Raw genomic sequence first — 57,671 nt, 5'->3', positions numbered from 1 at the left:
GTGCTCACGTTACTTTCTATCTTAATTTTTAGTTTTGGTGCTCTGCTCTATCGACTCTCAAAACGACTGATTGAACCATTCAACTCTCTGTCTGAGCAACTTGAGTCGAATAAACTCAATCTCAACGAAGAGTTCGGTGTGAGCGATGATGCGGCAGTTGAATTTCGTCAGCTAACCGATCAACTGAATCAGTATCGTCGAGAAATCAATTCCTTGGTCAAGCGTGAACAAGCCTTTGCTCGATACTCAAGCCATGAGTTAAGAACACCACTAACCGTTGCTCGTGGTGCGAATAAATTGCTATTAAGAAGCGAAACCACCGAGTTTCAATCTCGGCAGGTTGAACGCATTGATGAAGCCATTGTTCAGATGTCTGAGATGGTCGATGCTTTGCTTGGCCTAGTTCGTTACGAAAGAAATAGTGACGATGCACCGCTGCGCTTGTTTAGCCAGCAAGAATTAGAGACCATCGTTTCCAAAAATACGTTACAAGCAAATGAGAAAGCAGTCGAAATATCCCTACTCATTCAATCTGAGCCTATAATTCAAGCCACCAGTGCGATCATGAACATGTTGGTTGGCAACTTGTTGAGAAATGCGATTGCAGCGACCAATAGTGGCACAGTGAGCATCACTCTCTCACAAGACAATCTGGTAATTGAAGACCAAGGAGAAGGCCTTCAGGAACAGTACAATCCGAATGGTCATGGATTAGGTTTATTGATTGTCGACGACTTGTGCCAGCGCTTCCATTGGGACTTTGAGTTGGTCAATCGCAACTCTGGAGGGTGTACTGCAAGAATCGCCTTTCAGACAGATTCCTCCTTATCCACATTAAAGCAAGCAAACTCGTAATACGAAGCTCAATACTCTATGAAAACTTGATTTAGTTGGTTTACAGCACTCGCTAGCTACTAGATACTCAGTAGTCCTTTTTGATTTAAAAATGCTGGCTCTTGAGTCAGCATTTTGTCTAAGTGCGATGAAACTAAATAATAGCCCTGTAACTCAGCATCAATACAACGATCACACCTTTTTCTTAAAGCGAGACGATAAGCTTCACTCCCACTTTTGCGGCAACAAAGCCAGAAAGTTCATGAAGCTACTGGAAGACGATCACCCAAACACCACCACTCTAATAAGCTATGGGTCCGCTCAAGCTAACTCCTTGTTCTCGCTAGCCGCACTTGCAAAAATCAAAGGCTGGACGCTTGAGTTTTACGTCGACCACCTTCCTCAATGGCTACAAGAACGCCCACTCGGCAACTACCGTGGCGCTATCGATCTTGGGGCTAAGGTTATTTCAGTCAAAGAAACAGGCTCTGAGCTTCATCCACAAGCGTATATTGGACAAATAAGGCAACCAGGTTCCGATTGTATTGTGTTACCTGAAGGTGGACGTTCTCAGCTTTCTGAATATGGCGTGAAGCAACTGGCGATGGAAATACTCAGCTGGACGCGCTTCGAAAACAAACACGATTTTGTGGTGGCACTACCCGCTGGTACAGGCAGTACGGCTCTGTATCTACATAAGCATTTAAAAGTACACAATATCCCGGTGTTAACCTGTGCGTGTGTAGGTGGTAATGACTATTTAACTCAGCAATTCGATGAACTTGGCGAATCCGATCACCCACAGATTTTACCGCTCAAAACCAAACACCATTTTGGTAAGTTGTATCAGCAGGATTATCAAACTTGGTTAGACCTGCAAGAGCAAACTGACATTGAGTTTGACCTGCTCTATGACCCGTTGATGTGGCAATGCTTAGTACAGTGGCAACAAGACAACCCAACTAAGACCATCATCTATATTCATCAAGGCGGCATCTTAGGCAATGAATCGATGTTGCCGCGCTATCAGCGGAAGTATCCGGAGATGAGCATTAGCAAAACCAACACATCTTGGTAATTTTTTCCTTTATTCTCCAGTTTAGCTATTCAAGTTATAAACTGAAATCTGGCGAGAATCATCGCGTTATCTATACTTTCGATTGGAACATCAATTGTCATCGAAAGGAATCACGCATGCGAACAATCACTACGCTCGGCCTGTTTTCAGTTTTACTGCCCTTCTCTGCGATTTCAGGAGAAAACATCACTTACCAAGTCGATGGTATGGATTACGAAGGTTATTGGAGTGAAGCCAGTGACCAAGCGCCTTTGGTGCTGCTAATTCACGATTGGGATGGCTTAACTGATTACGAAAAGAAACGTTCTGAGATGCTCAACGAACTCGGTTACAACGTGTTCGCCATCGACCTATTTGGTAAAGGCATTCGCCCTACCGAAGTGAAAGACAAAAAACAACACACAGGCGAGTTGTATAAAGACAGAGAAAAAATGCGTGCACTACTTAATGCGGGAGCGATGGAAGCGAAAAGGCTTGGTGGTAACTTAGATAACAACGTGATGATGGGTTACTGTTTTGGTGGCGCAGCCGTTTTAGAAGCCGCTCGTGCTGGCATCCCATCGAAAGCTTATGTCACCTTCCATGGCGGTTTATCGACACCTAAAGGACAAGACTACTCTGAGACAAAAGCTCCAGTTGTCGTGTTCCATGGTACAGCAGACGCCATGATATCAATGCACGACTTTGGAAGCCTCGCAGCTCAACTTGAATCAAGCAAGGTTCCGCATGAAATGATCACCTACAGTGGTGCGCCACATGCCTTTACCGTATTCGGCTCAAACAACTATCAACAAGAAGCTGACCAGAAATCGTGGGATAGATTTACCCATGTACTAGAAACCACCACCAGATAACTTTCGATACCCACCCAGAAAAAACAACCCCATTCTAAAACTTAGAATGGGGTTACTTTCACCATCACTACATCATGTTGTTACAAATAACGATGGATACTTAAGTCATCAGATTTAATATCACAGGCAGAGCCACTGACTATGCTTGCTAAGATCTTTCCTGAGCCACATGCCATTGTCCAACCTAATGTTCCATGACCTGTATTGGTAAATAAATTTTTGATAGGCGTCTTGCCGATGATAGGCGTGCCATCTGGCGTCATTGGTCTTAGCCCAGTCCAGTATTCAGCCTTAGAAAAGTCCCCCGCTTGTGGGAAAAGATCTTTTATCACCATATCAATCGTGGCTTTACGTTTTTCTGGGATTAGGTAGTCAAAACCAGCGAGTTCTGCCGTACCCGCGATACGAATACGATCATCAAATCGCGTCATCGCGACCTTGTAGGTTTCATCCATAACAGTCGAAGTCGGTGACTTATCTACATTCACGATAGGCAATGTTAGTGAATATCCTTTCACTGGGTAAACCGGTATAGACAAGTCGACTTGCTTTAATAGTTCTCGAGAATAGCTTCCTGACGCGACCACGTAAGCATCCGCTTTAAACTCGCCTTGAGTCGTTGTAATAGTCTCAATGGCTTGATTCTGATGATTCAAACTTACCACTTCAGTATCAAACACGAACCTAACACCGAGTTGCTTGGCTTTCTCAGTCAAGGTTAAACAGAACTGATGGCAATCACCGGTTTCATCATGAGGTAAGTATAAGCCGCCCACCAGCTTGTCTTTAACGTCCGCTAAACCCGACTCCACTGACAGACACTGGTCAACATCAAACAGCGAGTGTTCGATCCCACTCTCTGTTAATAGCATCATATCCTGCTGAATAGCATCGAGTTGCTTCTCGCTTCTGAATACTTGCAAGGTGCCTTTCTGCCTGCCCTCATAAGCTAAATCTTCACTGGTTCTTAGATGAGTGAGACACTCTCGACTGAAGTTTGCCACTCTTAACATGCGTGACTTATTCATGGCGTACTTGGCTTCATTACAGTTGGCCAACATCTTAGTCGCCCAAGCAACTAATTCAGGAGAAAGTGACGGCTTCACTTTTAGAGGCGCATGCTCTTGGGTAAGCCATTTCATTGCTTTCAACGGAATCCCCGGTGCCGCCCATGGTGAAGAATATCCGTAAGAAATTTGCCCTGCATTCGCAAAGCTGGTTTCCTTGCCACTGCTATCTTGACGATCAATAACCGTCACTGTATGACCTTCTTTCGCAAGGTACCAAGCACTGGTTAACCCAATAACACCGCTACCAATTACAATAACTTCCATTCTCTTCTCCTAATGCCCGACAAAGCCAAAATCTGTCGAACACAGCTGTCAGTCTAAAACTCGTTTCGTTAATAATTTGTAACTTATTCCGCGCATGTTGACTTAACAATAGAGGTAGCGTTGACAAAAACTCAATTCAACTTAAAAACGAATTCGGCAATTTGGAACTGTGATATTGGCGGTATTTGGTCGCTTAGGAGGAGTCGCGAAGTAAATCTACTATTCTTAGATATTGTAAGCGTCATGACTCAAGAAAGTGGCGTTTTCAAGTAAGAAATCTAACAAGGTTTCGGCCTGTAGCGTGAGTGCGCGGTCTTTTAAAGATTGAACCTTAACCGTCGCCTTCGATAGCATCTCCAACTCGGTCGCAACCACTTCAATCTGCCCTGACTTTATTTCATCGATCACCGTGAGCTTAGGCATAAAGGTGACACCCAACCCTGCTGAAACAAAGTTAGTCAGTGCAGTGACTGAGTTCGTCTGAAGCTTAGGTTCTAACGTGAAATGTGACATTTGCTCGGCATGCTTGACCAATCGACCCATCCCTGTTGAGTTGTCGATCAACGCCAAAGACACATCCTTAATATCTTGCAGTGTCACAGGTGCTTCTTTCATCGTAAGGAAGTGCCCCTTCGGAGCAATCAATTCGAGCGGATGGCTACGTTCAACGTGGGAGTGCAGTTTAGGATGTGGAGCAGAAGCATAGGTTATTGCGAAGTCTATCTGTTGATCTTCCAACATCTTGACCGCGTCCAATGCCCCTGCAATTTCAATAGAAAGGTTGATATCAGGATAACGGGTCATAAAGGTTTGCATCGGCTTTGACACCAAGTTGGTAATAAACCCTTCACCGATGGCAATACTGACACTGCCTCCTTTGAGGTTTTTAAGCTTGGCTAGTCGAGTAAGCACTGCAGCCTCTCCACGAACAATGGAACGATAGTAATGCAGCAGCTCATTACCCGCCTCAGTTAACAGTGATTGGCGGTTGTTGCGTTCCCAAACTTTCATTCCCGCTTGCGCTTCGAGCTGGGTCAGCATTCTGCTCATTGCAGCAGGGTCAACATTCATCATCTTGGATGCCTTACGCAATGAGCCATACTTAGACAACGCGTTTAAATACTCAAGAGCGCGGATATTAAAGTGATGCATTCAACTTCCTTGTGATTCGACTGACACTAGATCAAGCGTCTCACAAATTGGCTGCGAACATGTATCCCATTTTATCAAGAACGTATTTACACTTACTAACTTGTGCACCGAGTCACTTCAAGACAGCTAAAGGCTCATGCTCGTTTATTCGATCTACTCTTGATAGACAGATGGAAAGAGCTTAAAGAACCTGTTTGAAACCGCTTAACGAAACATTTTCGATGACATGGCACCTTTGAAGTTCGGCTTTCACTTGAGTAATACCAATCACAGTAAATAAGTGATCAAACATAGCGTAGGAAAAAAGCTTGAGAACAAGGCAGAATTTTTCGATAAGTAGTTATTCTACAATCAAAAATTCTAACGAAGTTATCGAGGTTTTTAACAAGCTAGGGTGACCAGTTATTTACTACGATTGGTATAATACCAATCACAGTAAGCAAGTGGTCATAAATAGCGTTGGAAGGCGTGATAACTAGGCAAAGGACTTTGGGCTAGAGATAGAGATAGAGATAGAGATAAAATATAGGTGCTCTAAAACGAGAAAACCCCAGCATTTCTGCTAGGGTTTTGAATAGTGGTGGAAGGATGGGGATTTGAACCCCAGATACGCTATAAACGTATACTCGCTTTCCAGGCGAGCGCCTTAAGCCACTCAGCCATCCTTCCACAAATTGTGTGTTGAGCTTGTCACTCAACGAGGCGCTACTTTATTGATTCTGCTTGCTTTGGTCAAGAGGCATTATCAAAAAAAGTGCCTTTTTCAGTTTGTTCGATTACAAATTAACTCATTAGATCAAAAACAAACCAAATTTCATTCTATCGTTGTACTTACGCTTGTTGCTTTTCTTAAGCTTGTTGATAGTAGCCCGGAACTCTAAACCATTTACGGCACATATCTAAGAAATAACCGTACAGCACGCCCATACCACATGAGATAACAGCGTTACTGGTGACAGCCGTAACAATCTGGTCGCTCGAAGCACCTACTGCCAATAAAATACCGGCATACACAGGTGACTGGAATAACACGTACGCCACCAAGTCAGACAAATTTTTCATCAATGAGTTTTGTGAAAGCTTTGCGCCGTTACGCAAGAACCAATCACGAAAGACTCCATAAGGCCAAGCGATAGCTATGTTTACCGGAATAGATAACGTTCGAGAAGCAAGAGACTGCTCAAACGTCATACCAGAAATAAACACTTCAACAATCATTCCAGAAATAAAACAGAAAACGACCATAGCGAATGTATCCGCAGCTGCGTTTCGAATACAGAATGGACCACGAGACTTCATTGACGATAAACCTAAAATATATCACTACTTAATTGGTGATTTAACAACACATAAACAAGGCTAGATTACACCTAGCCAGATAATGTCACTATTAAATCACAATATAAGCAGTCATACACTCCAAATTAAAAATAAAGTTGTAAATTAACAACCAAAAACCACTTTAAAAGCAGTCACTTCCACCAACAAAACCCACAAAGGTCAAATAACGAGCGATTTGTTATTATATTTCCGTAATTAAACAACAACTATGCCATAGGAAGATTTACCGTAATGCTATTGATGATTTCTTGTTCAGGAGTGAAACCGAGAGAAACCTGCTCTAAAGCTTTATCGACGTGATCTGTGAGCTTTGCATTATTCATAGGTTCAGCATGAACACGCAAGCTCTCTAATGCAGACTTAATCAGCGCTAAGTTATTATCTTCGAGCGCAACGTACAGCGTGACGAGTAGCTCTTCGGTGTTATCTTTGTTTCGTAGATCAGGTTTAGGTAGTGCCTCGCTGTTACTTTGCGAATCGTTTTTTTCCACACCCAGGCAATCAAGATCATGAGCTTTAACTTCATGGTATTGGTAAAGCTTGTTTGAATAGCGGAATAACGCATCATCCAACTCTCGCTCATCAATCGGCTTGGCAATAATATAATCCACACCCGCACCAAGCATACGTTCGCGAGTCTCTTTAAAGACATCAGCCGTACAACCAAACACCAGTACCGATGATATCTCACCTATCAAAGCTCGAATTGCAGTGGTTGATTCAACGCCGTCCATCACTGGCATATGGTTATCCATTAATACCAAATCAAAGCGCTCAGCCACCACGGCTTGTATCGCAAGTTCACCATTTTCGACGCTCTTACAAGTAAAGCCTTTACTGCTCATGAAAGTTTCAATAATGACGGTATTGGTTCGGTTATCTTCGACAATCAGTACCTTCAAGCCAGAGTAATCTAACTTCTTATGTGGCAAGCTCTCTATTTCGCCAGGCTGGCAAGGTTTAATCTTCAAGCGAACATCGAAGCTGGTGCCTATCCCTTCTTCACTGGTGACGCTAATACTGCCCTCCATCAATTGGGCAATTTTCTTCACAATCGCCAACCCGAGACCAGTACCGCCAAAGCGTCTCGTAGTCGAAGACCCAGCTTGTTCAAACGGTTTAAAAATACGTTTTTGTGCTTCTTTAGATATACCAATACCGGTGTCGCGAACTCGAATACTAAGGTAGGTGTCACTCCCCTCTACGACTTCTTTAAGATACACCTCGACAAAGCCTCGAGAGGTAAACTTGACTGCGTTGTTTAAGAGGTTAAATAAAATTTGGCGAAGGCGTGCTTTGTCTGAGAAGTACCAACGGCCAGAAGGCACTTCGGAGTACACTTTGAATTGAAGCCCTTTCTCGGAAGACAATGTGTAATAGACACTGTTGATACTTCCTATAATTGAATCAAGCGGGAATCGTGTTTCATCCAGGTCTAACCGACCCTGCTCTATCTTTGAAAAATCCAAAATTTCATTGAGTAACGTCATCATATGATCACCCGAATCATACAGGCTCTTAAGATGCTTCTCTTGCTCTGTGCTCAAAGGGGTTTTCAGTAAGATCTGAGCCGTTCCTAATACACCATTCATCGGGGTACGAATTTCGTGTGACAAGGTCGCAAGAAAGGCCGTTTTGGCATTGGTTGATGCTTGAGCTTTAACCTTCTCAGCTTCGAGATAGATGGTTTTTTCGTTGAAGGTTTTGATCAAATGTCCGATTTCATCATCACTAGAGTAGTCAACATCGATGATCTCGCCCGCTTTAGAACTATCAACTTGGGCGGCAATCGTTGTGATTGGGCTTATCAAATAGCGGTTCAGTAAGTAATAACCGGCCATGACACACAACAACAACAGCGGCACAATACCGCCTTCAACGCTCATTACCTGACGAAACACTTCGTCTGCTACTCGTGATTTTGAGTTGACGACATCCACTTGCCATCCAAACTCTCCAAATTGGTTACTACTAATATAAATCCCATCAACGAGATTGAAGTTATGAGAAACCAACACTTGGTTGAGTTTGTCTCTTAGAGTAATACCAAGGTTGTATTCTTCCGCATGGTTCTTGATAAAGCCGAGCAACTCTTCGAGTGAGAGATCCACCGTCGCGACACCTGCAAAAGTTCCATCGTAATAGTAAGGTGAAGATGCTGTGATCATTTGAACATGTGTATATGGGTCAATATACACATTGCTCCATGCAATGGTTCCCTGCGCTTTGTTTACTACAGATGTATACCAATATTCGTTCTGATAAGGCGCATTTTGGGGGTTGTTATAAGAAAAGAGCTGGTCAATATCACCATCGTCGGCTTTGTTGAAAAAATAACTGTTAAGGATTTTATCAGAATCCAATGCATGCGGTTCTGGCCAAATACCTGCGCTGACGATCGTGTCATCGCTCGCCGCCAACATTGACTTAATAAATAACGGTATAACATCAGTATCACTGCGCTGCGCCTGAGCGAAACCAACCAAACTATCAACAAAACCTTGAGAGCTGCCGAGGGGTGCTGTAATCAATTCCGATAACAGTTGTGTACGTAAGTCGAGGTTTTGTTGCAACTTAGCGCGTACAGGAGATTCTACGACGTAATACGTCACACTACCGACAATAGCAATGAACATTGCGAGGTATACACCAAGCGCTACCATACTTTTTTTCTTGAGAGACGAGCGTATTTGCATAATTATCTTGTTATTTTCTTTTCTGTTTAACCTAGTGTTTATCACTAATGACATCAAGCGTTTTTAGATGAAGCTTGATTGGCGCAAGTTCATTGGTACTATAAGCACAAATATGTTCCCTTTTACGGTACCTCACTTTGACTTTACAAGATATTCTTGCGCTTCCAGAGTTGGAAGGAAAGCTAATCACAGAACACAAAACCATGGGCTTTGTCACTGCAATGGCAGCCGCTCCAAATGTGTTAACCCCTCATGAATGGCTGCCATTCCTTTGGGGTGGTGAAGAAGTCGCACCTTTTACCGATGGTGAACAGCTGGAAAGCTACATTGAAGTTATCATCGCGCTTTGGAACAAAACCCGCCCAGAACTGATCGAAGGTACTTGGGGTTGGCCCGAAGCTTGTCAATTAGACGATGCAGAAGTTGTAAACACAGCCGCTCGCGATTTTTGTGAAGGCTTACTTCAAGGCTGGCAGATTGCCCGTGATGATTGGGAAACACTGATGCCCGAAGACAGTGAAGACAACGCACTGGTCGGCGGCGTGTTGCTTTCACTCAGCATGCTTTACAATCCAGAAACTTCCATTGCTACGCTTGCAGAACAAGGCATCGAAGGCCTTGAGCAATTTGAAGAGATCTTTAACGCTGTGCCAGTGATGCTTTGCGGGTTAACGCAACGCGGTATCGCATTAGCCGAAGCACAATAATTTTCCATTCTCTCTAAAGCGAGAGATATAAAAGAAATAAGCTGCGCTATATTCGAACGATAGTAAGAAGGCCTCACAATGAGGCCTTCTTTCGTTTCAGGTGACACTAAATAGCCGTCTAAAAGCCTTTCCAATCGAAATGATCAATTCGCTCATCGGCAATGTAAAACAACTTAGTACCGCTGCTGACAACTTGGTCTAACTCCGGATTAAGCTCTATACCACTCCCCGTATCAATCGCGATCAGCGTTGCTTTATACTTCTCTTTGAATACAGAGAAAATAGGCGCAACGGTTACAGGTTCGGCATCTTTAGGGTAATACGTCGAATACTGTGTCATACCTCTAGTTGAGCTTAAAAGCTCTTGATGAAGCGCACTTGAACCGGGATCAACCGCAGCTTTAGCCAGCATTTCGGCACCCACTGCCGGAATACATTCAGAGTTTGGGCAATGTTGATGCAGTAAATCGCTCAACGCCTCATCTTTAAAGTAAACCAGAAGATGAGCCTTAGGGTTTCGGTTCGCACAATAAAGCGCTGCAGACAGCGTGATGTCGTCTTCGGGGTTATCAATAAGAATACAGCTGGCTGACTCAATGCCCGTTTTCTCCATCTCTTTACCATCGGTGTAGCTGTTTACCTTAACGAAATTGATCTCACCGGGTAACGGATTTTCGATATCTGAACGCGTACATAATACGATTGGTCGCTTGCCCGTTTCTTCATGTTGCAGCATACGGATGAGATGAATGGTTCTTTGTTCATTCCACCCCAACATCAAAATGTGGTTTTCCACTCTAACTCTCCTTTTACCTAACAAGCCCGCTCGCCAATATTCAACACCTTCTGTTGCCACCTTACCCAGTAAAGCAGCGAAAAGGCTGAGCCCTCCAGGGATAACAAACAAAATAACAATCCATCGCCCCGCTTCCGTTGTCGGTGACAAATCGCCATAACCAACCGTAGAAGCCGTCACGACTAAATAGTATGCAAATGTAGTAAACGAGTTGGTTAAGTCCGTTTCACCCGCTAAATACAATGTCGACCACGATAAAAACACGTAGCCGAGGAAAGTAAACAGTAGGTTTTTGCCATTCAAAACAAAGATATTCGCTTTGACCCAACGTTTGAGTTGTAACCAGATTATCATTAGAGCCTCTAATCCATTTCTCTTAATTACATGCTAGAAAAAATAAATGATATCAACAAGATGTATCTTAAGAAAAAGGCACATGAGCCCAAAATAATGCCAATAGTCCACATTTAGGTACAAAAAGACTTAGAAATATATACAAACAATTTCTTGGATCAAATCAAGCTTGGCGAGGTTCGCGTACCAATGTATAAACTTTACCTTGCTTAAAAAAGAAATACACACACAGATTTAGTGCTTCGCCAAACGCCTTTTCTCCGCGCTCACACAGTTGAAAATGTGCCTCGCCTTTATCCATATCGATACTCATTAGCTTTGAGTCGCTGAACTCTAAATAAGTCTTAACATAGGGATAGATGGCTTTAAAAATACTTTCCTTAGCAGAGAACACTAAGGTGACAAACCATTGAATGGGAAGGTGAGTCCCGGCTAAGTGCTTTATTTCTTGAGGGCTAACAAACATAGGCATGAGTGACATAACCTGGTTTTCGTTGATGAGCTCTTCAACATCCAAACCAACAAAGCTCACGTCACTTAATGAACTGACCGTCGCTACCGCTAGATCATCGGTATGAGAAATGCTTCCAATCCAACCCTCGGGCCAAACCGGTGATCGGTGTTCACCGATGGGCAGTTCGAGGCAATCACACCCTTCAATGCGTAATGCGTGCAATGCCGCCCTGCGACCGGCAATAAACTCCGCTTTTCGTTTAGTTACTGAACGCTTCATTTCATTTGGTAACGCGACGTCAAGTTCTTGAAAAAGGCAATCTGTATACCTTTGTCGTTCAAAGTGGTACTGCCAAACCTTAATATTTTGCGAACCAAAGGTGAGCAATTGCAAACCTGACAAAAAAGTCATACGAGTTACTTCCCCAGAGGCACAATCAATGGAGTATGACTTACAGGATCATCAATAATAACGCTATCTAAGCCAAATACTTGCTTAACGAGTTTGGCGTCAATTAAAGACTTAGGTTCGCCTTGCGCGACAATTTCTCCACCAGCAAATGCAATCAGGTGATCTGCATAACGACAGGCTTGATTCAAATCATGCAGCACGGCAACGATAGTATGTTTTTTTTCTCTATTGAGGCTACGGAACAACTCCAACAAATCAATCTGGTGTGCGACGTCTAAATAAGTTGTTGGCTCATCAAGTAATACTATCGGTGTCTTTTGCGCTAATACCATGGCGATCCAAACTCGTTGTTTCTGACCTCCAGAGAGTTCATCGACCTGCCTCTCGGCCAAATCGGTGACACCAGTATCTTCCATCGCTTGAAAGACCGCCTCTTGATCATCTAAGCTCCACTGCTTAAACAGTTTTTGATGCGGGTAGCGACCTCTTGCCACCAAATCAACGACTCGAATCCCTTCAGGAGCTTGTGAGCTTTGCGGCAGTAACCCTAACTCTCTCGCCAACTCTTTAGCTGGCACCTTTTGAATATTCTGACCATCAAGACAAATTTTACCTTGAGAAGGTTTCAACAAGCGGCACAAGCTTCTCAATAAGGTAGACTTTCCGCACCCGTTGGGTCCGACAATGACCGTAAATTTACCTTCAGGAATATTAAGTTCGAGATTTTCACAAATAACGCGATTATCGTATGCAAGTTTAAGGTTATTTCCATTTAGTCGAGAGGTAATGTTGGATTTAACCGGTGTCGATAGGCTCATAAACTTCTGATTCATTTAAGTTAAACAATATCCCCTAAGTAACCTTTAGCTATTTGCTTATTTAGCCAATTAGCTGTTTGATTGCTTAACTCAATAGCTCTAGCCATTCAGTTACTTGGGAAAGCGCAGCATCAAGAATAGACTTGATGCTGCTCAAGGTTACGCATGGTTTCTTGGACGAGTAATCTACCTACGGTTTTAGAACATTGCGGGTTCAACCACGCGGTCTTTAATTGCTTCGAGCAACTGATCCCCCTTTGAGCTCAAAGCAAATTCTGCAAACAGAGCTCTTAGTGTGTCACACAGAAGATCAACCTGAGCTTGACTGTAGTTTTCAGTAAGGTAGCTCATCATTACACGTAGCACCTGCTCATCATTGACGGTTTCTTCTAACACTTCGAACTGAAGTCCTAAACCAGATTCGCTTCGATCTGAATCAACCTGCTGGAAGTTGATTTTGTCACCATTAGACAATTCAAAAGCACCACTAAATTTACTTTTGGCGTGAAGTTGAATAAAGACTTCGAACATGTGCCCATCCACATCGGGATCCCCCCCAACCAAACCCTCTTCAATAAGGTCGATAGGAATATCGCCATATGGCATAGAATCATTAATCGTATGTTTCACTTGGGCTACCAGTTCAGCCACCGTACGGACGCGTTCAAAATTCACTAAATGCGCCACTACGGTGGTGAAGTAACCTATCGTGTCATAATACTCAACGTCTTGTCGGCCCGAAGCCGAGGTTCCTACTATGAGCTTATTGGGTGCACCAACAACATTGAGTGCCGCTGCAATAGATGCATAAACAACATTGAATAGCGATGCGCTTTGCTGCTTGGCAAGTGCATATAACCCATCCCTTACGTTATCTTCAATTTCAACGATAACCCAACCACCTTTAGCCCCTTGAGGATCAGCCTTCTCTGATAAAGGGTGACTCTTAGGGAATATAGGGGTAGACCACGGCACATCTTTTAGATTATCCAACCAATAATCGAGGTGCTTCTGATGTGTTCCAGAACCTCTCTGCATACGAGCATACTCGTGCATTGGAAGAGCTTCATGTCTCCATTCCGGTGATTGACCTTGAACGCGCAGTTTATAAGCTAAATTAAGCTCATCCATCATCAAATTCACTGACCATTCATCTTGAACAATATGGTGGAACAAGAAGGACAAGAACTGCTGCCCCGTATCCTTGCAACGGATGAATCTTACTCGAAGAGGGAACTCCTTCTCTAAATCAAAGGGATGGATTGCCTCTTGTTTAAGAAACTCATCCCTATCTTCGATTTCACATTCATCTGAAGTCCAAAACCATTTGTAATTGCCGATGTCACTGACATCAACCACTTGTTGGCATGGATTACCATTATGTTCATAAAAATGGCTTCTTAGAGTGGCATGACGAACTAGAATATCGCGGCAAGCTTCCCCAAAAGCCACTTCATCCAATTCATCGAAAAAGCGTAAAACAAACGGTAAGTTAAAAATCGTATTGAGTCCAAATTTGGCGTATTTTGGAATCGCCTTCCACAGAGAATTCTGAGCGAGTGACAATGGAGCAAGTGTAGAACCAACATCGGTAAGAGATGCCGAAGACTCAATAAACTCGGTACTTTTCGGCACAGCTTGTTCGGCAAGCGATTGAGCCGTCGGGTTGCCAAAAAGATCATTAATGCTGATTTCAATACTATGGTGAGTCAGCAAGCGACCAATAACTCGAGTTGCAATCAATGAGTGCCCTCCGAAGTCAAAGAAATCGTCCGTTACTGTCATCGTATCCGAAGCTAACGCCTCTTTAAACTCAGCCAAAATGAGTTCGGCAGTAGAATTTATCTCAGAAACGGGACTTGATGCTTCAACTGATGTCGGCATAACCGTGGGATTTATTGGCTTAGCGCGCTTAGCCAGTTCAGTCGCAGTTCGGTAGGTGAATAAGTCTTCAATACTCACTTCAATCCCATGGTCCTTCAACAAGCGACCAATGACTCGAGTACCAATAAGCGAATGACCACCAAAATCAAAGAAGTCATCGTCTTTGTTCATGCTTTCTATAGAAAGTGCATCTCTAAATTCAGCGAGTATTGTCTTTTCAAAAATTGAAAATGGCTCGGCACTTTCATCCACCAACGGTGCTGCTTTTACATCCAGCTTTGCCAATGCAGGTTTAGTGACTTTTTGGCCATCAATGTAGGCAATAAATTGCTCAAATAGAAACGCTCCTAAGTGAGGAGAAACCGTTGCCCCCGTAACTAACTCAAATGACAGGGCACCTTGTCGGTTAATACCAACCGCAAGAGAGACTTCAAACTTCGGATGAAGCGGTGCAGTCGGTAATTTCACAGCCTCTACATCGTCAAGTGACAAATAGTCAGCGGGGTCTACAAGCCAAGTCACTAAGGCTGCTGATTGAGAAAACTCTGTTGACTCGATGGTCTGAGACTGAGCCGCGGTTAGTTTCATAGTAAGGTCGCCAACAGCTTGGCCTAAGTCTGAAATTGGCTGCCCTAAACTGAGATAAGTCAAACCAGTCTCAATCATCGCACCATTAATTTCTCGATTTTTCTGACTGAAATCAACCGGCATGAACACATCAAGACTATCGAGATCATTAGACTCGGTGATGTAACGAGCGAACAGCACCGCAGTAGCTGAGAGGATTTCTACTTCGTTCATTGTCCTACCAAGGCGGTTCTCGAAGGTCTCTCTTTGAATAGAAGTCGTAAACTTACGTGGTACTGATGCTTGTAAATACGAACAAACATTTTCACTGACACCGGTTTGTACTAAGTCAATATCCTGTGTAGAGCGCTTAATCCATGGCAAACAAGATGTCGAAAGAGCTTCAAGCTTTTGAATTGGCGTGAAACCTCCTATATTTGTGGGCTGCTTTCTCTGCTCTATGGTGCAAAGGCCATGATTATATAAAGCACTCACAACTTCGAATATTTCTTTCCAGCACACTTCACCACTCAAAATTTGGTGAGAAACTACACCTAACACCACATCTTGCTCTGCGCAAATGTAAACCGTAAATTGGATTCCTGACTGAGATTCAAGCGCTATAGGGGTTGATTGATTAGCTTGCAGGTGGGAAATAGCATCTTGAACTGAATCAACAGCTTCAATATTAATCGTCTGCGAAAATTCATTACCGTGAAATTTAACTAAACCAGCATCCTCATCAAATTGATAAGAAACATTAAGGGATGGGACGAATTGAGAAAGTTTACTCAACGAAGAAACCAAGCGACCAATGTTGACTTCCCCTGTTAGACGGTAAGCAGCTGAGTATTGAGCAGAATCATCATGCTGCTGGTGGTGCATCCAAACTCGTTCTTCAAAATCTGTCACTGCGTTGCCAAATCCACTCTTTTCCTTCGAGTGATGCGAGTTAAATATCATTTTCCTTTCTCCTGTCTGAAAGAATTCAGAACTGTCCTTTTTGAAGCTAAAGCTGCCTTTAAAGTACAAGTATTCTGGGGGAGGCTCTAAGCTCTACGCTTATTAAAATCAGTGGCTTACTTTATTCTCAATAAAACTTAATGTAAAGCATTCTCATTTGCATTAATTGAGATATGTGTACCTATGCTTAAAACTGGCGAGATCGGGTCAATAGCCAAATTAAATATATGCCACCTACAATACCCGTCATCCTGCCTATCGGCACGCTTGCTTGAAAAGGCAACCATTGAATTAAAACATCCGCAGTTAAGACCAACAACGCGCCCATAAGAGCTGAGGAGAACAAGGATAATGCTCGCGACTTTCTCAATCGACCAACTAATTGAGGAGCAGCAAGGGCAATAAAGGCAATAGGCCCAGCAGCTCCTGTCGCGAATGCGGCTAAGACCACAGCAAAGAAAATCATAGAAAGACGGACTCGCTCTACTCGGATACCCAGCTGAGTTGCGATGTCATCCCCCATCTCTATCATGGCAAGCGCACGCTTTAGTATCATCATAAAAGGGAGGAGGAGAAATACCCCAATAAGTACAGGATAAACATGTGTCCATGTCCTAGCATGCAGTGATCCTGCAAGCCATAGATTAGCCAAAATGGCATTGTCTAAATTACCCTTAACTAACATCAGGCTGTTCAGCGCACTCAAAATGGACCCGACCCCAATACCAGTGAGTATTAAGCGATACCCTCCAACCACTCCTGCTTTTACCGCGAGTAAGTAAACGATAACAGCCGTGATTACTCCGCCGACTATCGCCGCGATTGCCACTTCGATAGCCCCTTGCTCAAACAAAACTATTTGAGCAATTGCCCCGGTAGCAGCCCCCGTTGTAAAGCCAATGACATCAGGAGAACCAAGAGCATTTCTTGATACCGATTGAAATACCGCACCAGAAATGCCTAACGCAGCCCCAACAAAGACCGCAGTAAGAACCTTAGGTAGTCTTATGTTAAGAATTATTCGATCTTTTACGCCCCTCTCTCCAGCCCCAAGAATGATATCGGCCACTTGAGGCAACGAGATATTAAACTTACCCAATGTCATGGAATAAGTTGCAATAGCGCAAACTGATATCAACAAAATCAAAGCGATAAGTATATGAGACGGTTGATAACAGAAAGAAAACTGACCGAAGCGTACAACACTTCCCGAGCCAGAATTTTGAAGAGTGTAAGGCTCAATCATCATAGGAGAGATATCTTCCAACGTTTCACTAAGAATACAAAGAATGGCCCGCCGATTAGAGCAATCATAATACCTACACTGATCTCATTGGGATACCCGACGATCCGGCCTAGCACATCGGCGACAACCGCCAGAATGGATGCAATCAGTAAAGAGAAAGGCATCAACCATTTATGATCCGGCCCCGCCGCCATCCTTGCAATATGAGGGGCAGTAAGACCAACAAAGCTGATAGGACCAGCCGCCGCAGTAGAGGTCCCCGCTAAAACCACAATAGCAATAGAAGCAAAACACCATATTTTGATCGGGTTAACACCTAAGGCGTGACCAATATCGTCCCCTAACGAGACAGTATCTAAGGCTTTACTTAATGAAAATGCGATTACTAATCCAATGGCTATTAACATGGCAGCCGGGATCAAGACATCGTAACCTCGCCCTTGAAATGACCCCACAGCCCAATGTCTATATTGTTCAAACACCATTTCATTGCTGTTTATTGTGATCATATGAGTCAGTGCAAGCAACACAACCGACAAAGCAGTTCCCGCCAATACAACTCTTACAGGGTTAACCCCTTTATTGACCCCAGCAAGTGCAAAAACACCCGCTCCGGAAACAGCCGCCCCAAGTAAACCAAACCACATCACATAGGCCATATCATGGATGCCCAGAAAGGCTATCGCTGAGACTATGGCAACTGTCGCCCCCGCATTGACACCGAGTATCCCAGGATCTGCTAATGGGTTACGAGTTAAGCTTTGCATGATAACGCCAGCAACACCAAGCGCACCGCCAACAACTAAAGCTAACAAGGTGCGTGGAATTCGAAGGTGGACAACCAATAGATGATCACTGTTGGTTGGATCAAAAGAAAAAATCGCATCCAAAGTCACTACCGGCGATATGCAATGCGTGCCGATAAAAAGGCTAAAACACGAGGCAAAAAATAACAACACGACTCCCGCCATCAGCCATCGTCGTCGTTGTCCATTTCTTATCTGTTCAAATGCTTCTGCAGGACCAGCAATACTTGTCATTACGGACATCCTTTACCCATTGGCATTAGCCATTAACCTGCATTTGTATCTCGTTCAAAAAGCTGAACAATGTCGTTAACGATTTCAGTGGCACTATACATATCGATACGAAATGAATTCTCACCTAGGCCAAAGACTTGTTTATTCTGGACGGACGGAAGGTTGATCAAGATTGGGTCATGCATGAATCGATTAGCGCTGTCGTCGCTCGCTTCTAGCAAAAATGTCGTATCGGCTTTAAGTTGAGTCAGCAGTTCAAAGTGGACACGCATAAAATCTGATAAAGGCACGGTGTTGTCATGCCATTGACGATTTTGCACTTCCATTTTAAAACCAAGATCAGTGAGCAAGTCCGCATGAACGCCATCCTCTAAAGCGATAGCATTGGTAGCTCCAGGTCCAAAATACGCCACAATATTGGTTTCGCCTTCTGGTATCTGTAGCTTGTTTTTACTCTGGTTAACGAACAACTCAAACTGGCTAATTTTTTGTTGGGCTTGTTCTTCTAACCCTGTCGCCTGTCCAAGCCTCAAAGCCAAGTCTTGCCATGATTGTGCGGTGTAATCCAAAATAATGGTTGGTGCTATTTGCTTAAATTCAGCTATTTGATCTCTCGCCGAATCACCACCGCGCCATGCTACAACAATCAAATCAGGTTCATAGATATAGGCAGACTCTAAATCAACGCTGCCGGCAGGCCATGCCTTTTCCACGCTTCTCTGTTCAGCAATATCTGCCCATTGACTAAAAAACTTCCCTTCATAAGTGAGTGCTGTTGCGGCTAAAGGAGCATCAATAGCCAGTAGCGTCCCACTAATCGTCACCGAGGTAGAAAGGATTCGAGTCGGTTTAGATGGGATCACTGTCTGTGAGCCATCCGCATTAACGAAAGTCTTGGGGTAAGTATTTTGAGATGTCATTTCGGTTTCTGCGAAAACAGAAGCCGAAGCTGAAATCAGAAAAACAACAATGATTTTAAAAATTATATTGATTCTCATTTACTATTTACACTTCATTTAGTCTGCGTTTAGTGAATTAAATGGTCTTACTACTGGGAGTTTGAGTCTGAATAACTTTTCTGAATTAAGCCATTAAGCATATGCTAACTATATTCATATAGAACAATCAAGATAAATCCGGTTTTCGCTAGCGGATACATTAGTATAATTTCGTTTTAAGCAATTGATAAATAAATAACTTAAATAACCCAACTAACGTACATCGCACCGTTAAATCGACATGTAGTAACCTTTGTATTTCGTGACCAACAAAAATTAACTTAGCGGGCTAACACGACAACACACCCCCCAATTAAATAAAATAGCCGAACTTTATTCGCTCGGCTTTCTCTGGAAGGTTTATTAAAGTGATTATAAAATCTCGTCGGCAACCTCTTTTGCGTTCCGACATTTAATCAACTTGCGTGTAAACACCTTACGCTCAAACGTTTTACTCAGTTTCTCTGCTACACCTTTTAGGTGAGATGGCTTTAAACCCAACGACAGAAACGCACTCTCCTCGCTAAAACCTTCTAAATGTTTTCCCGTCACTTGCTCATAAGCTTCGATAATCGACCCAAATTCTGATGTCGTTAACGTCGTTTTAGCTTTGTTCGGTTTCTCATTGTTCTGAGTAACAGAAGCTGAAGCGAGTTGTGGAGAGCTCACCGTCTGAGTCATTGAACGAACCAACTCTTCTCGCGCTTGAATCCGGTCAAACTTTCCATTTCGAGAGAGAGGCAGTTTATCTAATTCAAGTAACTGAGAAGGTACATGGGAGTTTGGTAAGCATTGCTGTGCAAAGTCACGAATAGCAGCAGCATTAGCGACTTGGCCATCCGCTACTTTATAGATCGCACCTAACGCTACGTCTCCATTACGTTCGGTATAGTCGACAATCAAAACTTGCTCAATCAGTGGGCAGCGATTTAACTCTTTCTCAATATCGGGTAACGACACACGGACGCCCCTAACCTTCACATAGCCATTAACCCGACCAGCAAAAATAATGGTGCCATCTTCACGATAATAGCCTAGATCACCGGTTCTAAACGCTCTGACCTCACTACCTAGATCATCAATTATCGTCACAAAATCAGTTTGTGTAAGCTCTCCATCAGCTAAATACCCTGACGCAAGGTTTACTCCTACTGTCATGATCCGACCTGCTACTCCTTGTGGAACATGTTTACCCAATTCATCCATAATAAAGTACTGGTTTGCAGGGAAAGGTCTGCCATAAGGAATAACCGATTTGTCTTCGTCGGTGACAAAGTGCCAGATACTCCATATCGTGGTTTCGGTAGGACCACCAATTGAGACAAGGCGAATATCTTGCTCCAGCGCTCTAAGTTCATCAATCGTTTTAGGTTTAACGTAATCCCCCCCTTGGCAAACTAAGCGTAGAGATTTGAGTTTTTCACCCTGCATACAAGACAACAACATTTCCATCAATGCCGGAACTGACTGCCAAATAGTAATACGGTGCTTCTCAACCAATTGATTCCAACGAATCGCGTCTTTTTCTTCACCAGCCTCTGGTAATACAATGGTTGCCCCGCAAGTAAACGAAGCATAGATATCAAACACAGAGAGATCATGATGGAACGGCGTTACGCACATCAACACATCTTCAGACTTTATTTGCCAAGCTTTACACGTTTCCCCGATGACATTGGAAGTTGCTCTGCTGTTCACTACAACGCATTTAGGTTTACCTGTTGTTCCCGATGTATACAGATAATAAGCACCATGCTCACTTTGACTAAGCACCTCTAAGTCCGTATTGGAGAGTGATGGATAAGCCTGCTCAACAGGTTGCAATAGTGCTTGATAGAGCACTGAATTTTTACGCTGTGACGTTTGGTTAGTTACCACTAAATTGGCATTACAATTACTCAGTAGGTAATCCAAACGCTCTTCTGGTGATGAAGCATCGATAGGCACCCATATAATCCCTGATAATGAACAGGCAATCGTCATCACTAAATGTTCAGGGCTCTTTGGCAAACAGATGGCCAACACATCACCTTGCTTCAAGCCAAGGTGAGCAATATGCTGCATCACTTTATGGACGTCCTCGCCAAATGCCTTGTAGCTGATATGCCGTTCACCACAAATGACCGCGATATCATCACTCGCATTTTCCGCAAGATTACGCGCTATCTTGGATAAGAACTTAGAGCATTCAAACTCTTTTACATCACAGTTCAATTTATAGTGTTCAAGGTTGAGTACCTTATGTGAAGGGATGTCAAAATCATGGGTCTCACATACGGTCTCAATGTGACGCTCTATCGATTCAAGAATGGAGACAACCACTTGTTTATCTAGTGCGTCAACCGCATAGTCAAAACTCAATACTAGATTTCGCCTTTCATCAAAATTAAGGCGGATATCTAACGCGACTTGAGGGGTTTGGGTGATACCATCAAAGAAGACGAGTTCATCGTCATCGGATAATCCATCCCAAGTTAGACCATTCGTCACTACAACAGGTAAAGCCAATGAACTGGTTCGCGAAGTCATTAACTGACGATTGATATCAACACCAGAAAAGTCGAGATGATCAAGCGCCTCAAACATATCATTTTGCATACCCTGAGATCGCTCTAGCAAGCTGCCTTCATTCTTTCGATACTCCAAAATCACGAACGTCGAATCATTACCAAGAGGTTGATCGCTTTGTGGGATCGCTACCGGAAAACCAACTCTCATCTCTTGTTCTATCGTCCAATACGACATGCCTTCAAGAACAAGAGCAGAGAGTGCTGAGTTCAAAAACAAGCTGTTGGCTGCACTCGCCATCGTTAACTGAGTTAATGCAGTTTTGTCTATAACAATGCTTTCTCGCTGGTAACGCGAAGCCTTTATATGATCCAATCGCTGTTTCCATGGAAGTGAAGGTGGCGCGCACTCTGGGTCAAGTTTACTTTGCCAGAACGACATATCTGCCTCCCTTTTGGCAATGTCATGTTCACTATCAAAATGATTGATCTCAGCGCTGTTAGCACAGAGCTCATGCAACTGCCCGCTATTCTTTTTCAATAATTCAGAAAGAATCAGGGAGTGTGTTCTACCATCAACAATTAATGCATCAAAACTGGTAAAGACAATGGTCTGATAACCGATATCAGAGTCAGGCAATTGAATAACAGAAACACGCCATGGCGACTTCGACAGGTCGTGCATCGTGTGATTACTCACTTGACGAATTTTACCAACTCTCTCTAGCGCTTGCTCAATCGACAAGTGTTGAAAGTCGTGGGAGTCAAAATTCAAAGTCACCTTAGACGACACCTGCTGAACAAGCTTGTTCTCATCGATGTGCATCCGTAACGCATCGTACTTTTTTACCAATGATTCGAGGCGAGACTCAACTAAGCTCGATTCTATTTTCCCTCGGTATTCCCGGAATTCATGCATAGCAGTGCCACCCATAGGGATATGAGTAGAGCGACCGAGTAGGTAAGATTTTTGTAGCTCTGTTAAAGGCTTTGGACAAGAGGTAACTAAGGGTAACGAAGGACATGCATAGCCTAACTGAGCGAGCGTACTTTCCAAAGAGTTATGTATGCTATTAGGTTCGTCAGCTAAAGATTGAACAATCGCAATAAACTTGTTAAACAAGGTATCGACAAAGCCTTTAGGGAACACGTCCATTCGCACATCCCAATTGACAAAAATACCTTCGTACGCAGGCGCGATTTGTGCATCTAATGTAACCTGAGCACCTTGAGAGATTACCCAGTTCATTTTTCCGAAGACTTTTGTGACTGCCTCAGAGAATAAATCATCGCCTTCAACATCCATTCCCGATGTAAATACGATAGGCGATGCTTGCACGGTTCCATAATAACGCGATAAATCTCGCATCACCGTTACACCGGAATAGCTTTCATGGTTGAGTAATTGGTTCAGTTGATTGGCAGTACGACGACAATGATGAAGCGTTGATTCTTGAGCTTTCAAGCTAGCGCTGTAGATCAGCAAGTTCGAGAAATCGCCTATCGTTGTCTCTGCATCGTTCGTATAGAAACCGCGGTGGAAAGTCGGCACATTCAATCGAAAATCAGGGCTGTTACAAGAGCTACCGACAGCTTGAGAGAAAAGTGTAAGAAAAAGTTGGGTTAAGGTTAAGTGGTGTTTCTTGGCTAACTCTTCGATCGAAGACCGTTGCTCTTGAGTCAACTGATGTGTGAACCGCTGACTGTGCCCATGCTGACGATCAATAGCCCCATTAACATACGGAAACTCTGGTGCTCCAGCGATGTCTGGTAATCGTTGTTGCCACCATGTCTTATCAGACTGTCGTTTAGCTACGAGGTAATTGTCCGCCGTTTGTTTATCTAAATATTCAAAGAACGAATTCTTCTCTTGTGTCTCGTTGCCTTGATGTTCATCGCTATAGAGCTTAGCCAACTCTTCAACTAAGATTCGGAAGCTCTGTGCATCCACAGCAATCATGTCTACGTCTATATGCAAACGGCACTGCACTTTAGAATGACGTGTGATACTGATCTGCGCGGCCTGCCCATTGTCTAAATCCAGTTTCTGGTCAGTAATAGCAGTGCGCTTCTCTATTAAAAAGTCACGGGTAGCCGATGGTGAAAGGTGTCCAATATCATCAATGATAAGTTGATGAACAGAAGATAAAGGAGCGATGGTTTGTTGACCACCAGAAGTAACTTTCATCCGTAACATAGGATGATTGATGTACAACTTCCTCACCGCACTTGCCAATTTTTCTGAGTCGATATTTTCACCATCAAATTCAGCATAAATATGAGCCGCTACGCCTCCCATCGATTGGCCAGTTTGCCTACCGACATAATAAGCAGCCTGTACAGTCGTCAATTCTCTCATCTTCATTTCCACACTCATTCATCCATTTAATGTGCCACGAGGCTTATTAAACTAATGTAATACACCAGCTTAAGAATAAACTCAAACAAAAATGATAAGCGTTATCATTTTTGTTTAATGCTAACTAATATGAGTTGATGTACTGATTGTATTGGGCATGATCTCACTACATCACCCAACAATAAGCTTGACAACACCTAGCTCCTATTTCAATAATCCTCAAAATTAAATGATAATAATTATCATTTATTGGAATTGAATGTTTTCCAAATCATACCTGGACCGCGCATTTGATGAAGCCATAACATCAAGGAACACTTGTTTTAGGAGGAAGGATGCAAGAGTTAGAGAAGCAACTTAATTCAACCACGATAGAGCCACTGCCGAGTGTGATTGATGTAACGAGTGAAATCACTCTAGACGAAAAAAGTGAACGATTTATCCGTGATAAAAGATTCGAAATCACAGAAATTTTAAATGGGAAAGATAACCGTCTGCTCGTTATCATTGGACCTTGCTCCATCCACGACCCAGAGGCTGCTTTAGAGTATGCTCGTAAGTTGGCCGAACTACAGAACAAATATCGTGACCAGCTCTTGATCGTCATGCGAACCTATTTTGAAAAACCACGAACCCGCGTCGGTTGGAAAGGGCTCATTGTCGATCCCGATTTAGACAATAGCCATAAGATGAGTAAGGGGCTGTTTGTCGCAAGAAAATTCTTAAAAGATGTTGTTGATCTAGAGCTTGCAACGGCAACCGAGTTTTTAGACACCACCGTGTACCCATATGTATCTGATTTAATTTGTTGGGGCGCTATTGGAGCAAGAACCACTGAGTCTCAAACACACAGACAAATGGCTTCAGGCATCCCGTGCCCTATTGGGTTTAAGAATGGAACGGATGGCAATGTAACGATCGCGATTGACGCAATTCACGCCGCGAAATCTCCTCACCTAGTTTATGTCTCTGGTTTTGGTAATACACCCATGTCTGCAATGACACATGGCAACCCTAACGGACATATCATTTTACGTGGCGGAAAACAGCCAAACTATACTAACGTACACGTCTGTGATGTAACAAAACAATTAGAATTAAACGGCCTTAACCCCCGAATCATCATTGATTGTAGTCATGGGAACAGTCTGAAAATTGCCAAAAATCAACTCAATGTAGCCAGAAACATTGCAGAGCAAATCATTTCAGGAGAGCAGTACATCGCCGGCGTTATGTCTGAAAGCTTCTTAGTCGGAGGGGCGCAAAATATAGATGCGACGCCACTAACCAGAGGTCAATCCATCACTGATGAATGTCTAAACTGGGAAGATACCGTTGCAATTCTCGATGTCTTTGCAAATGCAATGGTAGAGGCAACTCATAAGAAATTATCGACAGTCGCTTAACCTAAAATTTTATATGGCGCATGCGCGCCATATAACTCTATGATGTCTAGTTATCGAGCGTTGCACCACCATCAATCCGCAAGTCATGCATAGTGATATGATTAGCTGCATTAGACATCAGAAACAATATCGATTGAGCAATATCTTTGGGTTCAGCAATCTTGTTGAGCGGAATACCTAGACGAAACTGCGTTGCATCTCCGGCAATGACCTGCTCCTCACCATAACTCTCATTCCAAAGTTGCAATTGCATTTCTGTACGTGTAGACCCTGGGCTCACAATATTGCAACGAATCCCCAAAGGCGCGAGTTCAATACCAATGGATTTTACAAACATGTGTAACGCCGACTTAGATGCTGCATAAGCCCCCATATTTGCTCTAGGAGTATTGGCAGCATTCGAACCGACAACAACCATATTCCCCTTCCCCCGATCTTTCATACACTTAGATACCGCCTGCATTGTGGCTAGAGCACCAAACGAATTGACCATAAATGTGTTTTCTATCTGCTCGAATGACATATCACACAGCGCACCTAAATGAAGAATACCAGCACAACTCACTAAGTGGTCAAACTCACCGTACTCTGCTACCCAATGATAAATACTCTGTTTTACTAACTCAGGTTTTGACAGATCCAACGGTTCAACCCAGAGCTGATCTGGATACTTTCTCGCTAGAGATTCAGATTTAGTCGCGAGGAGTTGGCTATCAATATCCGTAGCGAGCACCTTAGCTCCCGAGTCCAACAAACTCTCTAACGTGCTAAAACCAATACCTTTTGCAGCACCCGTTAATAACACTAATTGTCCTTCAAGAAATCTTTCCATATACCTAAACAACCGAATAATAAACAATCAAAATTGCGACTTTTGTATGCATTTACATAAAACAAAAATCAAAGAATGTGAGCAGCCTTCAATAATGACGATTTACATCAAATAGAAATCATTATCATTAGCATTTAAATAAATGTAAATGTAATCTTACTGACCAAAATAAGCAACCCGATGAAGTGCATGACAAATGAGTTCCTTTAAGAACATCAATGTAAGTAATTGCACATCGTCATAACGATCTATACACAAAGAGGGACCTGTTATGAAACGTGAAGTCATTGGCTATTCAAAAATGGAAAGTGATCTGCTAGATAGAGAGCTATTGTCATCTCCATTTTTCTTCGCTTCTCCCAGTAATACGATGATGGGTAAAGGTATTGAAAATGAGTTCCACCAGCCTATTGCATTTTCAGAGCTAGCCGAGAAGGCGAACGAAATGCTCCAGGCGGCTAAAAAATCAGAAGCCGATAATCCAGTGCTATTTGGTGTCGTCCCATTTAACGAAGAAAACCCGACTAAATTTATTATCCCAGAGCAGTTATTCATCTCTAGTAGTACAAGATCCTTACACTCAAATCCGCTTTCTTCTGCCGATGCGCACGTCATTTCTTCCCCAAGCGGTAATCATTATAAGCAAGGGGTATCCGACCTTCTTGATATGTTTGCCAACACAGAGCTTTCAAAAGTGGTTCTTTCTCGGGCTATTGAAGTAGAAACAGACGCTGATATTCAGCAGCAAACTTTGCTTCGTAATCTGTTATCAATCAACTCGAAAGGCTATACGTTCGCAGCGAATATCAATGACAACCAAAAGCTAATGGGGGCGAGTCCAGAACTCCTTGTTGCAAAAAAAGGCAGTTATCTCACCTCTAACCCACTCGCAGGATCGCGCCCGCGTTCTGAACTGGACGAACAGAATCAAAGCTCAACAAATTCATTGCTCAATACCAACAAAGATCTGCACGAACATGGTCTAGTTGTAGAAGAAGTTGAGCGTGTGATGAGCAAGTATTGCCACAACCTGTACACACCTATGATTCCATCAGTCATAGAAACAAAAACCATGCTTCATCTCTCCACGGAACTAGAGGGTCAAGTCAGTAACCCTCACACTAATGTGTTGGAAGTCGCTGCTGAATTACACCCTACCCCTGCAGTTTGCGGTTATCCGCGACAGAAAGCGTATGAAGCTATCCGAAAATTGGAGCAATTCGACCGAGGGTATTTTACCGGTATGGTTGGTTGGTGTGATTCAAGAGGTAATGGGGAGTGGGTAGTGACGATCCGTTGTGCTGAGGTCCAAAAACGACAAATGAAAGTTTTTGCTGGAGCAGGTATTGTTGATGAATCACATCCACAAAGCGAACTGGATGAAACTGGTGCCAAAATGAACACCATCTTAACGGCAGCAGGTATCCAACTTAAAGATATGTTGACGGCATAGGTAGACTCATAATGTCGAATGAACATATGGATTATACAGATTGGCCAACACCCCAAGCTTCTTTGTATAGAGAGCTAGGTTATTGGCAAGACAGAACTCTTTTCGATCATTTTCAGCACTCAGTTGAGCGGTGTGGTAACAACATGGCTCTTATCTGTGGTGAGCGTCAATTTAGCTATTTACAAGCCGCAGAGAGAGTGTCTCAAATGGCTTCAGGTTTTCAGTCTTTAGGGTTAATGAAGGGCGACAATGTCGTATTACAAATGACAAACGTAGCCGAATTCTATTTCTGCTACTTTGCCTTGTTACAGAAAGGTATTCGACCCGTTTTAGCTCTTCCCGCTCATCGCTTCTCAGAAGTATCTTATTTTTGCCAACACGCCAAAGCCAAAGCTTACATTGTAGATGGGAAACATACTGGCTTTAATTACCAAGCCTTAGCTAAGCAAGTGTTAGATGAAAGTAATGAATTAGAACATATAATCGTTCGCTGTGATGCTACGAACTTGGCAGATCCAAGGTTCACATCGCTTGATGATTTCACGGGGCAACCCGACGATAAACAAGAAGCAGAAGCATCTGAACTGGCATTTTTCCAATTGTCAGGTGGAACAACCGGTACGCCAAAACTGATACCTCGAACCCACAATGACTATGCTTATAGCGTGATTGGCAGTAACACTATCTGTAAGTTTACTGAAAACACTCGCTACTTATGTGCGCTGCCGGTTGCACATAATTTCCCATTAAGTTCACCGGGAGCTTTAGGGGTCTTTTTCGCTGGAGGTACGGTTGTTCTTACGCATGACCCTACCCCAAAATCAGCGTTTAAACTAATTGAAGAGCATAAAATTACCGTATCGGGCTTAGTTCCCCCACTAGCACTGCTGTGGATGGAGCAGGCTCAATCCACTACTCATGATCTTTCAAGCTTAAAATTAGTTCAAGTCGGTGGCGCTAAGTTTAGCCAAACGGCGGCTACAGACCTACCAAACAAGTTAGATTGTCAGCTTCAACAAGTCTTTGGTATGGCTGAAGGGCTAGTGAACTACACTAGATTGGATGATCCTATGGAAGTTATTGCCTCTACCCAAGGGCGCCCTATTTCACAACATGATCGGATTAAAATCGTGAATGAAGAGGGGGAGTCAGTATCCTGCGGAGAGGAAGGTTTTCTTCTCACTCAAGGTCCTTACACCATTCGCGGCTATTACCAAGCAAAAGAACAGAACCGTCTTTCATTCGACCAACAAGGGTTTTATCACACTGGTGACATAGTTAAACAGACTAAGGACGGTAATATCATTGTAACAGGGCGAGATAAAGACCAGATTAACCGAGGGGGGGAAAAGATTGCAGCAGAAGAGGTCGAAAACCACCTAATTCGACACGATGGGGTTCATGATGCCGCTCTCATTGCGATACCTGACGACTACTTAGGAGAACGAAGTTGCGCTGTAATCGTTAAAGTCGAAGGGGCAGACATAAATCCCTTCAAACTAAAATATTTCCTACGTGATTGTGGCTTAGCTGATTACAAAATCCCAGATTTAATCAAATTTGTCGATTCATTGCCCAAGACACCTGTCGGCAAAGTGAATAAGAAACGCCTCCGAGAGGCGTATGCTTAAGCACCCAAAGGTACTAACAAAAACCGATCTCATGAGATCGGTTTTTGTTTTCTAAAACAGGCAAGCTAGTACTCTTCATCCATAACTTCATGGCGTTCATCATGGTATGCTTCTTCATCCTTACCTCGTTTCCAGTAAGGAATCGCATACATATCTTTTCTAGACAGCTTGTACTCTTGTTTAAGCGCTTTACGACACGCAATCACGCTTTCATTTTCACCCGCAATGAAAGCCGAAAGCGAGTGAGATCCATTAGGTGCAATTAAGCAGGAAATGGCTTTGCTCAATAGATATTGATCACTCTTTTCGTCTCTCATTAGCCACTTCAAAACCAGACCTTGCGGATGCTTAATATCATGTTTATCCGCAGCATCCTCTATCTCGATAAATACATAGCCTTGAGTGTCGGAGGGAAGGTTCTCCAAAATAGCACTAATGGCTGGTACTGCTGTTAGGTCTCCCGCAATAATATGCCAATCTGCGGGTTCAATTAATGGCTCAGGCCCAGCAGGGCCTACAAGGCCAATTTGGAAACCTTGTTCTGCTTTAATCGCCCACCCACCGCCGGGAGAATCGGTTCCGTGGATCACGAAATCGATATCAAGCTCATTCACATCGGCTCGATACTTTCTGACGGTATAGGCTCGAGGCACGGGTTTATGCTCAGGCCAAATAACAGTTTCACCTTCTCGATAAGGTAACTGCAATATCCCACTCTCCCTATTGGGGAAAAACACTTTTATGTGTGTACCATTTTGATCTTCAGGGAACCCTTTTAAAGAGTCGCCCGTAACAGTCACTCGCAGTAGATGCTTTGAGATCTTCTCCTTACGAACAAAGTCCAACAACATCGGATGTAAACGCACTGGTTGATCGCTCATCAATTTACCTCTTAAGAAATTCTATAAATAATTGGCGCTAACTTGCGAGCAATTATGCTGGTACTTCTTCTGCGTGGTTTTTCAGTGTCGCTTCGATTGCTTGCCACCACTCTTGCAATGAAACCGCTTCAATGAGCTGAGCGAATGAGATATTTGCGCCCTGCTTATTCCACTTCTCTACAAGTGTCATCGCTCGCATCGAATCTAGCCCCATGAAGATTAGATTTTCATTCACATCAATCTCTTCATAAGAAACACCTAATGTTTCGGCCACGTCAGACTGCAAAACATTGAGGCTAAGAATACTCTCTTCATTTGGGTTGATTTCCGCTATAGCTTTATCGAGTGTTTTAATGCTTCCCGTTCGGCCTGATATGTAAGTGAGAGTGTGGATATGGTCTTCACGCGAAAAATCCGCGATCGCATCACCGATAATAAAGGGCTGTACATCCAACATGAATGCATCCAAAGCAGTCGATAAAATGCCAATGTGACCGTAAATACCAGAGATGATCAGCTGAGTTTTTTGATTGTCTTTCATGTAATCAAGCAATGGGGTTTTCTTAAATGCACTGTAACGCCATTTAACGTACTCAATATCATCGCTTTCTGGAGCGAGCGTTGATACGACAGGAGTATGATCGCCGTTTAGCCCCGGCCCCCAAAAGTCAGTTAACAAGGCTCTATCTTTTGGGTCTTGATTTGCGGGTTGTGCGGTATATACAACCGGGATTCCCGCTTGTTTCGCTACGTGTTTTAACTGCTGAATGTTCGTTAAAATGTCCGCCATAGGTGACGAATCAGCCTCATAGTAGCTCACAAAATACTCTTGCATGTCGTGAATTAAAAGTACCGCTTTACTAGGTTCGATCGTCCAGTTCGTTCTGTTTATTGGAAACTCATGGTGTTCTGGCAAGTCGTAACTCGCTATTTTCGGTATAGTCATTTGTAATTGTCCTTAATACTCTAATCAGCACTGACGCTCTCTTCTGTCATCTGATCAATTAAATCTTTGGCGCTTAGTAGTCAAAGTGGTGATCCAACAGGAATATGTGTAACCCTCTAATACATACTCAACGGATAAGTTCAAAACACTCTTATCACGTTGCCGTATTTTCGGGTTCTTCTGCTGAAAGCCCCCTTTCGGTACGCCAATGTTTAATTTGCTGATTAATGTACCAATGGGTGATACTAGAGAATAACGTTTCGACATACTCGCTACTCATCCCGGCCTCTTCTGCCCATTTTTTTCGGTCTTCTAGCATTTCAGCGACACGCTCTGGTGCCGGAATACTCTGCTCACTGGGCTTAAATTGTGCGGCGGCTTTGACATACCCTAACCGCTTAGAAAGAATATGAACGATCTCCTTATCAAGGGTATCTATTCCGATTCGTATATCATTGAGACTTTCGCAAACTTCTGGCTTCTTTATAGATGACACGTTGATTTCCTTTAGTCTTTGTTCCCTGTAATGACCCATTGAAGAGTGTAATAATAGAAGCACCTTTCTCAGGCTCGACGACAAGTCATCCTTCTAGAGCACTCTCGATTCAATCAATAGGACGTTGTTTATCGACAATATAGAGCTACGGTAGGCAGCTCGCGTTAGTTAAACTGGCGTATTAACCCAAGCTTCACCACTTGGACCAAGCAATCGCTTTTTATCAATTTTACCTACCGCTGTTTTGGGCAGATTAGAGACAATGAGCAATTCGTCTGGCTGTTTGAAAGAAGCCATCCCTTGGTCTTTTAGGAAGGTGCGTAGCTCTTGCAAAGTTGGGGAAAGCCCCCTTTTCACGACAGCGACTCCGATCCTTTCGCCTAGATGTTTATCAGGCACCGCAACCACGGCGACCTGTGCAACATTAGGATGCATAAGTAAATGCTCTTCGATTTCATCGGTAGCAATACACTCACCAGCTCGGTTTACGACGTCCTTAATTCTGCCAGTCACAACGATATATCCCCTCTCATCAACAATGGCTCGATCTCCACTTCGGTAGAAACCATCTTGAGTAAATGAGCGTTGGTTGTGTTCCTCTGCACGGTAATACCCTCTTAAAGTGTAGGGACCGCGAGTGAGTAGTTCGCCTTCTTCACCCATTGGAACAGGGTTCCCCTCAGTATTGACTATGCGAACCTCATCCCAGCGACTTACAGGTCGACCTTGTTTCGTCGCAACCAAGGTTTCATCATCCCCTAACCGAGTACAGGCGATCAGGCCTTCTGCCATACCAAAAACTTGTTGGAGTGCGCCGGGAAAGGTTTTTTGAACATCAAGAGCATCAGAATAGGCTAGCTTCGAGCCACCGACTTGCATCAGTCTTAGGCTAGATGTATTCGCACTTTCCCATTCTTTAGCCGCATTCCATAGCTGCGCAAGCGCGGGAACCAAAGCTGTCGCCGTCACTTTATTTTTCTCGATAACATCAAAGCAGTAATCAGGGCTGGGGTTGGAACTGAAAATGGCACTTCCTCCAACATCAAGCGCTCCCAATAAACCGGGACAACCCAAAGTAAAATTATGCGCGGCAGGTAACACTGCGAGGTATACCTCGTCGGACGACAACTCACTTGCTGCTGCACAACTTTGGATGTTGAGACGATAATCGTTATGACTTCTAGGAATGAGCTTAGGTAGTCCCGTCGTTCCACCAGAAACTAAAAACAGAGCAGGATGATTTGGGTTTGGTCGTTCAGGAACGAACTGGCCAATATTACCCAGAGGTAAAGACGGATACTTTCCAGAGTCTCCCACAATATAGATATGCTTAAATGAAAGGGACTCTTCCGACAGTGAGTCAGCTATGTGTAGTGCTCTTCCATCGTTTTCTAAGTTAGAACCGAAGTAGGCCCTTGCGCCAGATACTTTCATGAAATGGCGAATTTCAACAATACCATGTGCCGGCAGTGCCAATACCGGAATCAAGCCAGCTCTTTGTAAAGCAAAAAACACTTTTGCGAAATAAATGCTGTTAGACACCTGAAATACGACCCGGTCTCCAGCTTTTAACCCGACCTCTTTTAAACCCGCGGCTATTCTGTCTGCTTCAGACTGCAACTCTTCATAAGTAAGGCTACCCGTCGGATCGGCTACTGCAGGTTTAGTTGGATGCAGAGCAACCCCTTCACTCAAAATTGCCCATAAAGGTGTGTTTAACCATAAGTTGTTCTGTTCAAACTTCACAGATTGACGATCTGGTTGATCAACAAAGCCATATAACAAGCCATCTTGACAAAGCTTCTCCTTGAGCACGGTTTCCATGTCATTCCTTATTGTATGTTGAAGTGCTAAGACCAACGCTTGGAAGTATTAAGATACCCAAATCGATTCAGCACAATTGACGCCTATCAATACATTTAAATGCTAATAATAATCATTTGTATATAACAATCAAGTGGTGATATCGTGTATAGCGAATTTGAGTGAAATATTGGAAGTAGAAGATAAACTTCCGAAAGAAAAGGAAATTATTTTGTCTAAGCAAGAAGCAAATATTGATCTGGTAGAAATAATCAGTCAGGTATTAAGTGTTCCAGTCGAATCGGTAAAGCCGGACGTTAACCTCATCGAACTCGGTTTGGATTCAATCAGTATGATGCGCCTAACAGGCCAACTAAGAAATGCAGGGATAAACATTAGCTTTGCCCAATTAATGGCGACGCCAACACTCGAATCTTGGCAGACGATCATGGCCTCTACTGAAGCTACAGCCTAAATTAAGGTTCTGACTTCTAGCACCTTAAACATTTTGACAACCGTTTGGGATCAATAAACGCCTTGCTTTGAGCAAGGCGTTTTTATTATATCTAACCGATTAGAAGTACAATTCTACTGAACCACCAATTTGGCGAGGTGCTTGCTTCGTAATATCGTCTCCACCGAAATTGAATGTTTCTTTCTGAGAATCAAACAAGTTTGTAGCGAATAAAGACATACGTCCGTTAGTAAACACATACGCAACTTGTGCATTTGCAACCCAGTAAGCATCGATACTCTGGTTAGCTGAGTTTTCAACGTCACTGAAGTAATCTCCAGTGTAATTCGCATTACCACTCAATTCGAAATTCTCAGCAAACATGTATAAAGCACCGAAGCTTGCCGTCAAAGAAGGGGCACGAGCGAGTTCTTTTGAGCTATTAGCATGATCTTTGTAGCTTGTTTTCAACAAACCAAGTGAAGCCAATAGCTCTAGGTTAGATGTTGTTAACCAACGGCTTCCTAGTTCTGCACCGTAAGTATATGCTTCATCAACATTATCAACTTTCACATCACCTTTTGATGAAGTCTCCAGTACTTGGAAATTATCATAGTCGTTGTAGAAGACGTTAGTTGTTAACTCAAGTTCATTATCTAGCAGACTATGGCGAGTGAAGAATTCATAGTTCCAAACGTATTCGTCTTCATACGTATATGAAGAAAATGCCCACGTTTTGTTATTGAAGCCAACACCGCCACCTCCAGAGTTAAAGCCCTTAGCTGCTCGGATACCCACGGTTTGATCTGATTCAGGCTTATAAGCAACTTCAAGCTTAGGAAGGAATACATTTGATGTTTCATCATAATCTAAGCCGAAGCGACCCGGGGCAACATAGCGTTTTTTGCTTTCGCGTTCGAATCGCCCTGCCGCTACAACTTCGATGCTCGGCATCACCAAGTACGTCACTTCAGCAAATGCCGACATAGCACGGTTTTTGCCTTCCATTGGTATTGATGACCCAGTCTGTTCAAATACATCATCATCTTCAGATTTGAAGTAGCGTAAACCAAACAAACCAGAGAGATCTTCGCTAAGGGAATCAAATCGAACCAAAGGCTCTATTTGGAACTCATTACCTTTCGATTTGAAATCCTGCTTTCTGCCTGCAGGATCAGTGATTCGGTCGTAAGTGCGATCGGTGTAGATCAAATTATTTTCGAACACTAACGTATCTGAGATGTCATAAGATACATCCCAAATGCCGCTTGTTGACTGAGTTTCGTAAACAGCTCTATTGATCTTTGTTTGTTGAGATTCCGATTGAGGTCCAACGGTATCCATATGGGCAATCGTTAACGTGGTTTTGAATCCAGGAAGGCCTGCTGGCTCTAGTAAAAATTTACCGCGAGCTGTCGTCATCTCAATTCGATTAGGGTCACCGACAGGTTCATAGGCAGTAAGGTCTGCATAACTACTGCGTTTTTGTTGATCAACACTCAACCTGAAGGCCAGTTGATCTTCAAGTATTGGCGCTGAGATTACCGCAGCGGTTTGAGAATAGTCTTGCTGACCAATAGCAGCCTTAACTTTGCTCTCAAAATCGTAAGTCGGATCATTGGATTTTAAAACGATAGCACCCGCAGAAGCATTTCGACCTTGGACATAGCTTTGCGGTCCAAGATAAATTTCCGCTTGCTGCATATCCCATAAAGAGCGAGGACCGAACGCGACTTCAGAATAGCTGAGTGAGCGTCCATCAATTGAAAGATTCAATCTTGGCACAGAGCCACCAAAGGCTGCAAGACCACCGAATGAAGGACCTGACCCATCAACACCACGAATCGATGGTAGGTTATTACCCTGACCTGAATCTACAATGTTCGGTGTTAGCTGCAGCAAGTCATCGACCTCAGATGCACCTGGAGTAGTCGCAATACGATCTTCATCATACACATGCACGCTTGAGCCCGTATCATAAATCGAACGTTCTATTTTCTCGCCATACACGGTAACTTCAAAAGTAGTTTTTTCTTCGTTAGCGGTAGTTTCATTATTATTGTTCGTCGCTGCAAAAGCTTGACCACTGACACAAAGTCCCATGATGATTGCAGATAAAGTACGTAGCTTGAATTTGCTATTTCCTAGCTCATTCACTGCCGCGGGGCGTAATGCTGTCATTTAAAATTCTCCTTGATTAAGCATTAACTTTAGGTGGGCTCATGTACGGCATTTATAAGGAAAACTAGGGAAGACATTCAAAGGTTGAAAACGCAACAACTCAAAACGAGTATCAGCTGTACTTCCTTAGCTCCTTATTGACCACTGCTTTAATACATGAGCCAAAATTCCGACTAAAAAACGTCACATTGAACAAGGCCTAAATCACTCAACGAATAAATTGAAAAATGATTTTCCTTTCAATGACCTGACGAATTTTCAACCGTACTTTATCGGTTGCATATTTAAATGTAAAGCATTCTCATTTGATATTGATAATAATTATCATTTTTAACGATTAGCTTGGGTTTGGCATTCTGATTTTTGATGGTTAGAGCACCTAACGAGATGCCCTATTCATAAGGAGGGTTGAAACAAAAATTTAAAAAATAAGACAGCATTAAGCTTATGCAGAATTAATCTAAGACAGAATTTAGAGCTTTAGATAGGTACTTTAGTAAATGATTAGCATGATCAGTTAGTTCATGCAGTTCAAAGAGGCTGCTCTCTGCCTCTATCTTTAAAGACATGTTTTTCGCTTGCCTTGAGCCGCGAAAGGTTACGTTAAACCCGTCCGCAATTCCACCAGCAATAATACGACGTTTCGTTGAGCACCCATGAAATTCTGTCGATTCAAAAGGCAAAATATTAATGAATGGTGAAATAAAATAGTGTCCGCCAGATGTGCATTTATTCTCTACTCGATACCGTCCATGGCAATAATTTCCCCTAAGCTCTTTTACCGCCCTTCTGAGATATGAATCCACCGACTCATCATCGGCAACCTCTCCGATATAAGGAATAGTATTGACCATTAATGACGGTAGGTTTGCACAAGGATTACCCATTCTATTCATAAATGGTAGCCACACAGGCAAAGGAAAAGACGTCTGTTCGTCTGATCGCCAATGCCTATAAAGATACGCTGTACACAGTAAGGTGAGAATGTCACTCCAACCAATCATTAATTGCTTAGATACCGTGATAAGAGAATCACTAATCGACTCAGGAACATCCCTCTCACAATAAACTGTATCAGATACCGAGATATCGTGGTTACTCAGCGTCAGATTGGCTGAATCAAGATAATTACCCCAATAAGATCGGTCAACATCGAAACGGTCACTATCCAAATAATCGGTGTTTTCTTTGAGATAAACCTCAAACGTCTTAAAGTAGTGTTTTGGCGCTGTGTTATTCACTAAACACAGATAAAGCTCCGAACAACGCTGCTCAATTAGACTCATACTGTAACCATCGACCGCAATATGATGAGTTCTCAGATACCAAAAGACTTTCTGTGATCCTACAATATAGAGCTGTACCTTCGTAATCACATCCTTTTCTAAATCAATGGCCGTTTCGACGTCAGAGCGCAAATATGCATTTACTTGTTCTTGCGCGTTTTCTTCCCCACGTAGATCGATGACCTCCACTGTGGGTTTTTCGTCAAAACAAACCATTTGAACGGGATAGTACTGATTTTCCAATCGTCGAAATCTAAGCAGCAAAGCTTCCGCTTCTGAAACAGTCTGATTAATGGCATCGGCTAATTTTTCGAGATCGATAGAGCCTGAAATTTCCAAACAATGAGCTACTGTCGATAAAGGCCTATCTGGATGTTGAACGAATTCGTCCCAATATGCCTCCTGCGCATTAGTCAGTGGATACCAATCTTGGCGAGTCATTATGCTTTTTACCCAATTGATTAAGTTGTTAGTAATCCGACGCACCTGCATCAATAACAAGTACGTTCTATTTATTATTGCCATGTTGCGACAGAAAGCGCTTGATCATTGAACCTACAATATCAGGTGCTTCTTGATATGACGCATGTGCTGTCTGAGGAATGTTGGCAAAACAGCTCCCAGAAATTTTGCCTTTTAAAGCCACTGCCTCATCAAGAGAAAATATAAAATCGTTATCCCCTCTCATAATCAATGTCGGACAGCGAATCTGTTCGACTAAATCACAAGGATAACCCGATGCCGTGTTATCAAACCAAGCCTCTTTAACTGCATCAACCAGCTTAGAAAAATCTGGTTCTGGGTTAGTTGCCTCGTACAAAGCAACGTCCTCCGAGAACCTGTTGCGCCAAAAATCCGGAGTTAAACTGGATAATAGTTTCATAGATGGATCATCAATATTCACTTGCCATTGTGAACCGAGCGTCACCAAGCAAGAAACCCTATTTGGTTCTTGAGCGGCTAAGCGGTAGCCTACAATGCCGCCATCACTGAAACCAAATATCGAATATTGCTCAATTCCTAAAGCGTCGAGTACGGAATGAGCATCTTGCTGATACTGGCTGTAACTAAGTCGTAAACACCCTAGATCCGACTTACCATGTCCACGCAAATCAAGACTTATTAATTGATAATTGTCGAATAAATACTTATGTAACGGCTCTAATTCATGGATTGACCCAAGTCCACCATGAAGCATCAACAGCGGTTCACCAGTAAGATTACCCGATATTTCGTAATATATAGTTGAACCATTGACATTTATATAACTACTTTCATTTATCATTTTTCTTCCACTTCGAACTCTTTCAATTAATTTAACTGATAATGATAATCTTTTCCATTAATGCTTTTATTGGAATTATATCGGTTGTATATTTGATGTCCCGTACATTGTAGCCAAACTAAAAAAGCCACTTTATGAGTACTATTAAACAGTTATTTGTATTAAACGCTGTCTGTATGACAGCGATGATGTCGATCATTCCAGTGATCGGTCCGATTATTCGCGAAGTTGGTTTAATGGAATGGCATGGTGGCTTGGTGGTCGCTATGTCGGGAATAGCTTGGCTTCTTAGCGCAAAAAAATGGGGGGAGACCAGTGACAAGAAGGGACGAAAACCCGTATTGCTAGTCGCTACTTTAGGCTATGCGTGCTCTTTTATCCTCATGACGATATGGCTAGATCTATCCCTGAAAACAACCTTTCACTCACTCATCATACTCATAGGAATGATCGTTGCTCGCACATTCGTCGGCCTGTTTTTAGCGGCTATTACTCCTATTAGCACTGCGTTAGTGGCAGATATTACCACGCCCAAAGAGCGACAAAGTGCCATGGCAAGTATTGGGGCAGCAAGTGCAATAGGGCTAGTTGCAGGGCCAGCTTTAGGTGGAATGTTATCTCAATACTCTCTGACACTGCCGTTGTACGTATTGTCAGTACTCCCATTCATCGCCTGGGTTATTATCAAGATCCGCTTACCTGAAACAACAATAATCCACGAGCCTTCCGAGAATACTATAAGCTTTTTTGACCAACGACTTCGCTTCCCGGCACTCGCTATGTTCGCTTGTATGTTTGCTGTTATAACAGCCCAGATCATCATTGGATTTTTAATACTCGACCGCATCCGAGATACATCGGAACAAGCAGCTCAGCTGTCTGGTATCGTTTTGACCATCACTGGAATCACGTTAGGTATCACACAAGCTTTCTTAGCCAAAATGAAAAATAACGTATTACTAAAGAGTTTCATGATGGGTCCAATAGTGGCATGTGCTGGTCTCTGTATTGTGTCAGTAGCACACTCAGCTACGCTTCTTATTACAGGCTATATATTTATGGCAATAGGGTTGGGACTCTTGTTTCCTGCGGTACAAGCTATCACCGCCAATTCAGTAGATATGAACGAACAAGGTGCAGCTGCAGGTACAATTTCTGCCATCCAAGGGCTATCTTCCATTGTGGGGCCAATCACTGCAACGATACTTTATCAATACAACCAAAGCCTCCCATATTGGGTCGCGGCTTCGCTGATGGCCGGGCTATTTCTGTTCGTACTCATGAATCAATCTAAATTCAATTCTCAATTTGAACACACTGATACAGAGATAGCGTAGAAAAATTAATGTCAGTCACAGTAAGTAAGTGAGCATAAAACTCTCAGGAAAAAGGCTTAAGAACAAGGCAGCTATTTTCGACAAGAAACTTCGATAAGTCGTTATTCTACAATCAAGATTTCTAACGATGTTATCAAGTGATTTAACAAACTAGGCTGACCCATTGTTTACTATTATAGGTATTGCTAATAGTGGTATTTGCTACGATTGGTCATACCTAGTGTAAATTGCAGCAGCTAATGAGACTAGACTAAGGCGAATATTCAGATACAAAAAACCAGCACTGCGGCTGGTTTTTTTAATGATGACAAATGCACCACATTATAAAGACTGCAGAGTTATAAATATTGGATTATTTATAACCTCACGTCATTAGATTAAGCGTTACCTTTTACCTGCACATTTAATTGCTCAGCAAAATCTAGCATGCGGTTCAATGGGATAAGGGATTTCACGCGCAGTTCGTCAGAAACGAAGATCTCGTGTTGCTCGCCACCATTCTCAAGCGCATTTTCAATCGCTTCAAGGCCGTTCATTGCCATCCAAGGGCAATGCGCGCAGCTTCGACAAGTTGCACCGGCACCTGCTGTCGGCGCTTCAATCAGCTCTTTTTCAGGAACCAGTTGCTGCATTTTGAAGAAGATACCTTTGTCTGTCGCGACAATCATCTGTGGATGAGGCAGCTCTTTTGCTTTCTTGATCAGTTGACTTGTTGAACCAACAGCGTCAGCCAGTTCAACCACGCTTGCTGGTGATTCTGGGTGAACCAAAATAGCCGCTTCTGGGTATACTGATTTCATTTTCTTCAAAGCATCAGCTGAGAACTCGTCATGAACAATACACTCACCTTGCCAAAGCAACATGTCAGCGCCAGTTTGATTTGCGATGTAAGAACCTAGGTGACGATCTGGGCCCCAAATAATGGGTTTGCCTTCAGCGTCTAGGCTTTCAACGATTTCTAAAGCGATGCTCGACGTAACTACCCAGTCTGCACGAGCCTTAACAGCCGCAGAGGTATTCGCGTATACAACCACTGTATGGTCAGGGTGAGCATCACAAAATTCTGTAAATTTGTCTGCAGGACAGCCAAGATCAAGAGAACATTCAGCTTCTAGTGTTGGCATTAGAATGCGTTTTTCAGGTGTAAGAATCTTTGCTGACTCCCCCATAAAACGAACGCCAGCGATGATCAAAGTGCTTGCAGAATGGCGGTTACCAAACTTAGCCATTTCTAATGAATCGCCAACAAAACCACCAGTTGCTTCAGCCAGGGCCTGAATTTCAGGATCTGTGTAGTAATGTGCAATTAGAACTGCATCTTTTTCTTGAAGTAGTGTTTTGATGTTTGCGATGTGGGCCTGCTTCTGAGCGTCGCTCAGTGGAACTGGCTTAGGCGGAAACGGGTAAACTGTATCGATTTTATCTAGTATATGACTCATTGCTCTTGCTCTACGCAACTTCTTCCGAGAATTAGAGTATTCTACACAGGACAGCGATTGGGATCAAAAAGGATTGGTTTCAAGCGATGACTAACTAATGCTTAAAACGCATAAACAAAGCGATGCGTTGGCATTACAAAGAAGAGAAGTAGACACAAAAAGAAAGTGATCAGATATAAAAAAGAGGTACCTGAGCACCCCTATTTTGTTTACAAATGGGTTTTAGCCACTTTAGCCGAAGCACTGTTTGGATACTCGGTTACAACTTGCTGGTAATATTTCTTAGCTTGCGTCGCGTTGTTGTTACGCGTAGCTATGTCACCAAGCTTAACCAGAGCATCAGAGCGCTTGTTGGAGTCTTTGTATGACACAACAGCGGCAAAGCTCTTCACAGCTTCCTTATCTTGCTTTTTAGCGAAATAAAGCTGACCTAACCAATAATGGGTGTTAGGCGTGAAGGTCGAGTCTGGGAAGTCTTTTTGAAACTTTTGGAATGCTGCAATCGCACCCGAGTAGTCTCGTTGCTTTAGAATCATATCTACAGCATTTTGATAAGCGGTTTGCTCATCAACATCAGTACTGAACGTACCAGAAGCATCCTTAGAGCCTTCGCTCGCTGCTACTGCTACCGTTGCTGTTCCTGCTGCTTTCACCTCGCCTCTCACACGATCCAGTTCAATGAACAATTCACGTTGGCGCTCGAGCATTTGTTTCATATCGTAGCTGTTTCGCTCCAACTCACCACGAAGTTCACTGATCTCCAGTGACATATCGTCGATTTGCTGCTGCATTTGAAGCTGAACGAGATTACGATTTTGAAGCAAGCGCTCTAAACGCTCAATATCTGATTCGTTAGATGCTGATCGAGAGGAAGATGATGAATTTGTTGCGGTGCTATTGAGATCGGATACTGGAGCTGGTGCAGCGAACGTAGTGTTCGCTGCACTTGCCAGTAACGAAAGCAAAATGACTCGCTTTGTGTTACTGAACATGAGGCAATTCCTCAATTATATAGCCTACTGAAATTAGTAAACTAGTACTGCACGACGGTTTTTAGCGTACACGTCTTCAGATTGACCTAGAAGAAGTGGCTTCTCTTCACCGTAGCTTACGATAGAGATTTGGTCTGCTTGAACACCTAGAGCTTGTAGGTATTTCGCTACAGCTTGTGCACGACGCTCACCAAGTGCGATGTTGTACTCAGGAGTACCGCGCTCATCAGCATGACCTTCAACAGTAACGTTCATATCAACGTTCTTAACTAGGTATGCTGCGTGAGCTGCAAGCATTTCTTCGTAGTCGCCAGCGATAGTAGAGTTATCGAATGCGAAGTAGATTGTTTGAGTTTCGCGTAGCGCTTGCTCTTTAAGCTCTTGCTCAGACAGTTGACCGTTAGCGTCAATTGGCGTTACAACAGTTGTATCTACGTTGCCTTCTGAACCTGAAGTTGTTTGGTTGCTTTCTGTGCCAGATGTTGCAGAAGTTGCTTCATCAGTTGAGCTACATGCCGTTACTGCCATCACTGGTAGTGCAATCATCAAGCCTTTAAGAACTTTGTTAAGTTGCATCTTTTTTTCCTTACGTTATCAAACTTAGTTTCTACAGCGACTAAGTGCTATAGATAGTTAAATGCCACAATAGTTAACACTATCAATAGCTAAAAGAATGTATCAAATCAACTAGAGAAACGGTGACCACGAAGGCGCTCTTACGCGTCCGTTCGTTGCCGGTAATCTAGCCTTAAAACGACCGTCGATAGAAACCATCGATAGTACGTTTGTTTTATTGTAAATAGAGCTATAGATAACCATACCTCCATTCGGTGCAATACTTGGAGATTCATCTAACAATGTTTTTGTTAGCACCTGAACCGCACCGGTTTCCAAATCTTGTTTAGCCAAGTTAAAACCCGAATTGCTACGATTAACCATAATCAGGAATCGTCCGTCAGGGGTGATCTGGCCACCTAAGTTTTGGCTACCTTGCCAAGTAATACGAGATGTCGAATTATTTGACAAATTTACATTATAAATCTGTGGTTTACCACCACGATCAGATGTGAAAATTAGAGACTTGCCATCTGGGTGCCAGAATGGTTCAGTATTGTTAGAACGACCGCGGGTAATTTGAGTCAGCTTACGGCTAGCAAGGTCGAGTGTGTACACCTGAAGACTGCCTGTTTTCGACAATACCAACGCCAATGTTTTACCATCTGGCGAGAATCTTGGCGCACCATTATGACGAGGGTATGACGTCACTTTCTCGCGCTCACCCGTGTAAATATTCATTATGAATATTTCAGCTTGGCCATTTTGGAAACTCACATACGCAAGCTTCTTACCGTCTGGCGACCATGCTGGTGACATAAGAGGTTGCTTAGAACGAAGCACCAAACGCTCGTTAAAGCCGTCGTAGTCAGCAACACGAAGCTGGTACGGGTATTTGTCTTTGTCGTTCACAACTACGTAAGAAATACGCGTTAGAAACGCCCCTTTCTCACCCGTTAGCTCTTCATACACTAAATCAGAGATTCGGTGTGCGTACTCTCTCAAGCGTTTACCAGGCACTGTCGCTTTCTTGTTGAACAGCACATGATCTTTAGAAAGTACTAATTGGCCTTCATCGCTTAGTGCACGGCTTTGCCCTTTAGTCAGTTGACCACGAACAATGTCGATCAGTTGGTAGTTCACCACATACTGCCCTTCGGCATTTTTAGTGATGCTACCTGTTAGCAGTGAATCAACACCTAGGTTAGTCCAAGCATCAAAATTCACCTCGGTTTCGCTGTAAGGCGTTTGAGGCATTTTACTTGTCGCAACTGGGCTAAATTTACCACTGCGTTGCAAGTCAGAAGCGATAACTGCTGACACATCGTGCGGCAATGGTCCTGCGCCTTCCCAACGGAAAGGAACAATAGCGATAGGTCGTGCAGAGTTAATACCATCTGTAATAACCAGCTCCAGTGCCGCATGGGCAAACTGGCTGCTTGTAGCTATTAAGAAAACAAAACTCAGTAATAGTTTCTTTAACACAAGTTCGTCCTTTTACTCTGGTGATACAGTTAAGTTAATGTCTTTCAGTGATTTTATAATGTCTGGGTCCTTAGGTAACGGGTAAGATTGCACTTGTGCTACCGCACGCTTCGTTGCCGCACATAAGCGACTGTCACCATCTAAGATACTCAATCTACCTAATATCGCATTAGATCCCGTTGGAATAAGCTTTAGGTTCACTCGACATGAACGACCTCTGTAGCTGTCTTCTAACAACAAGTTTTGTTGAATGAGTTGGGTATAGATAGCACCATAACGCTGCGCTTCATCACTAATAAATTGTTGTCTAGCTGAAGAGTTTTGAGTCGCTTCAGTTTCAAGCCCAGCAAAAATATCATTCAATGCCGCTTCTTGCTGTTTACGCTCTTTCTCCGCTCTTGCTGCAGCTTCTTTCGCTTTACGAGCTTTTTCTGCTGCGGCTGCCGCTTCTTTCTCTTTCGCTATACGTTGTTTCTCAGCACGCTCAGCGGCTTCTTTTTCTTTACGGGCTTTTTCAGCGGCCTCTTTCGCGGCTTTTTCTTTCGCCACGCGTTCTTGTTCAGCTTTAGCAATGGCCGCTTCTTTTGCCTTGCGTTCTTTCTCTGCTTTCACAACCGCGGCTTCTTTCAACTTACGATCAGCTTCTGCTTTAGCGGCTTTCTTTTTCTCTTGTTTTAAGCGAGCCTCTTCAACTTTACGTTGCTTTTCATTTTCAACTCGACGCTTTTCCGCGTCGCGAGCCGCTTTGGCTTCTTTAGCTTGCTTTTCTTTCAGCTTTCGAATGTTCTCTTCTTCTTCAGCTTTACGATTTTTTTCAAGTCGTTCGCTTTCACGTCTTAGTTTATCTAAACGCTCTTGCTCTTTTTTGCTCGCCGCTTCTCTTTGTTGGCGAATCTGTTGAGCTTGTTGGCGAACCAACTGAGGATCAATCACCACGGCTTGAACCATCTGCCCAGTAGGCTTTGGTTCCGACATCGTGAAATCCGCCCCCCAAATAAGCGCAACGAATAAGATGACGTGCAGCCCAAGAGAGATAAGAAGCGGTGATCTAAAATTATTGGATTTCTTATTATTCGCTTTCATGAATGCTACGGAGCTATTCCCTTATATCCGTTAATAGGCCAACCTTTGGCACACCTGCACGGCTTAATTCATCAAGTAATAAAACCACTTCAGCGTAAGGCGTTGCGGCATCACCACCAACAGCCACTGGAGAGTTTGGCTTAAGAGACAGCTCAGCTTTCACTCGGACGATAATGTCTTCCATCGATAAACCACGCTGTACTTCTTCGTTGTTCACACTCAAACCAAGCTCACCGTCTTTGTTCACTTCAACGATAATAAAGCTCGCATTGTCGTCACCCAATAGATCTTGTGCAGACTGAGCCGTTGAAGCCTTAGGCAATTCAACATCTACGCCTTGAGTAACGAATGGCGAAGTCACCATAAAAATGATCAGCAAAACAAGCATAACGTCGATGTAAGGTACAACGTTAATCTCTGCTGTCATTTTGCGTTTTTTAGGTTGGTATCCGGCCATCTATTATTCCCTGCCAGCCATCGCTTGACGGTGAAGAATACTGTGAAACTCTTCAGAGAAAGTCGCGTAGTTGTGCTCTAGCTTGCCTACTCGGCTGCTGAAGCGGTTGTACGCCATTACTGCTGGAATCGCAGCGAATAGACCCATTGCTGTCGCGATCAGTGCTTCTGCAATACCAGGAGCAACCATTGCTAATGTCGCTTGCTTCACTTCACCTAATGCGATGAATGAGTGCATGATGCCCCAAACCGTACCAAATAGGCCGATGTATGGGCTGATAGAACCGACAGTCGCCAAAAAAGGTAAGTTAGTTTCCAGTTCATCAACTTCGCGGGCAACCGCAACACGCATTGCACGACCAGTGCCTTCCATTATGAAGTCTGGAGACGCTGCATTTGATTTTCGAAGGCGAGCAAACTCTGTGAAGCCGGCGTAGAAAATCTCTTCAGTACCAGAGAGTTCGTCTTTGCGCTTATTACTCTCCTGATACAATTTAGCGAGATCAACACCAGACCAGAACTTATCTTCAAACACGTCAGTTTGTTTAGTAGCTTGAGATAATACTTTGCTTCGTTTGATGATCATCGCCCAAGAAACAACAGACATGCCCATGAGAATTAGCATGACCATCTTAACTAGTAAGCTAGCTTCTAAAATTAGGCCTAAGATTGAGATTTCAGCAGTCACTATTCGTTAGCTCCGTGAGAATAAATGTTGGCATTGCTTTGGGTTTCATTTTTTGATTGTCGATACATGCTACCTTAACCATTGCTTTACACAATGCTTTGCCATCAGGATTTACGATCTCTTGACAGAAGACTAAGGTAGCTCGCTTCAACTCGTAAATATTTGTAATGACTTGTAAAGAATCATCAAGGCGCGCACCTTGAATAAAATCGATGTCCATATGTCGGACTACAAAACCGATATTTTGTTCTAACAAGACTTGCTGAGAGACGCCAATTGAGCGCAACATCTCAGTTCGAGCGCGTTCGAAAAACTTAAGATAGTTTGAATGGTATACAACACCACCTGCATCGGTGTCTTCGTAATACACTGTCACTGGCCACGTAAATGGCTTAGATAATCCCTGCAATTTGATACCACAATTCAAAACGATAAAGATCTCACTATAACCTAACTCCTTATCATTAATAGTATATCGCTGTGAATTTTTTGATTTAAGAGACGAAAAAAAAGGCCATCTGTATAAGATGACCTCTTTTTGGCTAAAAACCCAACAAGTATAAAGGTTCACGTCGTTATGAACCTAAATCCTTTGCCTTTTATAAAAGGCGCAGCACCGTTAGGTAGAGCAAAATTGTGAGTGAAACGTATGGGCTGAACAGTAGTTGCCACATCCAAGCTCTCGGCTTAAATCCGATACCGTAAACCATGCTTGAACATGCTGCCCAAATGAACATTGGCCCGATGATCGCGTTAAAGCCACCGATGCTTGTCGCATACGCTTCAGGTTCCCACATCACTAAACCAACATGCATGAACCCCAATACTAGAGATAAAGCTCTTAACAGAGTCTTATCCATTGGTTGATGCAGTTTAGCGATTTGCTCTGCGAGATTACTCACTGTCTTTATCCATCATTTCTGAATGCTCTAACCATAGAGCATTGATGATGCCGAATGCACATGCTAGAAGTACACCCAAAATCCATGCGAAATACCACATAAAATTTCTCCTAAGTTATTTAACTTCTAGCTTAGTAAGCTGAAACGTCGTTATCTTCGATGTGTTTCTTATCTAGACGACCGAACATTTTGTAGTATGTCCACGTTGTGTAGCCAAGAATCACAGGAACCATTATCGCCGCAACTCCAGTCATAAGACCAAGCGTTAGCTCACTTGCTGTTGAATCCCACATAGTCAAGCTATGGTTAGGGTTCCAGCTTGATGGCATTACGAATGGGAACATTGCAAAACCAGCCGTTAGAATAACACCAGCGTTAGATAGACTTGAGAACAAGAATGCGAAACCACCACGCTCAAAGCGAGATGCAATCACAGCAAGCAGTGGCATTACTACACCAAGAATCGGCGCAGCCCACATTGCTGGATACGTTTCGAAGTTTGTCATCCAAGCACCAACTTGAGGTGATACTTCTTTATTTAGTGGGTTTGAATCAGCAAACGTGTCTATCGTGCTTGTAATTACATAGCCTTCGATAGATTGAACCCAGAAACCACCGATAACGAACAGAGCAATAGCAATTAGGCCAGTGATCTGAGCAACGTTACGTGCGCGGCTGTGCAGTTCTTCTGTTGTCTTCATTTGAAGCCATGTTGCACCTTGCATCACGAACAACATCAGAGCCAACACGCCACATAGCAATGCAAACGGGTTTAGCAGAGCGAAGAACGTACCATGGTACTTAGACATCATCAGGTAGTTCAGCTCGAATGGAACACCTTGTAGTAAATTACCAAATGCTACACCGAAGATGATTGGCGGAACTGTGCCACTAAAGCAAAGTGCGTAGTCCCATGCCTTACGCCATTTTGGCTCTTCAATCTTTGAGCGGTAATCAAGCGCAAGTGGACGTAGCCAAAGTGCTGCTAGCGTCACGTACATTGCGAAGTAGAAACCAGAAAACGACGTTGCGTAAACCAATGGCCATGCAGCGAACAATGCACCACCAGCCGTAATTAGCCATACTTGGTTGCCATCCCAGTGAGGGGCAATAGTATTCAGCATAATACGACGTTCAGTGTCGCTCTTACCGATAACCGGTGAAAGAGCAGCAACACCCATGTCAAAGCCGTCAGTTACGGCGAAACCAACCAGTAGAACACCGATCAATACCCACCAAATAAGTCGTAAGCTTTCGTAATCAAACATAATATTCCCTCACTTATACTTCGACTGAACGGCTAACTTTGTCTTCAACAGAGTTATCGTTTTGTTCAAAGTGGTAACGGCCTGTCTTTAAGCTACTTGGACCTTTACGTGCGAATTTCAGCATTAGGTAAACTTCAGCAATCAAGAACACTGTGTACAGTGCAAGAATTGCAAATAGAGAAGTCCAAAGCTGTTCAATAGTCAGTGCTGATGCAGCAACGTTAACCGGCAGGATTTCACCAACCGCCCATGGTTGACGACCAAATTCAGCAACAAACCAACCTGCTTCAATCGCAATCCAAGGTAGTGGGATTGAGAATAGCGCCGCTTTAAGTACCCATGGTTTCTGTTCGATCTTCTGACGACACGTTTGAACAAACGCCGCACCGAATACAAACAGCATGATGAAGCCACAAGCAACCATCAGACGGAACGACCAGAATAGAGGCCAAACTGTTGGGATAGAATCATCCGCAGCCATTTGGATTTGGTCTTCTGTTGCATCAACAACATCGTCTGTGTAGCGCTTAAGAAGCAGACCGTAACCTAGGTCACCTTTTACTTCGTCAAATGCCGCTTTGTTCTCTTCTGAACGGTCACCACCACGTAGCTTTTCAAGCAACTCATACGCATACATACCGGTACGAATACGATCAACGTGATCGTCGCGCAAGTCACGTAGTCCTGTTACTTCTGTATCAAAAGAACGTGTTGCAATAATACCCATAACGTAAGGGATCTTAATTGCGTAGTCTGTGTGCATGGTTTCTTGGTTTGGAACACCAAATACAGTGAACGCGGCCGGTGCTTCTTCAGTGTGCCATTCAGCTTCAATAGCTGCTAGCTTCACTTTTTGAACTTCACCAAGCTCGTAACCAGATTCATCACCTAGCACGATTACTGACAAGATTGCCGCCATACCGAAAGATGCTGCAATCGCAAAAGAGCGACGAGCAAAGGCAAGGTCACGACCTTTAAGAATGTAGTATGAGCTGATACCAAGGATGAACATTGCACCCGTTGTGTAACCAGACGCTACTGTGTGTACGAATTTAACCTGCGCTACTGGGTTTAGGACAACTTCAGCGAAGCTCACCATTTCCATACGCATGGTTTCAAAGTTAAATTCCGCACCCACTGGGTTTTGCATCCAGCCGTTCGCTACCAAAATCCAAAGCGCTGAGAAGTTAGAGCCAAGAGCTACTAACCACGTTACCGCTAAGTGCTGACGCTTCGACAATCTGTCCCAACCGAAGAAGAAAAGACCAACAAAAGTAGACTCTAGGAAGAATGCAACAAGCGCTTCGATAGCCAGCGGAGCACCAAAGATGTCGCCAACATAGTGAGAATAGTAAGACCAGTTAGTACCGAACTGGAACTCCATGGTTAAGCCTGTCGCTACACCAAGAGCAAAGTTAATACCAAACAATTTACCCCAGAACTTAGTCATGTCCTTGTAAATTTGCTTGCCAGTCATTACATAAACTGACTCCATAATGGCAAGTAGAAATGCCATACCTAAAGTCAGTGGAACAAATAGGAAGTGATACATCGCTGTAAATGCAAATTGCAATCGCGACAGATCAACAACATCAATCATGGTAACTCCTTTGTGTCGGCTGAATGACACTTGTGTGATTATTCACCGCAAAAATCCATGTTAAAACAATTTGTGTAATTGTTATTACAAATTGAAATTTGTAGCAAAAACGTACCGTTATAGTTAGATTATTGTTAAGCATGAGCTAATATAGCTGGCGCTAATATTACTGGTAAAATCAGTATGTTTCAAAAGGTTTATAGGAGAACCTTGCGTTGATTTGTATCAATTTTATTCGAGCAAATTAGAGTTATTTTTGTACAATCATGATTAAAATCACACCAATTTAGCCTCTGTTAATAACAGCGCATGATATCTGTGACAAAAGCTCAGCACCACTTCAACATACGAATTACAACTACCTATAAAGTATTAACAAAAAATATGACAACTTATTTCATTTTTTGCTAGCTAAATCAAACCTGCAATCAAAGTTTTCATTTTTGACAGAGGCTATTCAGCCTTTTTATCGAATCGCTCAAAGAGTTGTTATTCAATAAAAAGCAAAAAAATCCCAGCGCTTATGCAACTGGGATCTTTGAAAATGAATAATTTAACGATTAGACGGTTTATCTATTCCAAAGTGTAAATACGCTCTGTCGGTCGCGATTCGACCTCTTGGCGTTCTTTGTAAGTAACCTTGCTGAATCAAGTAAGGCTCCAACACATCTTCAATGGTGTCTCTCTCTTCACCAATCGCAGCTGCCATGTTGTCGATACCAACCGGACCACCACCAAACTTCTCCATGATCGCAAGCAGAAGCTTTCTGTCCATGTAGTCAAAGCCTTTGGCATCAACGTCCAACATATTGAGTGCCTTATCCGCTACGTCTGGGCAAATATGTCCGTCGCCTTTCACTTCCGCATAATCTCGTACACGGCGTAATAAGCGGTTCGCGATACGCGGTGTACCACGAGCACGACGAGCAATTTCTAATGCCCCATCCGACTCCAATGAAAGTCCAAGGCAATCTGCACTGCGCTGAACGATATTTTGAAGGTCTTCAACCTTGTAGTACTCAAGACGCTGAGTAATACCAAAACGGTCACGTAATGGCGATGTTAGTGAGCCAGCACGAGTGGTTGCGCCAATCAAAGTAAAAGGAGGAAGGTCAATCTTGATAGAGCGAGCCGCAGGGCCTTCACCAATCATAATATCCAATTGGTAATCTTCCATTGCTGGATACAGAACCTCTTCAACCACAGGGCTTAAGCGGTGGATCTCATCAATGAACAGCACATCATTTTCTTCAAGGTTAGTCAGTAGCGCCGCAAGGTCACCGGCTTTCTCAAGAACAGGGCCTGAAGTGGTACGGATGCTCACATCCATTTCATTGGCAACAATGTTTGCCAATGTGGTTTTACCTAAACCGGGAGGGCCAAAAATCAACAGATGATCCAGAGCTTCATTTCGCATTTGAGCGGCTTGAATGAAAATCTCCATCTGGTTACGAACGTGGTCCTGACCTTGATAGTCGGCAAGTGCTTTAGGGCGTATTGCGCGATCAATGACATCTTCATCTTTAAAGACCGGATTATCCGGTGCAATCAGGCGATCGGCTTCAATCATAAATTCTGTTATTCCTAACTCTGCTCTTCCTGACTCTGCGCTTCTTGACTCTGTGTAAAGGCAAAGTGAATGAGTCTATTTTGTAGAACAAGTATATGAGGTATTAAACCATCGACTTTAGTGCTTCGCGAATCAATTGTTCACTTGTCATGCCATCTTTAGCCACTTGAGAAACCACCTTAGAAGCTTGGGTCGGCTTGTAGCCTAATGCAAGTAGTGCACTTACCGCTTCTTCTTCCGCGTCGTGCACCGTTGGCATAGAGTCCATTGGCGCTGCATCTGTTGCAGGTGTAAACAGGTCACCTGCGCCCCACCCTTTCAGGCGGTCTTTCATTTCAACGACCAGACGTTCTGCGGTTTTCTTACCAACACCCGGCAGTTTAACCAGCGTTGAGATATCTTCTCGTTCAACACTTTGAACGAATTGGCTAGCGGTCATGCCTGAAAGAATCCCAAGACCAAGTTTAGGACCGACACCATTCGCTTTAATCACTTCACGGAACAAGGCGCGCTCTTTAACCGTGTTAAAACCATAAAGTAGCTGAGCATCTTCACGTACCACAAAATGAGTGTAGATAATTGCTTCTTCGCCTACGTTTGGTAACTCATAAAAACAGCTCATTGGCATTTGAACTTCATAACCAACACCACTGACTTCAATCAATAATTCTGGTGGCTGTTTTTCTATTAATGTACCGCGGAGACGTCCAATCACAATTCACTCTCTTGATGGAATTTAATTTGGAGGACAGAATATAAAAGAACTGGATACTTATCCAGTTCTTTGTGTTTTTTGAAGTGAATTATTTAGACTTGCTTGGCTTGCGAGACCACGCAGTTCAAGCTCGCGACCAGTTCTTTAACCGAAGTCACATGACCTGTTAGCTCAGAACCATAATTAGCGACTAAGCCTGACACCGATTTAGTTTCCGCCACACTTTGGGCAACTTCTGAACTGGCGAGATCGAGCTCTTTTAACGAATTCATCTGCATCGCCATAATATTGGTAAGCTGATTAACATCTGTTGATATGGTTTGCACCTCAGAGATAATACCGTTCATCTCGCTTGCCGTGGTTTCGATAATCGCTCTTCCGTGTTCAACTTCTTCTTTACTGCGGTCTAACAAAGTTCGAATCTCTATCGCGGAATGGCTGCTTTTCGCCGATAATTCTCGCACTTGATCAGCGACGACAGCAAAGCCTCGTCCCTCTTCACCTGCACGCGCAGCTTCGATTGCCGCGTTGAGTGCTAACAGGTTGGTTTGCTCAGCAACCGAAGTGATCAAATCAGCGACTTTCATGATTTCTTGATTACTTTGAATGATCTGGCTGATTGCACTGGTTGAGGCTTCTAGTGACTCTGAACTCTTTTGCGCTTTTGTGCCAACCGCTTCGCTACGCTCTTTCAGTTCACCTACAAATGAATTGGATTCTTCAATGCCTTGAGTCATTTGATGGAGTTGTTGGCTCATCTCTTCTGCAGCGCTCGCTTGAGATTCACAATTGACATTCAACACTTCGACTTGAGCATGCAAGTCTTGTGACTGCTGTTCTAAATGAACCGAAACACCTTGTAGACTCTCTGAATTCGAATTAGCTTGATCAAGCACCACCGAGAGTCGCCCTTCACTTTGAGTCGCTTGATTGGCAATCTGTTGGCTTTCTGAAATCGCATCCTCTGCCATTTCGATCGCCACCTCTTTCTGTTTCGCAGTAAATGCTTGGGCAATGCAGATCACCACCAACGGCATAATCACACCAGACCAAGTTTCTACCACTACCGCATCAGGAGTTAACTCAAGCTGGGGAAATGCAAATCCATTGAGATGTGCTGAGGTCATCACTAATGAAACACCGATAACCAGTCCACTCCACACCAAAGCCACAATTCGTGTTCCTGACAAGAAAAAAGCGACTACTAACAACGGCACCCAATAAGCTTGAGTGGAAGCCACAACCCCACCACTTTGATAAATGATGTTCAACGCGTGTACCGCCATGCCGACAAAACCAAAGTTAAGTGCAAAGCTCGGCTTACTCGTCACACGAAGTAGCAGTGCAGAGATCAGTTCGAATACGATAAGAAATACAGATGTGGCGATCAGAAGTTGCTCTTCGTGCTTAGTCCACTTGATTAAGCTATAGACACCCACGAAGAATGCGATAAAAGTGAAGAGTAATAAGATATCGGCTTGTCTGACTTCGTTGTTACTCCAGCCATTGCTTTTAGGTAGAAACAGCGCGCGCCACAGCTTGATTGGGTTCATCAGTGATCATCCTTGATTAACTTATAAGACCTCCGACCAATGTTAATAACATGTTAAATGATACGCAATGTTATTATCTGGGTTCTGTTCGAAAGATCTCATTTCATCAAGGATTTAGGTGCGTATTGTTTTGATATGAGCCAAACGGGGCGTAAGGCTCATCGAAAGAAAACTTCTAGAAAGCGATAGGGGGATTAACGGTAGCGTCCTTTTCTCGCACCTGTCGCTTTACCTGCCAGTGCAACCAAGGTTTTATTGGTGTTAGCGTGAGTGATCGCTACGCCGAGAGCATCGGCAGCATCAGCCTGGGGTTTGGCAGGTAGCTTGAGCATGCTCATCACCATGTTCTGAACCATCGACTTATCAGCACCACCATTACCTGTCACCGCTTGTTTGATCAAACGAGCCGCATATTCATGAACAGGTAAATCTGCATTCACCGCTGCCACAATCGCGCTACCTCGAGCTTGTCCAAGCTTAAGTGCAGAGTCAGCGTTCTTCGACATGAAAACCTGCTCGATCGCAAACACATCCGGTTGGAACTGAGTGATGATTTCGCTCACGCCAGCGTAAATCTGTTTTAGTCGACCTGGCAGTTCTTTTTCGGAAGTACGAATACAACCACTACCTAAGTAATATAGATGGCGACCATTTTGACGAATCACGCCATAGCCGGTAATGCGAGAGCCAGGGTCAATCCCTAAGATAATAGACATAACTTCAATACTGATTATTTATACATGCTTTTCAGCTTAGTATATCGAACGCAAAAAAAAATGCCCGTCAAATTAACGGGCATTTTCTAATTTACTCACAAATCTTGACTAATTAATTAAGAGCTCTCTATCAACTAGGATCTCTTCATCAACGAGAAAGATAACAGGCTTACGCTTGCTCTTTCTTCTCTGCCAATTTAACAGCGATTGCTAGCTCTTCCAGTGATGCTGGGTTTGCTAGGCTTGGCGCATCTGTTAGTAGACATGCTGCTGCTGTTGTTTTCGGGAATGCGATAACATCACGGATATTCTCTGTACCACAAAGTAGCATTGCTAGACGGTCAAGACCGAATGCTAGACCTGCGTGTGGTGGCGTACCGTACTTAAGTGCTTCAAGTAGGAAGCCGAACTTCTCTTGTTGCTCTTTAGCTTCAATACCTAGGATACCGAATACAGCCGTTTGCATTTCTGCGCTATGAATACGTACCGAACCACCGCCTACTTCGTAGCCGTTGATTACCATGTCGTATGCATCAGAGTTTGCTGCTGCTGGGTTCGCTTTTAGCTCTTCCGCGTTCACACCTAGTGGCGATGTGAATGGGTGGTGCATTGCGTGTAGGTTACCTTCGCCGTCTTCTTCGAACATTGGGAAGTCAACAACCCACAGTGGAGCCCATGCAGATGTGTCTGTTAGCTCTAGATCAGTACCTAGTTTAAGACGAAGTGCGCCCATTGCTTCAGCAACGATGCCCGCTTTGTCTGCGCCAAACAGAATGATATCGCCAGATTCAGCTTGAGTGCGATCTAGAATACCGTTGATTACGTCTTCGCTTAGGAATTTAGCAACTGGAGATTGAATACCTTCCATGCCTGCAGCACGGTCGTTAACCTTCATCCAAGCTAGGCCTTTCGCGCCGTAGATGTTTACGTGTTCAGCGTAACCGTCAATTTGCTTACGAGTTAGCTTAGCACCACCTGGAACACGGATAACCGCTACGCGACCTTTTTCGTCGTTAGCTGGGCCAGAGAATACTTTGAACTCAACGTCTTTAACCAAGTCAGCAACGTCCACTAGCTCTAGTGGGTTACGTAGATCTGGCTTATCAGAACCGAAACGACGAATCGCTTCAGAGAAAGGCATTACTGGGAATTGACCTAGTTCAACATCTAGAAGTTCTTTCCACATATCGTGAACAAGCTTCTCAGTCACGTTACGCACTTCTTGAGAAGTCATGAAAGATGTTTCGATATCGATTTGAGTAAATTCAGGCTGACGGTCAGCACGTAAATCTTCATCACGGAAACATTTAACGATTTGGTAGTAACGGTCAAAACCAGACATCATCAGCAGTTGCTTGAACAGCTGAGGAGATTGAGGAAGTGCGTAGAAGCTACCTTTGTGAACACGGCTTGGTACCAGGTAATCACGAGCACCTTCTGGTGTCGCTTTCGTTAGTACTGGCGTTTCGATGTCTAGGAATAGGTTCTCGTCTAGGAAACGACGAACGAAGCTAGAAGCACGCGCACGAAGCTTGATACGGTCGCTCATTTCTGGACGACGAAGATCGATGTAACGGTACTTAAGACGCTGCTCTTCAGAGTTCGTTTGGTTGAAGTCTAGTGGAAGCGCTTCTGAACGGTTGATGATCTCTAGGCCAGTTGCGTAAAGCTCAACTTCACCCGTCGCCATATCTTTATTTACTTGGCTGTCAGGACGAACGCGTACTTCACCAGTAAATTTGATACAGAATTCATTACGCAGTTGGTTAGCGATCGGAAAGATATCTTTCATATCTGGATCGACAACAACCTGAACGACGCCTTCACGATCTCGCATATCGATAAAGATAAGACCGCCTAAATCACGGCGACGGTTTACCCAGCCGCACAATTCTACAGTTTGTCCCGCCAGGGACTTGTTCAGGTTACCACAGTAATGGGTACGCATAATGAATTTCCCAATCTCTTAATTATTTACTAATTTCCAAGCTGTCAGTGGTCATTCCACACAACAGAGCAAAGGAACATTTATACGCGGAAACTCGCTTAAAATCGACCTTCCACATTCGAATTTATTGTGTTTTATCTGGCTTTGCTGCTTTTTAGCCCATCAAGTGCGCAAAGATTCATCAAAACCGAAAAAATTGTGTTAATTATATCTCGAAAGTACCTTAATCAGCAAAACTCTCGTAAAGTAGATTTTAGGGCGCGTTGACCTTTCGTGGTTAAATTTTGTTCGAGATAAAAGCGTTTTAATCGCGGCGA

Annotated in this window: 46 protein-coding genes and 1 tRNA gene (1 of these 47 running past the window's edge); 9 read left to right on the top strand and 38 right to left on the bottom strand. The window is 43.4% G+C overall.

Annotated features, from left to right (window positions below; genetic code table 11):
• From ACED60_RS09085 to ACED60_RS09075, 3 genes are all read left to right on the top strand, one after another.
• On the top strand, window positions 1–855 hold the 3' portion of the coding sequence (locus ACED60_RS09085; RefSeq protein ID WP_371702737.1) for a sensor histidine kinase. Its footprint begins 444 nt before the window's first position; 855 of the gene's 1,299 nt are visible here — the last part of the coding sequence; its start codon lies beyond the left edge, outside the window; the stop codon is at window positions 853–855.
• 127 nt (window positions 856–982) lie between these two features.
• A complete protein-coding gene (locus tag ACED60_RS09080; protein WP_371702739.1) occupies window positions 983–1,912 on the top strand; it encodes a 1-aminocyclopropane-1-carboxylate deaminase/D-cysteine desulfhydrase in 930 nt (309 codons plus the stop codon).
• A 116-nt stretch (window positions 1,913–2,028) separates the two neighbouring features.
• A complete protein-coding gene (locus ACED60_RS09075) occupies window positions 2,029–2,766 on the top strand; it encodes a dienelactone hydrolase family protein (RefSeq protein WP_371727363.1) in 738 nt (245 codons plus the stop codon).
• Between the two features lie 80 nt (window positions 2,767–2,846).
• Here ACED60_RS09075 and ACED60_RS09070 read toward each other — a convergent pair whose 3' ends face one another.
• The 5 genes from ACED60_RS09070 to ACED60_RS09050 form a co-directional block, all read right to left on the bottom strand.
• Window positions 2,847–4,100, bottom strand: a complete 1,254-nt coding sequence (locus ACED60_RS09070; RefSeq protein WP_371727362.1) for a D-amino acid dehydrogenase — start codon at window positions 4,098–4,100, stop codon at window positions 2,847–2,849.
• Between the two features lie 225 nt (window positions 4,101–4,325).
• Window positions 4,326–5,252, bottom strand: coding sequence for a LysR family transcriptional regulator (locus ACED60_RS09065; RefSeq protein WP_065678732.1), 927 nt, complete (start codon window positions 5,250–5,252; stop codon window positions 4,326–4,328).
• Window positions 5,253–5,830: 578 nt separating this feature from the next.
• Window positions 5,831–5,921: transfer RNA gene (locus ACED60_RS09060), tRNA-Ser, on the bottom strand.
• Between the two features lie 180 nt (window positions 5,922–6,101).
• Window positions 6,102–6,551, bottom strand: a complete 450-nt coding sequence (locus ACED60_RS09055; protein ID WP_371709341.1) for an L-alanine exporter AlaE — start codon at window positions 6,549–6,551, stop codon at window positions 6,102–6,104.
• Window positions 6,552–6,799: 248 nt separating this feature from the next.
• Window positions 6,800–9,256 carry an ATP-binding protein gene (locus ACED60_RS09050; protein WP_371727361.1) on the bottom strand — a complete coding sequence of 819 codons (2,457 nt, stop codon included), beginning with the start codon at window positions 9,254–9,256 and terminating at the stop codon, window positions 6,800–6,802.
• A 170-nt stretch (window positions 9,257–9,426) separates the two neighbouring features.
• Here ACED60_RS09050 and ACED60_RS09045 point away from each other — a divergent pair, with 170 nt between their 5' ends.
• Window positions 9,427–9,996 carry a UPF0149 family protein gene (locus ACED60_RS09045; RefSeq protein ID WP_371727360.1) on the top strand — a complete coding sequence of 190 codons (570 nt, stop codon included), beginning with the start codon at window positions 9,427–9,429 and terminating at the stop codon, window positions 9,994–9,996.
• A 118-nt stretch (window positions 9,997–10,114) separates the two neighbouring features.
• Here ACED60_RS09045 and ACED60_RS09040 read toward each other — a convergent pair whose 3' ends face one another.
• The 8 genes from ACED60_RS09040 to ACED60_RS09005 form a co-directional block, all read right to left on the bottom strand.
• On the bottom strand, window positions 10,115–11,146 hold the full coding sequence (locus ACED60_RS09040) for a potassium channel family protein (RefSeq protein ID WP_009846405.1): 1,032 nt from the start codon (window positions 11,144–11,146) through the stop codon (window positions 10,115–10,117).
• Between the two features lie 163 nt (window positions 11,147–11,309).
• Complete coding sequence (locus ACED60_RS09035) at window positions 11,310–12,011, bottom strand: 4'-phosphopantetheinyl transferase (protein WP_009846404.1); 702 nt, start codon at window positions 12,009–12,011, stop codon at window positions 11,310–11,312.
• Window positions 12,012–12,016: 5 nt separating this feature from the next.
• Entirely contained in the window at window positions 12,017–12,829 is an 813-nt protein-coding gene (locus ACED60_RS09030; RefSeq protein WP_009846403.1) for an ABC transporter ATP-binding protein, read from the bottom strand.
• Between the two features lie 198 nt (window positions 12,830–13,027).
• Complete coding sequence (locus tag ACED60_RS09025) at window positions 13,028–16,243, bottom strand: condensation domain-containing protein (RefSeq protein WP_371727359.1); 3,216 nt, start codon at window positions 16,241–16,243, stop codon at window positions 13,028–13,030.
• A gap of 187 nt (window positions 16,244–16,430) precedes the next feature.
• Complete coding sequence (locus ACED60_RS09020) at window positions 16,431–17,492, bottom strand: iron chelate uptake ABC transporter family permease subunit (protein WP_102257351.1); 1,062 nt, start codon at window positions 17,490–17,492, stop codon at window positions 16,431–16,433.
• Window positions 17,489–18,529 carry a FecCD family ABC transporter permease gene (locus ACED60_RS09015; RefSeq protein ID WP_371727358.1) on the bottom strand — a complete coding sequence of 347 codons (1,041 nt, stop codon included), beginning with the start codon at window positions 18,527–18,529 and terminating at the stop codon, window positions 17,489–17,491. Before ACED60_RS09015 ends, ACED60_RS09020 begins: the two co-directional genes overlap by 4 nt.
• Window positions 18,530–18,561: 32 nt before the next feature.
• Window positions 18,562–19,527: a Fe2+-enterobactin ABC transporter substrate-binding protein gene (gene fepB / locus ACED60_RS09010; protein WP_076678968.1), complete on the bottom strand. Its 966-nt coding sequence runs from the start codon at window positions 19,525–19,527 to the stop codon at window positions 18,562–18,564.
• Window positions 19,528–19,899: 372 nt separating this feature from the next.
• A complete protein-coding gene (locus ACED60_RS09005; protein WP_371727357.1) occupies window positions 19,900–24,393 on the bottom strand; it encodes an amino acid adenylation domain-containing protein in 4,494 nt (1,497 codons plus the stop codon).
• A gap of 335 nt (window positions 24,394–24,728) precedes the next feature.
• Between ACED60_RS09005 and ACED60_RS09000 the strand changes: the two genes are divergently transcribed.
• Window positions 24,729–25,799 (top strand): 3-deoxy-7-phosphoheptulonate synthase, encoded by a 1,071-nt coding sequence (locus ACED60_RS09000; protein WP_009846397.1) that lies wholly within the window; start codon window positions 24,729–24,731, stop codon window positions 25,797–25,799.
• Between the two features lie 46 nt (window positions 25,800–25,845).
• Here ACED60_RS09000 and ACED60_RS08995 read toward each other — a convergent pair whose 3' ends face one another.
• The gene (locus ACED60_RS08995; RefSeq protein WP_009846396.1) at window positions 25,846–26,631 is read right to left on the bottom strand and encodes a 2,3-dihydro-2,3-dihydroxybenzoate dehydrogenase; all 786 of its coding nucleotides are present in this window, start codon (window positions 26,629–26,631) and stop codon (window positions 25,846–25,848) included.
• A 271-nt stretch (window positions 26,632–26,902) separates the two neighbouring features.
• Between ACED60_RS08995 and ACED60_RS08990 the strand changes: the two genes are divergently transcribed.
• Together ACED60_RS08990 and ACED60_RS08985 are read left to right on the top strand one after the other, a co-directional pair.
• On the top strand, window positions 26,903–28,084 hold the full coding sequence (locus ACED60_RS08990; protein WP_009846395.1) for an isochorismate synthase: 1,182 nt from the start codon (window positions 26,903–26,905) through the stop codon (window positions 28,082–28,084).
• 11 nt (window positions 28,085–28,095) lie between these two features.
• Complete coding sequence (locus ACED60_RS08985) at window positions 28,096–29,715, top strand: (2,3-dihydroxybenzoyl)adenylate synthase (protein ID WP_371727356.1); 1,620 nt, start codon at window positions 28,096–28,098, stop codon at window positions 29,713–29,715.
• 65 nt (window positions 29,716–29,780) lie between these two features.
• Here ACED60_RS08985 and ACED60_RS08980 read toward each other — a convergent pair whose 3' ends face one another.
• The 4 genes from ACED60_RS08980 to ACED60_RS08965 all read right to left on the bottom strand — a co-directional run bounded on the left by ACED60_RS08980 (window position 29,781) and on the right by ACED60_RS08965 (window position 33,862).
• Window positions 29,781–30,596, bottom strand: a complete 816-nt coding sequence (locus ACED60_RS08980; protein ID WP_371727355.1) for a siderophore-interacting protein — start codon at window positions 30,594–30,596, stop codon at window positions 29,781–29,783.
• A 52-nt stretch (window positions 30,597–30,648) separates the two neighbouring features.
• Complete coding sequence (locus ACED60_RS08975) at window positions 30,649–31,542, bottom strand: isochorismatase family protein (RefSeq protein WP_108149800.1); 894 nt, start codon at window positions 31,540–31,542, stop codon at window positions 30,649–30,651.
• A 154-nt stretch (window positions 31,543–31,696) separates the two neighbouring features.
• A complete protein-coding gene (locus ACED60_RS08970) occupies window positions 31,697–32,038 on the bottom strand; it encodes an isochorismate lyase (RefSeq protein ID WP_029223919.1) in 342 nt (113 codons plus the stop codon).
• Between the two features lie 168 nt (window positions 32,039–32,206).
• Window positions 32,207–33,862: a (2,3-dihydroxybenzoyl)adenylate synthase gene (locus ACED60_RS08965; protein ID WP_371727354.1), complete on the bottom strand. Its 1,656-nt coding sequence runs from the start codon at window positions 33,860–33,862 to the stop codon at window positions 32,207–32,209.
• Window positions 33,863–34,073: 211 nt separating this feature from the next.
• Between ACED60_RS08965 and ACED60_RS08960 the strand changes: the two genes are divergently transcribed.
• Window positions 34,074–34,316 (top strand): phosphopantetheine-binding protein, encoded by a 243-nt coding sequence (locus ACED60_RS08960; RefSeq protein WP_167851806.1) that lies wholly within the window; start codon window positions 34,074–34,076, stop codon window positions 34,314–34,316.
• Window positions 34,317–34,415: 99 nt separating this feature from the next.
• On the opposite strand, the gene ACED60_RS08955 is transcribed toward ACED60_RS08960, so the two are convergent.
• The 3 genes from ACED60_RS08955 to ACED60_RS08945 all read right to left on the bottom strand — a co-directional run bounded on the left by ACED60_RS08955 (window position 34,416) and on the right by ACED60_RS08945 (window position 39,047).
• Complete coding sequence (locus ACED60_RS08955) at window positions 34,416–36,476, bottom strand: TonB-dependent receptor (protein ID WP_009846388.1); 2,061 nt, start codon at window positions 36,474–36,476, stop codon at window positions 34,416–34,418.
• A 455-nt stretch (window positions 36,477–36,931) separates the two neighbouring features.
• Entirely contained in the window at window positions 36,932–38,203 is a 1,272-nt protein-coding gene (locus ACED60_RS08950) for a condensation domain-containing protein (RefSeq protein WP_371727353.1), read from the bottom strand.
• Between the two features lie 67 nt (window positions 38,204–38,270).
• Complete coding sequence (locus ACED60_RS08945; RefSeq protein WP_102257357.1) at window positions 38,271–39,047, bottom strand: alpha/beta fold hydrolase; 777 nt, start codon at window positions 39,045–39,047, stop codon at window positions 38,271–38,273.
• Window positions 39,048–39,181: 134 nt separating this feature from the next.
• Here ACED60_RS08945 and ACED60_RS08940 point away from each other — a divergent pair, with 134 nt between their 5' ends.
• Window positions 39,182–40,384 carry an MFS transporter gene (locus ACED60_RS08940; protein ID WP_102257358.1) on the top strand — a complete coding sequence of 401 codons (1,203 nt, stop codon included), beginning with the start codon at window positions 39,182–39,184 and terminating at the stop codon, window positions 40,382–40,384.
• A 377-nt stretch (window positions 40,385–40,761) separates the two neighbouring features.
• On the opposite strand, the gene nadA is transcribed toward ACED60_RS08940, so the two are convergent.
• From nadA to aspS, 17 genes are all read right to left on the bottom strand, one after another.
• The gene (nadA, locus tag ACED60_RS08935) at window positions 40,762–41,823 is read right to left on the bottom strand and encodes a quinolinate synthase NadA (protein WP_009846384.1); all 1,062 of its coding nucleotides are present in this window, start codon (window positions 41,821–41,823) and stop codon (window positions 40,762–40,764) included.
• A 209-nt stretch (window positions 41,824–42,032) separates the two neighbouring features.
• Window positions 42,033–42,815, bottom strand: coding sequence for a tol-pal system protein YbgF (ybgF, locus tag ACED60_RS08930; protein ID WP_371727351.1), 783 nt, complete (start codon window positions 42,813–42,815; stop codon window positions 42,033–42,035).
• Between the two features lie 33 nt (window positions 42,816–42,848).
• Window positions 42,849–43,391: a peptidoglycan-associated lipoprotein Pal gene (pal, locus tag ACED60_RS08925; RefSeq protein WP_009846381.1), complete on the bottom strand. Its 543-nt coding sequence runs from the start codon at window positions 43,389–43,391 to the stop codon at window positions 42,849–42,851.
• 111 nt (window positions 43,392–43,502) lie between these two features.
• A complete protein-coding gene (gene tolB / locus ACED60_RS08920) occupies window positions 43,503–44,855 on the bottom strand; it encodes a Tol-Pal system beta propeller repeat protein TolB (protein ID WP_009846380.1) in 1,353 nt (450 codons plus the stop codon).
• Window positions 44,856–44,867: 12 nt separating this feature from the next.
• Window positions 44,868–45,938: a cell envelope integrity protein TolA gene (tolA, locus tag ACED60_RS08915; protein WP_371727350.1), complete on the bottom strand. Its 1,071-nt coding sequence runs from the start codon at window positions 45,936–45,938 to the stop codon at window positions 44,868–44,870.
• A 13-nt stretch (window positions 45,939–45,951) separates the two neighbouring features.
• Window positions 45,952–46,395, bottom strand: a complete 444-nt coding sequence (gene tolR / locus ACED60_RS08910) for a protein TolR (RefSeq protein WP_004736481.1) — start codon at window positions 46,393–46,395, stop codon at window positions 45,952–45,954.
• Window positions 46,396–46,398: 3 nt separating this feature from the next.
• On the bottom strand, window positions 46,399–47,082 hold the full coding sequence (tolQ, locus tag ACED60_RS08905; RefSeq protein WP_009846377.1) for a protein TolQ: 684 nt from the start codon (window positions 47,080–47,082) through the stop codon (window positions 46,399–46,401).
• The gene (gene ybgC / locus ACED60_RS08900) at window positions 47,072–47,509 is read right to left on the bottom strand and encodes a tol-pal system-associated acyl-CoA thioesterase (RefSeq protein WP_017104273.1); all 438 of its coding nucleotides are present in this window, start codon (window positions 47,507–47,509) and stop codon (window positions 47,072–47,074) included. Before ybgC ends, tolQ begins: the two co-directional genes overlap by 11 nt.
• A 172-nt stretch (window positions 47,510–47,681) precedes the next feature.
• Complete coding sequence (gene ybgE, locus ACED60_RS08895) at window positions 47,682–47,984, bottom strand: cyd operon protein YbgE (protein WP_009846375.1); 303 nt, start codon at window positions 47,982–47,984, stop codon at window positions 47,682–47,684.
• The gene (gene cydX, locus ACED60_RS08890) at window positions 47,977–48,084 is read right to left on the bottom strand and encodes a cytochrome bd-I oxidase subunit CydX (RefSeq protein WP_000270284.1); all 108 of its coding nucleotides are present in this window, start codon (window positions 48,082–48,084) and stop codon (window positions 47,977–47,979) included. Before cydX ends, ybgE begins: the two co-directional genes overlap by 8 nt.
• Window positions 48,085–48,115: 31 nt before the next feature.
• Window positions 48,116–49,252, bottom strand: coding sequence for a cytochrome d ubiquinol oxidase subunit II (gene cydB / locus ACED60_RS08885; RefSeq protein WP_371709330.1), 1,137 nt, complete (start codon window positions 49,250–49,252; stop codon window positions 48,116–48,118).
• A gap of 13 nt (window positions 49,253–49,265) precedes the next feature.
• Window positions 49,266–50,852 carry a cytochrome ubiquinol oxidase subunit I gene (cydA, locus tag ACED60_RS08880; RefSeq protein ID WP_009846373.1) on the bottom strand — a complete coding sequence of 529 codons (1,587 nt, stop codon included), beginning with the start codon at window positions 50,850–50,852 and terminating at the stop codon, window positions 49,266–49,268.
• Window positions 50,853–51,405: 553 nt separating this feature from the next.
• Window positions 51,406–52,422, bottom strand: coding sequence for a Holliday junction branch migration DNA helicase RuvB (gene ruvB / locus ACED60_RS08875; RefSeq protein WP_102533813.1), 1,017 nt, complete (start codon window positions 52,420–52,422; stop codon window positions 51,406–51,408).
• 103 nt (window positions 52,423–52,525) lie between these two features.
• On the bottom strand, window positions 52,526–53,137 hold the full coding sequence (gene ruvA, locus ACED60_RS08870; protein WP_009846371.1) for a Holliday junction branch migration protein RuvA: 612 nt from the start codon (window positions 53,135–53,137) through the stop codon (window positions 52,526–52,528).
• A 92-nt stretch (window positions 53,138–53,229) separates the two neighbouring features.
• Window positions 53,230–54,690: a methyl-accepting chemotaxis protein gene (locus ACED60_RS08865; protein WP_371727348.1), complete on the bottom strand. Its 1,461-nt coding sequence runs from the start codon at window positions 54,688–54,690 to the stop codon at window positions 53,230–53,232.
• 194 nt (window positions 54,691–54,884) lie between these two features.
• The gene (gene ruvC / locus ACED60_RS08860; RefSeq protein ID WP_009846369.1) at window positions 54,885–55,406 is read right to left on the bottom strand and encodes a crossover junction endodeoxyribonuclease RuvC; all 522 of its coding nucleotides are present in this window, start codon (window positions 55,404–55,406) and stop codon (window positions 54,885–54,887) included.
• A gap of 169 nt (window positions 55,407–55,575) precedes the next feature.
• Window positions 55,576–57,354 carry an aspartate--tRNA ligase gene (gene aspS / locus ACED60_RS08855; protein ID WP_122046860.1) on the bottom strand — a complete coding sequence of 593 codons (1,779 nt, stop codon included), beginning with the start codon at window positions 57,352–57,354 and terminating at the stop codon, window positions 55,576–55,578.
• Window positions 57,355–57,671: the final 317 nt, after the last annotated feature.

It is taken from the genome of Vibrio sp. 1F279, from assembly GCF_041439815.1.
In the GTDB taxonomy this organism is placed as follows: Bacteria; Pseudomonadota; Gammaproteobacteria; order Enterobacterales; family Vibrionaceae; genus Vibrio; species Vibrio tasmaniensis_A.
The sequence above is the reverse complement of the archived record's forward strand: the minus strand, read 5'-3'. Positions and strand labels throughout refer to the sequence as shown.

Excerpts from the sequence above, each read along its gene's own strand:
- ACED60_RS08965 (WP_371727354.1), bottom strand. The coding sequence starts at position 33,862 with ATGGAAACCGTGCTCAAGGAGAAGCTTTGTCAAGATGGCTTGTTATAT.
- ACED60_RS09015 (WP_371727358.1), bottom strand. The coding sequence starts at position 18,529 with ATGACAAGTATTGCTGGTCCTGCAGAAGCATTTGAACAGATAAGAAAT.
- ACED60_RS08865 (WP_371727348.1), bottom strand. The coding sequence starts at position 54,690 with ATGAACCCAATCAAGCTGTGGCGCGCGCTGTTTCTACCTAAAAGCAAT.
- ACED60_RS08950 (WP_371727353.1), bottom strand. The coding sequence starts at position 38,203 with ATGACTCGCCAAGATTGGTATCCACTGACTAATGCGCAGGAGGCATAT.
- ACED60_RS09065 (WP_065678732.1), bottom strand. The coding sequence starts at position 5,252 with ATGCATCACTTTAATATCCGCGCTCTTGAGTATTTAAACGCGTTGTCT.
- aspS (WP_122046860.1), bottom strand. The coding sequence starts at position 57,354 with ATGCGTACCCATTACTGTGGTAACCTGAACAAGTCCCTGGCGGGACAA.
- ACED60_RS08940 (WP_102257358.1), top strand. The coding sequence starts at position 39,182 with ATGAGTACTATTAAACAGTTATTTGTATTAAACGCTGTCTGTATGACA.
- ACED60_RS08990 (WP_009846395.1), top strand. The coding sequence starts at position 26,903 with ATGAAACGTGAAGTCATTGGCTATTCAAAAATGGAAAGTGATCTGCTA.
- tolR (WP_004736481.1), bottom strand. The coding sequence starts at position 46,395 with ATGGCCGGATACCAACCTAAAAAACGCAAAATGACAGCAGAGATTAAC.
- ybgF (WP_371727351.1), bottom strand. The coding sequence starts at position 42,815 with ATGTTCAGTAACACAAAGCGAGTCATTTTGCTTTCGTTACTGGCAAGT.
- ACED60_RS09020 (WP_102257351.1), bottom strand. The coding sequence starts at position 17,492 with ATGATGATTGAGCCTTACACTCTTCAAAATTCTGGCTCGGGAAGTGTT.
- ACED60_RS08945 (WP_102257357.1), bottom strand. The coding sequence starts at position 39,047 with ATGATAAATGAAAGTAGTTATATAAATGTCAATGGTTCAACTATATAT.
- ACED60_RS09030 (WP_009846403.1), bottom strand. The coding sequence starts at position 12,829 with ATGAGCCTATCGACACCGGTTAAATCCAACATTACCTCTCGACTAAAT.
- pal (WP_009846381.1), bottom strand. The coding sequence starts at position 43,391 with ATGCAACTTAACAAAGTTCTTAAAGGCTTGATGATTGCACTACCAGTG.
- nadA (WP_009846384.1), bottom strand. The coding sequence starts at position 41,823 with ATGAGTCATATACTAGATAAAATCGATACAGTTTACCCGTTTCCGCCT.
- cydX (WP_000270284.1), bottom strand. The coding sequence starts at position 48,084 with ATGTGGTATTTCGCATGGATTTTGGGTGTACTTCTAGCATGTGCATTC.
- cydB (WP_371709330.1), bottom strand. The coding sequence starts at position 49,252 with ATGTTTGATTACGAAAGCTTACGACTTATTTGGTGGGTATTGATCGGT.
- ACED60_RS08975 (WP_108149800.1), bottom strand. The coding sequence starts at position 31,542 with ATGACTATACCGAAAATAGCGAGTTACGACTTGCCAGAACACCATGAG.
- ACED60_RS08985 (WP_371727356.1), top strand. The coding sequence starts at position 28,096 with ATGTCGAATGAACATATGGATTATACAGATTGGCCAACACCCCAAGCT.
- ACED60_RS09055 (WP_371709341.1), bottom strand. The coding sequence starts at position 6,551 with ATGAAGTCTCGTGGTCCATTCTGTATTCGAAACGCAGCTGCGGATACA.
- ACED60_RS09005 (WP_371727357.1), bottom strand. The coding sequence starts at position 24,393 with ATGAGAGAATTGACGACTGTACAGGCTGCTTATTATGTCGGTAGGCAA.
- ruvB (WP_102533813.1), bottom strand. The coding sequence starts at position 52,422 with ATGATTGAAGCCGATCGCCTGATTGCACCGGATAATCCGGTCTTTAAA.
- ACED60_RS08995 (WP_009846396.1), bottom strand. The coding sequence starts at position 26,631 with ATGGAAAGATTTCTTGAAGGACAATTAGTGTTATTAACGGGTGCTGCA.
- ACED60_RS09035 (WP_009846404.1), bottom strand. The coding sequence starts at position 12,011 with ATGACTTTTTTGTCAGGTTTGCAATTGCTCACCTTTGGTTCGCAAAAT.
- tolA (WP_371727350.1), bottom strand. The coding sequence starts at position 45,938 with ATGAAAGCGAATAATAAGAAATCCAATAATTTTAGATCACCGCTTCTT.
- ACED60_RS09080 (WP_371702739.1), top strand. The coding sequence starts at position 983 with ATGAAACTAAATAATAGCCCTGTAACTCAGCATCAATACAACGATCAC.
- fepB (WP_076678968.1), bottom strand. The coding sequence starts at position 19,527 with ATGAGAATCAATATAATTTTTAAAATCATTGTTGTTTTTCTGATTTCA.
- ACED60_RS09075 (WP_371727363.1), top strand. The coding sequence starts at position 2,029 with ATGCGAACAATCACTACGCTCGGCCTGTTTTCAGTTTTACTGCCCTTC.
- ruvC (WP_009846369.1), bottom strand. The coding sequence starts at position 55,406 with ATGTCTATTATCTTAGGGATTGACCCTGGCTCTCGCATTACCGGCTAT.
- ACED60_RS09050 (WP_371727361.1), bottom strand. The coding sequence starts at position 9,256 with ATGGTAGCGCTTGGTGTATACCTCGCAATGTTCATTGCTATTGTCGGT.
- ACED60_RS08955 (WP_009846388.1), bottom strand. The coding sequence starts at position 36,476 with ATGACAGCATTACGCCCCGCGGCAGTGAATGAGCTAGGAAATAGCAAA.
- cydA (WP_009846373.1), bottom strand. The coding sequence starts at position 50,852 with ATGATTGATGTTGTTGATCTGTCGCGATTGCAATTTGCATTTACAGCG.
- ACED60_RS09070 (WP_371727362.1), bottom strand. The coding sequence starts at position 4,100 with ATGGAAGTTATTGTAATTGGTAGCGGTGTTATTGGGTTAACCAGTGCT.
- ACED60_RS09025 (WP_371727359.1), bottom strand. The coding sequence starts at position 16,243 with ATGATATTTAACTCGCATCACTCGAAGGAAAAGAGTGGATTTGGCAAC.
- ACED60_RS09040 (WP_009846405.1), bottom strand. The coding sequence starts at position 11,146 with ATGATAATCTGGTTACAACTCAAACGTTGGGTCAAAGCGAATATCTTT.
- ACED60_RS08980 (WP_371727355.1), bottom strand. The coding sequence starts at position 30,596 with ATGAGCGATCAACCAGTGCGTTTACATCCGATGTTGTTGGACTTTGTT.
- ACED60_RS09000 (WP_009846397.1), top strand. The coding sequence starts at position 24,729 with ATGCAAGAGTTAGAGAAGCAACTTAATTCAACCACGATAGAGCCACTG.